The organism is Pseudomonas sp. JR33AA, from assembly GCF_021378985.1.
In the GTDB taxonomy this organism is placed as follows: Bacteria; Pseudomonadota; Gammaproteobacteria; order Pseudomonadales; family Pseudomonadaceae; genus Aquipseudomonas; species Aquipseudomonas alloputida.
Genome location: NZ_JAJSAW010000010.1, coordinates 57672 through 113902 on the forward strand (window position 1 = coordinate 57672; position 56231 = coordinate 113902).

General features: G+C 62.9%; 56 protein-coding genes, 1 tRNA gene, 1 pseudogene and 1 riboswitch (2 of these 59 cut by a window edge). Of the genes and pseudogenes, 29 read left to right on the top strand and 29 right to left on the bottom strand.

Annotated elements, in window-relative coordinates; translation table 11 throughout:
• Together LVS58_RS17100 and LVS58_RS17105 are read left to right on the top strand one after the other, a co-directional pair.
• Positions 1–930, top strand: partial view of a C13 family peptidase gene (locus tag LVS58_RS17100; protein ID WP_233692062.1) — the 3' portion only. Its footprint begins 804 nt before the window's first position; 930 of the gene's 1734 nt are visible here — the last part of the coding sequence; the start codon falls outside the window, past its left edge; the stop codon is at positions 928–930.
• Between the two features lie 27 nt (positions 931–957).
• On the top strand, positions 958–1602 hold the full coding sequence (locus tag LVS58_RS17105; RefSeq protein WP_233692063.1) for an oxidoreductase: 645 nt from the start codon (positions 958–960) through the stop codon (positions 1600–1602).
• A 73-nt stretch (positions 1603–1675) separates the two neighbouring features.
• Here the strand turns inward: LVS58_RS17105 and LVS58_RS17110 are convergent, their stop codons facing one another.
• From LVS58_RS17110 to LVS58_RS17125, 4 genes are all read right to left on the bottom strand, one after another.
• Positions 1676–1963, bottom strand: a complete 288-nt coding sequence (locus tag LVS58_RS17110; protein WP_233692064.1) for a YceK/YidQ family lipoprotein — start codon at positions 1961–1963, stop codon at positions 1676–1678.
• Complete coding sequence (ubiX, locus tag LVS58_RS17115; protein WP_233692065.1) at positions 1960–2589, bottom strand: flavin prenyltransferase UbiX; 630 nt, start codon at positions 2587–2589, stop codon at positions 1960–1962. The genes LVS58_RS17110 and ubiX overlap by 4 nt, the downstream gene beginning before the upstream one ends.
• The gene (gene mpl / locus LVS58_RS17120; protein WP_233692066.1) at positions 2586–3935 is read right to left on the bottom strand and encodes a UDP-N-acetylmuramate:L-alanyl-gamma-D-glutamyl-meso-diaminopimelate ligase; all 1350 of its coding nucleotides are present in this window, start codon (positions 3933–3935) and stop codon (positions 2586–2588) included. The genes ubiX and mpl overlap by 4 nt, the downstream gene beginning before the upstream one ends.
• Positions 3936–4001: 66 nt before the next feature.
• Positions 4002–6011 carry a sigma-54-dependent Fis family transcriptional regulator gene (locus tag LVS58_RS17125; protein WP_233692067.1) on the bottom strand — a complete coding sequence of 670 codons (2010 nt, stop codon included), beginning with the start codon at positions 6009–6011 and terminating at the stop codon, positions 4002–4004.
• Positions 6012–6265: 254 nt separating this feature from the next.
• Here LVS58_RS17125 and exaC point away from each other — a divergent pair, with 254 nt between their 5' ends.
• From exaC to LVS58_RS17170, 9 genes are all read left to right on the top strand, one after another.
• The gene (gene exaC / locus LVS58_RS17130) at positions 6266–7786 is read left to right on the top strand and encodes an acetaldehyde dehydrogenase ExaC (protein WP_003255353.1); all 1521 of its coding nucleotides are present in this window, start codon (positions 6266–6268) and stop codon (positions 7784–7786) included.
• Positions 7787–7991: 205 nt separating this feature from the next.
• Positions 7992–9440: an ethanolamine permease gene (gene eat / locus LVS58_RS17135; protein ID WP_003255355.1), complete on the top strand. Its 1449-nt coding sequence runs from the start codon at positions 7992–7994 to the stop codon at positions 9438–9440.
• A 46-nt stretch (positions 9441–9486) separates the two neighbouring features.
• Positions 9487–10881, top strand: coding sequence for an ethanolamine ammonia-lyase subunit EutB (locus LVS58_RS17140; RefSeq protein WP_233692068.1), 1395 nt, complete (start codon positions 9487–9489; stop codon positions 10879–10881).
• Positions 10882–10889: 8 nt separating this feature from the next.
• Positions 10890–11708 (top strand): ethanolamine ammonia-lyase subunit EutC, encoded by an 819-nt coding sequence (gene eutC, locus LVS58_RS17145; protein ID WP_233692069.1) that lies wholly within the window; start codon positions 10890–10892, stop codon positions 11706–11708.
• 108 nt (positions 11709–11816) lie between these two features.
• Positions 11817–12275 (top strand): GNAT family N-acetyltransferase, encoded by a 459-nt coding sequence (locus LVS58_RS17150; RefSeq protein ID WP_233692070.1) that lies wholly within the window; start codon positions 11817–11819, stop codon positions 12273–12275.
• Between the two features lie 217 nt (positions 12276–12492).
• On the top strand, positions 12493–13140 hold the full coding sequence (locus tag LVS58_RS17155; RefSeq protein WP_233692071.1) for a DedA family protein: 648 nt from the start codon (positions 12493–12495) through the stop codon (positions 13138–13140).
• Between the two features lie 20 nt (positions 13141–13160).
• Positions 13161–13976, top strand: coding sequence for a zinc-dependent peptidase (locus tag LVS58_RS17160; RefSeq protein ID WP_233692072.1), 816 nt, complete (start codon positions 13161–13163; stop codon positions 13974–13976).
• Between the two features lie 92 nt (positions 13977–14068).
• Positions 14069–14596 (top strand): inorganic diphosphatase, encoded by a 528-nt coding sequence (gene ppa, locus LVS58_RS17165; RefSeq protein ID WP_003255365.1) that lies wholly within the window; start codon positions 14069–14071, stop codon positions 14594–14596.
• A gap of 186 nt (positions 14597–14782) precedes the next feature.
• Positions 14783–15484, top strand: a complete 702-nt coding sequence (locus LVS58_RS17170) for a LexA family transcriptional regulator (protein ID WP_233692073.1) — start codon at positions 14783–14785, stop codon at positions 15482–15484.
• 566 nt (positions 15485–16050) lie between these two features.
• Here LVS58_RS17170 and LVS58_RS17175 read toward each other — a convergent pair.
• On the bottom strand, positions 16051–17031 hold the full coding sequence (locus LVS58_RS17175) for a zeta toxin family protein (protein WP_233692074.1): 981 nt from the start codon (positions 17029–17031) through the stop codon (positions 16051–16053).
• A 149-nt stretch (positions 17032–17180) separates the two neighbouring features.
• Positions 17181–17322: riboswitch (FMN riboswitch) on the top strand.
• An 80-nt stretch (positions 17323–17402) separates the two neighbouring features.
• Between LVS58_RS17175 and ribB the strand changes: the two genes are divergently transcribed.
• The 5 genes from ribB (at position 17403) to LVS58_RS17200 (ending at position 23538) form a co-directional block, all read left to right on the top strand.
• On the top strand, positions 17403–18053 hold the full coding sequence (gene ribB, locus LVS58_RS17180) for a 3,4-dihydroxy-2-butanone-4-phosphate synthase (protein ID WP_233692075.1): 651 nt from the start codon (positions 17403–17405) through the stop codon (positions 18051–18053).
• 246 nt (positions 18054–18299) lie between these two features.
• Positions 18300–18542 (top strand): exodeoxyribonuclease VII small subunit, encoded by a 243-nt coding sequence (locus LVS58_RS17185; RefSeq protein ID WP_003255380.1) that lies wholly within the window; start codon positions 18300–18302, stop codon positions 18540–18542.
• The gene (ispA, locus tag LVS58_RS17190; protein ID WP_233692076.1) at positions 18539–19426 is read left to right on the top strand and encodes a (2E,6E)-farnesyl diphosphate synthase; all 888 of its coding nucleotides are present in this window, start codon (positions 18539–18541) and stop codon (positions 19424–19426) included. The genes LVS58_RS17185 and ispA overlap by 4 nt, the downstream gene beginning before the upstream one ends.
• A 128-nt stretch (positions 19427–19554) precedes the next feature.
• Positions 19555–21450, top strand: a complete 1896-nt coding sequence (gene dxs, locus LVS58_RS17195) for a 1-deoxy-D-xylulose-5-phosphate synthase (RefSeq protein ID WP_233692077.1) — start codon at positions 19555–19557, stop codon at positions 21448–21450.
• A 216-nt stretch (positions 21451–21666) separates the two neighbouring features.
• Positions 21667–23538 carry a TonB-dependent receptor domain-containing protein gene (locus LVS58_RS17200; protein ID WP_233692078.1) on the top strand — a complete coding sequence of 624 codons (1872 nt, stop codon included), beginning with the start codon at positions 21667–21669 and terminating at the stop codon, positions 23536–23538.
• On the opposite strand, the gene LVS58_RS17205 is transcribed toward LVS58_RS17200, so the two are convergent.
• The 12 genes from LVS58_RS17205 to nrdR all read right to left on the bottom strand — a co-directional run bounded on the left by LVS58_RS17205 (position 23516) and on the right by nrdR (position 32269).
• On the bottom strand, positions 23516–24328 hold the full coding sequence (locus tag LVS58_RS17205) for a cobalamin-binding protein (RefSeq protein WP_233692079.1): 813 nt from the start codon (positions 24326–24328) through the stop codon (positions 23516–23518). The genes LVS58_RS17200 and LVS58_RS17205 overlap by 23 nt on opposite strands.
• Positions 24328–24747, bottom strand: a complete 420-nt coding sequence (locus tag LVS58_RS17210; RefSeq protein WP_021783934.1) for a hypothetical protein — start codon at positions 24745–24747, stop codon at positions 24328–24330. The genes LVS58_RS17205 and LVS58_RS17210 overlap by 1 nt, the downstream gene beginning before the upstream one ends.
• Positions 24744–25361, bottom strand: a complete 618-nt coding sequence (ribA, locus tag LVS58_RS17215) for a GTP cyclohydrolase II (RefSeq protein ID WP_003255389.1) — start codon at positions 25359–25361, stop codon at positions 24744–24746. The genes LVS58_RS17210 and ribA overlap by 4 nt, the downstream gene beginning before the upstream one ends.
• Positions 25362–25541: 180 nt before the next feature.
• Entirely contained in the window at positions 25542–26285 is a 744-nt protein-coding gene (locus LVS58_RS17220; protein WP_233692080.1) for a substrate-binding periplasmic protein, read from the bottom strand.
• A gap of 16 nt (positions 26286–26301) precedes the next feature.
• On the bottom strand, positions 26302–26805 hold the full coding sequence (locus LVS58_RS17225) for a phosphatidylglycerophosphatase A family protein (RefSeq protein ID WP_003255391.1): 504 nt from the start codon (positions 26803–26805) through the stop codon (positions 26302–26304).
• The gene (gene thiL / locus LVS58_RS17230; protein WP_233692081.1) at positions 26802–27770 is read right to left on the bottom strand and encodes a thiamine-phosphate kinase; all 969 of its coding nucleotides are present in this window, start codon (positions 27768–27770) and stop codon (positions 26802–26804) included. The genes LVS58_RS17225 and thiL overlap by 4 nt, the downstream gene beginning before the upstream one ends.
• 18 nt (positions 27771–27788) lie before the next feature.
• A complete protein-coding gene (nusB, locus tag LVS58_RS17235) occupies positions 27789–28289 on the bottom strand; it encodes a transcription antitermination factor NusB (protein ID WP_233692082.1) in 501 nt (166 codons plus the stop codon).
• The gene (ribH, locus tag LVS58_RS17240) at positions 28286–28762 is read right to left on the bottom strand and encodes a 6,7-dimethyl-8-ribityllumazine synthase (protein WP_003255395.1); all 477 of its coding nucleotides are present in this window, start codon (positions 28760–28762) and stop codon (positions 28286–28288) included. The genes nusB and ribH overlap by 4 nt, the downstream gene beginning before the upstream one ends.
• Before the next feature lie 91 nt (positions 28763–28853).
• Positions 28854–29945, bottom strand: a complete 1092-nt coding sequence (ribBA, locus tag LVS58_RS17245; RefSeq protein WP_209968241.1) for a bifunctional 3,4-dihydroxy-2-butanone-4-phosphate synthase/GTP cyclohydrolase II — start codon at positions 29943–29945, stop codon at positions 28854–28856.
• Between the two features lie 18 nt (positions 29946–29963).
• On the bottom strand, positions 29964–30629 hold the full coding sequence (locus tag LVS58_RS17250; RefSeq protein ID WP_003255399.1) for a riboflavin synthase: 666 nt from the start codon (positions 30627–30629) through the stop codon (positions 29964–29966).
• Between the two features lie 42 nt (positions 30630–30671).
• The gene (gene ribD, locus LVS58_RS17255) at positions 30672–31802 is read right to left on the bottom strand and encodes a bifunctional diaminohydroxyphosphoribosylaminopyrimidine deaminase/5-amino-6-(5-phosphoribosylamino)uracil reductase RibD (protein WP_233692083.1); all 1131 of its coding nucleotides are present in this window, start codon (positions 31800–31802) and stop codon (positions 30672–30674) included.
• Between the two features lie 2 nt (positions 31803–31804).
• Positions 31805–32269 (bottom strand): transcriptional regulator NrdR, encoded by a 465-nt coding sequence (gene nrdR / locus LVS58_RS17260; protein WP_003255402.1) that lies wholly within the window; start codon positions 32267–32269, stop codon positions 31805–31807.
• A 106-nt stretch (positions 32270–32375) separates the two neighbouring features.
• On the opposite strand from nrdR, the gene LVS58_RS17265 reads away from it, so the two are divergent.
• Genes LVS58_RS17265 through trxA form a run of 3 tightly spaced genes read left to right on the top strand, consistent with a single transcriptional unit; the run spans position 32376 to position 34386 of the window.
• Positions 32376–32822, top strand: coding sequence for a YbaY family lipoprotein (locus LVS58_RS17265; RefSeq protein ID WP_233692084.1), 447 nt, complete (start codon positions 32376–32378; stop codon positions 32820–32822).
• A 3-nt stretch (positions 32823–32825) separates the two neighbouring features.
• Entirely contained in the window at positions 32826–33482 is a 657-nt protein-coding gene (locus LVS58_RS17270) for a class I SAM-dependent methyltransferase (protein WP_233692085.1), read from the top strand.
• A gap of 31 nt (positions 33483–33513) precedes the next feature.
• Entirely contained in the window at positions 33514–34386 is an 873-nt protein-coding gene (gene trxA, locus LVS58_RS17275; RefSeq protein WP_233692086.1) for a thioredoxin, read from the top strand.
• A 149-nt stretch (positions 34387–34535) separates the two neighbouring features.
• Here trxA and LVS58_RS17280 read toward each other — a convergent pair whose 3' ends face one another.
• Positions 34536–34880, bottom strand: coding sequence for a hypothetical protein (locus LVS58_RS17280; RefSeq protein ID WP_233692087.1), 345 nt, complete (start codon positions 34878–34880; stop codon positions 34536–34538).
• Positions 34881–35010: 130 nt separating this feature from the next.
• Here LVS58_RS17280 and LVS58_RS17285 point away from each other — a divergent pair, with 130 nt between their 5' ends.
• From LVS58_RS17285 to LVS58_RS17305, 5 genes are all read left to right on the top strand, one after another.
• A complete protein-coding gene (locus LVS58_RS17285) occupies positions 35011–35592 on the top strand; it encodes a DUF2796 domain-containing protein (protein ID WP_233692088.1) in 582 nt (193 codons plus the stop codon).
• The gene (locus LVS58_RS17290; RefSeq protein WP_233692089.1) at positions 35593–36303 is read left to right on the top strand and encodes an ABC transporter ATP-binding protein; all 711 of its coding nucleotides are present in this window, start codon (positions 35593–35595) and stop codon (positions 36301–36303) included.
• On the top strand, positions 36303–37568 hold the full coding sequence (locus tag LVS58_RS17295; RefSeq protein WP_233692090.1) for an ABC transporter permease: 1266 nt from the start codon (positions 36303–36305) through the stop codon (positions 37566–37568). The genes LVS58_RS17290 and LVS58_RS17295 overlap by 1 nt, the downstream gene beginning before the upstream one ends.
• A 108-nt stretch (positions 37569–37676) precedes the next feature.
• Complete coding sequence (locus tag LVS58_RS17300; RefSeq protein ID WP_233692115.1) at positions 37677–38189, top strand: DUF3299 domain-containing protein; 513 nt, start codon at positions 37677–37679, stop codon at positions 38187–38189.
• A 109-nt stretch (positions 38190–38298) separates the two neighbouring features.
• Positions 38299–38982, top strand: a complete 684-nt coding sequence (locus LVS58_RS17305) for an OmpW/AlkL family protein (protein ID WP_233692091.1) — start codon at positions 38299–38301, stop codon at positions 38980–38982.
• Here the strand turns inward: LVS58_RS17305 and LVS58_RS17310 are convergent.
• A complete protein-coding gene (locus LVS58_RS17310) occupies positions 38970–40175 on the bottom strand; it encodes an MFS transporter (protein ID WP_233692092.1) in 1206 nt (401 codons plus the stop codon). The two genes, LVS58_RS17305 and LVS58_RS17310, sit on opposite strands and share 13 nt — an antisense overlap.
• 101 nt (positions 40176–40276) lie before the next feature.
• Between LVS58_RS17310 and LVS58_RS17315 the strand changes: the two genes are divergently transcribed.
• Positions 40277–40720: a winged helix-turn-helix transcriptional regulator gene (locus tag LVS58_RS17315; protein ID WP_233692093.1), complete on the top strand. Its 444-nt coding sequence runs from the start codon at positions 40277–40279 to the stop codon at positions 40718–40720.
• 31 nt (positions 40721–40751) lie between these two features.
• Here LVS58_RS17315 and LVS58_RS17320 read toward each other — a convergent pair whose 3' ends face one another.
• Positions 40752–41684, bottom strand: a complete 933-nt coding sequence (locus LVS58_RS17320) for an NAD-dependent epimerase/dehydratase family protein (RefSeq protein ID WP_233692094.1) — start codon at positions 41682–41684, stop codon at positions 40752–40754.
• Positions 41677–42561, bottom strand: a complete 885-nt coding sequence (locus LVS58_RS17325; protein ID WP_233692095.1) for a sugar nucleotide-binding protein — start codon at positions 42559–42561, stop codon at positions 41677–41679. The genes LVS58_RS17320 and LVS58_RS17325 overlap by 8 nt, the downstream gene beginning before the upstream one ends.
• A gap of 83 nt (positions 42562–42644) precedes the next feature.
• Between LVS58_RS17325 and LVS58_RS17330 the strand changes: the two are divergent.
• Together LVS58_RS17330 and LVS58_RS17335 are read left to right on the top strand one after the other, a co-directional pair.
• Positions 42645–42941: pseudogene (locus LVS58_RS17330) on the top strand (TSUP family transporter); the annotation flags it as partial.
• Positions 42942–42949: 8 nt separating this feature from the next.
• Complete coding sequence (locus tag LVS58_RS17335; protein WP_233692096.1) at positions 42950–43795, top strand: alpha/beta hydrolase; 846 nt, start codon at positions 42950–42952, stop codon at positions 43793–43795.
• Between the two features lie 11 nt (positions 43796–43806).
• On the opposite strand, the gene LVS58_RS17340 is transcribed toward LVS58_RS17335, so the two are convergent.
• Complete coding sequence (locus LVS58_RS17340) at positions 43807–44616, bottom strand: helix-turn-helix domain-containing protein (protein WP_233692097.1); 810 nt, start codon at positions 44614–44616, stop codon at positions 43807–43809.
• A 178-nt stretch (positions 44617–44794) separates the two neighbouring features.
• Here LVS58_RS17340 and LVS58_RS17345 point away from each other — a divergent pair, with 178 nt between their 5' ends.
• On the top strand, positions 44795–46237 hold the full coding sequence (locus tag LVS58_RS17345) for an alanine/glycine:cation symporter family protein (RefSeq protein ID WP_233692098.1): 1443 nt from the start codon (positions 44795–44797) through the stop codon (positions 46235–46237).
• A gap of 63 nt (positions 46238–46300) precedes the next feature.
• Complete coding sequence (locus tag LVS58_RS17350; protein WP_233692099.1) at positions 46301–47299, top strand: asparaginase; 999 nt, start codon at positions 46301–46303, stop codon at positions 47297–47299.
• A gap of 87 nt (positions 47300–47386) precedes the next feature.
• Here the strand turns inward: LVS58_RS17350 and LVS58_RS17355 are convergent.
• From LVS58_RS17355 to fdnG, 7 genes are all read right to left on the bottom strand, one after another.
• Positions 47387–47482, bottom strand: a tRNA-Sec gene (locus LVS58_RS17355).
• Positions 47483–47488: 6 nt separating this feature from the next.
• Entirely contained in the window at positions 47489–49411 is a 1923-nt protein-coding gene (selB, locus tag LVS58_RS17360; protein ID WP_233692100.1) for a selenocysteine-specific translation elongation factor, read from the bottom strand.
• Positions 49408–50835, bottom strand: a complete 1428-nt coding sequence (gene selA, locus LVS58_RS17365; RefSeq protein WP_233692101.1) for an L-seryl-tRNA(Sec) selenium transferase — start codon at positions 50833–50835, stop codon at positions 49408–49410. Before selA ends, selB begins: the two co-directional genes overlap by 4 nt.
• Positions 50836–50974: 139 nt before the next feature.
• Positions 50975–51901 (bottom strand): formate dehydrogenase accessory protein FdhE, encoded by a 927-nt coding sequence (gene fdhE, locus LVS58_RS17370; RefSeq protein WP_233692102.1) that lies wholly within the window; start codon positions 51899–51901, stop codon positions 50975–50977.
• A gap of 4 nt (positions 51902–51905) precedes the next feature.
• Entirely contained in the window at positions 51906–52562 is a 657-nt protein-coding gene (locus tag LVS58_RS17375) for a formate dehydrogenase subunit gamma (RefSeq protein ID WP_233692103.1), read from the bottom strand.
• Positions 52559–53509 carry a formate dehydrogenase subunit beta gene (gene fdxH / locus LVS58_RS17380; protein WP_233692104.1) on the bottom strand — a complete coding sequence of 317 codons (951 nt, stop codon included), beginning with the start codon at positions 53507–53509 and terminating at the stop codon, positions 52559–52561. Before fdxH ends, LVS58_RS17375 begins: the two co-directional genes overlap by 4 nt.
• Positions 53509–56231: the 3' portion of a formate dehydrogenase-N subunit alpha gene (gene fdnG, locus LVS58_RS17385; protein WP_233692105.1), read on the bottom strand. 346 nt of this gene lie beyond the right edge of the window; 2723 of the gene's 3069 nt are visible here — the last part of the coding sequence; its start codon lies beyond the right edge, outside the window; it ends in the stop codon at positions 53509–53511. The genes fdxH and fdnG overlap by 1 nt, the downstream gene beginning before the upstream one ends.

Genomic DNA, 56231 nt, shown 5'->3' on the forward strand with positions numbered 1-56231 from the left:
AACGATGCCTACCATGGCCATGGGCGACTGATTCTGCCCAGTGGCAAGGTCGAAAGCGGCACATGGGCCAACGGCGTGCGCGTGCGCGACCAGAATGGCAAGCTGCTGTCCGACCCCCTGGACCTGGCTTTGCTCAACCAGGGCCGGCTGCTGGACGAGGCGCTGTCTCGGGTACCTCGCTCGGCGCCACCGATCCAGCTGTATAGCCTGGTCGTGGCTGGCGATGGCCAGCAAAGCGTATTCCTGCGCGAAGCCGACTACGTCAGCAACATGCTCAAGGTGCGCTTTGGCGCCCATGGCCAGGTGACCCTGGTCAACCACCGCGACCACATGGCCACACGCCCCATGGCCACCCGCGAAAACCTCTCCCGCGCGGCCGCCACCCTGGCAGAGCGCAGCGGCCCCGAAGACCTGGTGTTCATCTACCTCACCAGCCATGGCAGCCAGGACCACCAACTGGTGCTCGACCAGCCCCGTCTGCAACTGGCCGACCTGGCCGCTGACGAGCTGGCCACTGCCTTGGCGCCGCTGAAGGATCGCGACAAGGTAATTGTCATCTCCGCCTGCTATTCAGGGGGCTATATCGCTCCGCTCAAAGACGAGCACACGCTCATTATGACCGCTGCCCGGGCCGACCGCGTCTCCTTCGGTTGCTCGGAGGAAGCCGACTTCACCTACTTTGGCGATGCCCTGTTCGCTGAAGCGCTGAACCAGACCGACGACCTGAAACAGGCGTTCGAACTGGCGCGTGCCAGCGTTGCCGAAAGAGAACAAAGGGAAGGTTTCGAGGCCTCCGAGCCGCAGCTGTGGGCACCGCCCGCCGTGCTTGAGCACTGGCATCACCTGCGCCAGCAACAAGCCGAAGAAGCGTTGCGTAACGCCGCACAGGCCAACGTGAGGGAACAGGCAAAAATGCCCGGCACTCACTAGACTTGTGTGTAACAAGGGAGAGACATCATGTACTTGACGCCTCAGCATGTCCTGCTTGCCGGAGCCACCGGCCTGACCGGTGAACACCTGCTAGACCGCCTGCTCAACGAGCCCACCATCACCCGTGTCCTGGCGCCTACACGCCGACCATTGGCCGAGCACCCGCACCTGGAAAACCCGGTGGGCGACCCGGCGGTGTTCCTTCCGCAACTGGCCGGGCGAGTCGACATCGCCTACTGCTGCCTGGGCACCACGCTGAAGCAGGCCGGTTCCGAATCGGCTTTCCGCGCAGTGGATCTGGACATGGTGGTCGCCTTCAGCAAGCGTGCCCGGGAAATGGGCGCGCGGCATCTGCTGGTGGTCAGTGCAGTGGGCGCCGACCCCAAGTCGTCAATTTTCTATAACCGGGTCAAGGGCGAGATGGAAGAAGCTCTCAAGGCTCAGGACTGGCCACAGTTGACCATCGTGCGGCCCTCGTTCCTGCTGGGCGAGCGGCTGGAGCCACGGCTCACTGAACAGCTTGTTGCGCCGTTTTCCAGGTTGATACCCGGGAAGTACCGGGGAATCGAGGCGTGTACCCTGGCGCGGGCACTGTGGCGGCTGGCGCTTGAGGAAGAAGACGGCGTGCGGGTTGTGGAGTCGGATGAGTTGCGCAAGCTGGGCAAGATTTAGGCGTTACCTGTAATGACCTCTTCACGGGTACTGTGATCGTCCTGTAGGAGCGGGTTCACCCGCGAAAGGGCCATCACAGGCCACCGGTAGCCTGGAATCCTACCCCGGCCGCAGTCAGTAATGACAACGGCAACAACAGGGTATCGAGCAGCATGCTGCCGGGCAGATCCAGCCCCGGATAAGCCGGCGCATCAGCCCCGTACCGATCCCGCGGGCAACACCCGCCATTGATCACATACAAATCCAGCCGGGTACCGGCATACACCACCGGTGCGCCGGGCTTGTTGGCATCCAGCGTGCGCACTGTGGCGCACCCACCCAGCATCACCAGCGTCAGCAGTCCTGCCAGTGCTCGCTTCAATCATCCACCCCGAAGTGGTGCTCACCCCAACGCGGCAACATGTCCTGGGGAATGTTCAGCAGGTTGAGAATACGCGCCACGACAAAGTCGACCAGGTCGTCGATGGTCTGCGGCTGGTGATAGAACCCCGGTGCCGCCGGCAGGATCACCGCGCCAATCTGCGACAGCTTGAGCATGTTTTCCAGGTGGATGGTGGAGAATGGCGCTTCGCGTGGCACCAGGATCAGCTGGCGACGCTCCTTGAGGGTAACGTCGGCAGCCCGCTCGATCAGGTTGTTGCAGGCGCCAGTGGCAATGGCCGACAAGGTACCCGTGGAACAGGGGACCACCACCATTGCCGCCGGGGCGCCAGAGCCCGAGGCTACCGGCGACATCCAGTCTTCCTTGCCATACACACGGATCTGCCCATCGGCCGCGCCGGTGTATTCAGTCAGGAAGGCCTGCATCGCCTGGGGCTTGGCCGGCAACAACACATCCGTCTCGGTGGCCATCACCAACTGTGCGGCCTTGGAGATCAGGAAGTGCACCTCACGGTCTTCGCGTACCAGGCAATCGAGCAGACGCAGGCCATATTGCGCACCCGAGGCGCCCGTCATGGCCAGGGTGATGCGTTCCGGCCCGTTCACTTCAGCGCCTCGGCCAGCTTGCCGTGCAGGCCGCCGAAACCGCCGTTGCTCATGATCACCACATGGGTGCCTGGGCGAGCCTGGCCCTTGATCCGCTCGATGATCGCTTCAAGGCTGTCAGCCACCACGCTTGGCACCTTGCACTGCGCGGCGGTGGCGGCCAGGTCCCAGCCGAGGTTGGCCGGCGCATACCAGATTACCTGGTCGGCGTCGTTGACGCTTTCTGGCAGACCGTCACGATGGGCACCGAGTTTCATCGAGTTGGAGCGTGGCTCGATCACCGCGATCACAGGCGCCTCTCCCACCCGCTTGCGCAGGCCGTCGAGGGTGGTGGCAATGGCGGTCGGATGGTGGGCGAAGTCATCGTAGATGGTCACACCTTGTACTTCGGCAACCTGCTCCATGCGCCGCTTGACGCTCTTGAAAGCACTCAGGCCGTCGATGCCCATGGCCGGCACCACGCCGACATGACGCGCTGCTGCCAGGGTGGCCAAGGCGTTGGCGACGTTGTGCTGACCGGTCAGCGCCCAGTCCACCACACCCTGCACTTCGCCCTCGAACAGTACTTCAAAGCGCGAGCCATCAGGGCTGAGCAGGCGGGCTTGCCACTGGCCGCCCTCACCGGTGGTTTGCACAGGGGTCCAGCAGCCCATGCCGATCACACGCTCCAGCGCTTGCTCGGTGGTCGGGTGGATGACCAGGCCTTCGCTGGGGATAGTCCGCACCAGGTGGTGGAACTGCCGCTCGATCGAAGCCAGGTCCGGGAAGATGTCCGCGTGGTCGAACTCAAGGTTGTTGAGGATCGCGGTACGCGGGTGATAGTGGACGAACTTCGAGCGCTTGTCGAAGAAGGCGCTGTCGTACTCGTCGGCTTCCACCACAAAGAACGGCGTGTCGCCCAAGCGCGCCGACACCGAGAAGTTCTGCGGCACGCCACCAATCAGGAAACCGGGGCTCATGCCGGCGTGCTCCAGCACCCAGGCCAGCATGCTGCTGGTGGTGGTCTTGCCGTGAGTACCGGCAACGGCCAGCACCCAGCGGCCTTGCAGCACGTGGTCGGCCAGCCACTGCGGGCCGGAGACGTAGGGCAGGCCCTTGTTCAGCACGTATTCAACCGCTGGGTTGCCGCGCGACATGGCGTTGCCGATGACCACCAGGTCTGGCGCCGGATCCAGCTGGGCCGGGTCATAGCCTTGGGTCAGTTCGATACCCTGGGCTTCGAGCTGGGTGCTCATCGGAGGGTAGACATTGGCGTCGGAGCCGGTGACACGGTGGCCAAGTTCCTTGGCCAGCACCGCCAGCGAACCCATGAAAGTGCCGCAAATACCGAGAATGTGAATATGCATGGTCGACCTCGCAAAACATCGAGGCAGGGTAGCCCAGGGCGCGACAAATCGCACCCGCTGTTTCGCTCAGTCGCCCCTGGTAATGCCGTGTTTGCGCAGTTTTCGATACAAGGTATTGCGGCTGATGCCCAAGTGTTCGGCGACGTGGGTGAGATGCCAGTGTTTTGCCTCCAGTACCTCCATGAGCGCTTGCCGCTCCGCGTCGAGCAGAACCTCGGTCCCTACAGATTCACCCTCAATCTCTGCGGCACCGCCGGACCTGTGGGAGCGGGCTTGCCCCCGAACGAGGGCAACGCCCTCTATTTCCTGGTCGGACGTCTTCGCGGGCTCGCCCGCTCCCACGGGACGAGGGCTGGTGCGGATGATTGCGGGAAGGTCCGCAAAGGTAATGCGGGCCTCTTCGCAAAGCGCCACCAGGGTACGCAGCACATTGCGCATCTGCCGCACGTTTCCCGGCCAGGTAAATTCGAGCAGTGCCTGCCGCGCCCTGGGCTCGATGTCTATCCGTTGCCCCTGCGTCTCCTGACGTAGCAGAAAGTCCAGCAACTGCGCTTTGTCACTGCGGTCGCGCACCGCCGGCAGCGCTACCTCCAGGCCATTGAGGCGGTAATACAGGTCCTCGCGGAAACTGCCCTGTTCAACCCGTTCCAGCAGGTCACGGTGCGTAGCGCTGACGATGCGCACGTCCACCGCCTGTGGCTCTCCCCCGATCGGCACCACCTGGCGCTCCTCCAGCACTCGCAGCAGTCGGGTTTGCAGGGCAAGGGGCATATCGCCGATCTCGTCCAGCAGCAAGGTGCCGCCGTCGGCCTGCAACAGCTTGCCGCGCATGCCCTCCTTGCGCGCGCCGGTAAAACTGCCGCCGCGATACCCGAACAGCTCACTCTCGATCAGGCTTTCCGGGATAGAAGCGCAGTTGATGGCGACGAACGGCTTACCGCGCCGCTCACTGGCCTGATGCACAGCCTGGGCGAAGGCCTCCTTGCCACAGCCGGTCTCGCCGCGCAGCAGCAATGGCACATCGCGCTCGAACACCCGCACGCTGCGGCGGAAATCATTTTGCAACGCAGGGTCCAGCAGACAGACCAGCGGCTCCACTTCACCTGTGGGTCGCGGCTGGGCGGCCGGCACCGACCAAACCGGCGCCCGGGCCTGCCCCCGCAGACTGGCGAAGACCTGGCGACCGTCCAGGGTGCGCAGCGGCCAGGCAGTGCTGCCGCCAGGCGTGGCACGGCTGAACATTTCGTCATGGCTGCACGCGAAAAAGTACTCCAACGGTTTGCCCAGCACGCCACCCCGCACCGTGCCCAGCAGGTTCAGTGCGCTTTGGTTGGCAGCACAAATGCGCCCATCGCCGTCGAACGCCAGCAAGCCCTCGCTGAACAGGCCGACCGACTCGGCTTGCAGGTGAAAACGCAATAACCATTGCTGCTCGAAATGGCGCAGGAAATAGCAGCTCTCGATCATCTTCGCCGACAGGTTGACCAACGCCATGGTGTGAAACTGGCTTTGCCGCGAAACGTCGGGGCGCGCAGAGGACACGTCAAGTACCGCCAGCAGGTCGCCATGTGGGTCGAACACCGGGCTGGCCGAACAGGTCAGCCCGGTGTGACGGCCACGGAAGTGCTCGTTTTGATGGATGGTCAGCGCCTGGCGCTCGACCAGGCAGGTGCCGATGCCATTGGTGCCCTCGCGCGCCTCGCTCCAGTCGGCGCCAAGCCACAGCCCGGCACGCTCAAAGCTGCGCCGCTCGGCGGGGGCACTGACGCAGTTGAGGATCACCCCGCGGGCGTCGGTCAGCAGCACCGCGTGGCCTGCGCCGGAAAGCTGCTGGTGCAGGCTGTTCATTTCATGGTCGGCAATTTGCAGCACCTGATGCAGGCGCTCGCGGCTTTCCAGCAGGCGCCCATGCTCAAGCACCAACGGCGCTTCGATCACCGCCGGGTCGAGGTGGTAATCCTCCAGGCAGCGCAGCCAGGAGCGGGCGATGGACGGGTCACTGCCGCCCTCCCCGGCCCCACCATGGACAACGCTATGGACCTGCCGGGCATGGCGAATGAAGTGATTGCTCTGCATTGTTGTAATTCTCCGCAGATAGAGCGTCAGCCCAGCATCCTCCACCCGGGTAGGCTTTGCAATGCACACGCCTGTGATGTGTCGCAAACGGCACAAAATGTCACCCCAGGCGTACCGGCACCGGTACAACGGCCCCAGATCAGCGCCGTAGAAATGACCCAAGTCATTGATTTGCCTAGCGCGGCCAACACTGGCCCAACCCTTGCTCTATGCTTTTCAACTCCCTAAAAAACACAATACCAAGGAGACACACCATGCGTTATGCACATCCCGGTACCGAAGGCGCGAAGGTTTCCTTCAAAAGCCGCTACGGCAACTACATCGGTGGTGAGTTCGTTACTCCGGTAAAGGGGCAGTACTTCGAAAATACCTCCCCGGTGAATGGCAAGCTGATCGCTGAATTCCCCCGCTCTACTGCCGAAGACATCGAGAAAGCCCTGGATGCCGCCCATGCTGCGGCCGACGCCTGGGGCCGCACTTCAGTGCAGGACCGCTCCAACGTGCTGCTGAAGATCGCCGACCGTATCGAGCAGAACCTCGAATTGCTGGCCATTACCGAAACCTGGGACAACGGCAAGCCGATCCGCGAAACCCTCAACGCGGACATTCCGCTGGCGGTCGACCACTTCCGCTATTTCGCTGGCTGCATCCGCGCCCAGGAAGGCGGCGCTGCCGAAATCAATGAAGGCACCGTGGCCTACCACATCCACGAGCCACTGGGCGTGGTCGGGCAGATCATCCCCTGGAACTTCCCGATCCTGATGGCTGCCTGGAAGCTTGCACCGGCGCTGGCCGCTGGTAACTGCGTGGTGCTAAAGCCGGCCGAACAGACGCCGCTGGGCATCACCGTACTGCTCGAGGTCATTGGCGACCTGTTGCCACCTGGCGTGCTCAACGTCGTGCAAGGCTATGGCCGCGAAGCCGGTGAAGCCCTGGCCACCAGCAAACGCATCGCCAAGATCGCCTTCACCGGCTCTACCCCGGTGGGCTCGCACATCATGAAATGCGCCGCCGAGAACATCATCCCGTCCACCGTCGAACTGGGTGGCAAATCGCCGAACGTGTACTTCGAAGACATCATGCAGGCCGAACCAAGCTTCATCGAGAAGGCGGCAGAAGGCATGGTGCTGGCGTTCTTCAACCAGGGCGAGGTGTGCACCTGCCCGTCGCGTGCCCTGGTGCAAGAGTCGATCTACCCGCAGTTCATGGAAGTGGTGATGAAGAAGGTGCTGCAGATCAAGCGCGGCGACCCGCTGGACACCGACACCATGGTCGGCGCCCAGGCCTCGCAGCAGCAGTTCGAAAAGATCCTCTCGTACCTGCAGATCGCCCAGGAGGAAGGCGCCGAGCTGCTCACCGGCGGCAAGGTCGAGAAGCTGGAAGGTTCGCTGGCTACCGGTTACTACATCCAGCCGACCCTGCTCAAGGGCAACAACAAGATGCGCGTGTTCCAGGAAGAAATCTTCGGCCCGGTGGTCAGCGTCACCACCTTCAAGGACGAAGCCGAAGCACTGGCGATTGCCAACGACACCGAGTTCGGCCTGGGCGCCGGCGTGTGGACCCGCGACATCAACCGCGCCTACCGCATGGGCCGCGGCATCAAGGCTGGCCGTGTGTGGACCAACTGCTACCACCTGTACCCGGCGCATGCCGCGTTCGGTGGGTACAAGAAGTCGGGCGTTGGCCGTGAGACGCACAAGATGATGCTGGATCACTATCAACAGACCAAGAACCTGCTGGTGAGTTACGACATCAATCCGTTGGGCTTCTTCTAGACCGCGTCGCCATCTTCGCGGGTAAACCCGCTCCTACAGGTCCTGCGCTGGTCTGGAATCTTGCGCAGGCTGTGTAAGAGCGGGTTCACCCGCGAAGAGGCCAGGGCGGCACCCGTGCACCAGCCGCTCTGGCTCGCTTCCTGCAGCACCCATCACCACCGGCCCGGGACCCTTCCGGCCACCAAGAAAAAAAACAGGTGAATCTATGCCAAGCGAACATTCCGCCGGATCGCCGGCAGGCTCTTCCGTCGACTTCGAAAAGGTCGGCTCTGACTATTTCCAGCAACGTGAACTGAAAAAAGGCGCCGCCGGCTGGGTACTGCTGGTCGGCCTGGGCGTGGCGTACGTCATTTCCGGTGATTACGCCGGCTGGAACTTCGGCCTGGCGCAGGGCGGCTGGGGCGGCATGTTCCTGGCCACCTTGCTGATGGCAACCATGTACCTGTGCATGTGCTTCTCGCTGGCCGAACTGTCGTCGATGATCCCCACCGCTGGCGGCGGCTATGGCTTCGCCCGCAGTGCCTTCGGCCCGTGGGGCGGTTTTTTGACCGGCACGGCAATCCTGATCGAATACGCCATCGCCCCCGCCGCCATCGCGGTGTTCATCGGCGCCTACTGCCAATCGCTGTTCGGTATTGGCGGCTGGATGATCTACCTGGCGTTCTACATCGTGTTCATCAGCATCCACATTTTCGGCGTGGGTGAGGCACTGAAGCTGATGTTCATCATTACCGCCATCGCCGCCATCGCACTGGCCGTATTCCTGATAGGCATGGTGCCCCATTTTGATGCAGCCAACCTGTTCGACATCGCCAAAACGGACGCCGTCGGCGCCAGCAGCTTCCTGCCGTTCGGCTATGTCGGCGTGTGGGCAGCCATCCCCTACGCCATCTGGTTCTTCCTTGCCGTCGAAGGCGTGCCGCTGGCCGCAGAAGAAACCAAGAACCCCAAGCGTGACCTGCCTCGCGGCCTGATCGGCGCCATGCTGGTACTGCTGGCCTTCGCCTTGCTGATCCTGGTCGTCGGCCCGGGCGGCGCAGGCTCCGAAGCGTTGAAGGCCTCCGGTAACCCGCTGGTCGAAGCCCTGTCAAAGGCCTACGGCGGCTCCACCTGGATGGGCGGCTTCGTCAACCTGGTCGGTCTGGCCGGGCTGATCGCCAGCTTCTTCTCGATCATCTATGCCTATTCCCGGCAGATCTTCGCCCTGTCCCGCGCCGGTTACCTGCCGCGCAAACTGTCGGAAACCAACAAGAGCAAAGCCCCGGTACTGGCCTTGGTCATCCCCGGCATCATCGGTTTTGCCCTGTCGCTGACGGGCCAGGGTGACTTGCTGATCCTGGTGGCGGTGTTTGGCGCTACCCTGTCTTACGTGCTGATGATGGCTGCGCACATCACCCTGCGCATCCGCCGGCCAAAGATGGAACGGCCCTACCGCACCCCGGGTGGCATCTTCACATCCGGCCTTGCGCTGGTACTGGCTTGCATCGCCGTGGTCGCCGGATTCCTGGTTGACCCGCGGGTAGTCATTGGCGCTGCAGTGATCTATGCGGTATTAATTGCCTACTTTGCTTTCTACAGCCGCCACCACCTGGTCGCGGGCACACCGGAAGAGGAATTCGCCGCGATCCAGAAGGCCGAAGAGGCCCTGCACTGATCGCCGCCACCCGCCGCGGGGCAACCCGCGGCTCTGGAGATTCTGTATGGCAAGTTTCGTACACACGGTCGGCCATCTGGTCTACCGCTTCGACAGCCTCAAGGAAGTAATGGCAAAGGCCAGCCCGGCACGCTCCGGGGATTGCCTGGCAGGTGTCGCGGCCAGCAACGACGGCGAGCGCGTCGCCGCGCAGATGGCGTTGGCCAATATTCCGCTGACGCACTTTCTCAATGAAGCACTGATCCCTTACGAAGCAGATGAAGTTACCCGCCTGATCATCGATACCCACGATGCCCAGGCCTTCGCCCCGGTCAGCCACCTGACCGTGGGTGGCCTGCGCGACTGGCTGCTGAGCGAGGACGCCAACGAAGACAGCCTGCGTGCCCTGGCGCCCGGGTTGACCCCGGAAATGGCCGCTGCCGTGTCGAAGATCATGCGCGTGCAGGACCTGGTGCTGGTGGCGCAGAAAATCCGTGTAGTCACCCGGTTCCGCGGCACCATGGGCCTGCGCGGGCGCCTGTCGACCCGGCTGCAACCCAACCACCCGACAGACGAACCGGCCGGTATTGCCGCCAGCATTCTCGACGGCTTGCTGTACGGCAACGGTGACGCCATGATCGGCATCAACCCGGCCACCGACAGCATCGCTTCGATCTGCGCCCTGCTGGAAATGCTCGACGCCATCATCCAGCGCTACGACATCCCCACCCAGTCCTGCGTGCTGACCCACGTCACCACCTCGATCGAAGCGATCAACCGCGGCGTGCCACTGGACCTGGTGTTCCAGTCCATCGCCGGCACAGAAGCGGCCAACGCGGGCTTCGGCATCAACCTGAACGTGTTGCAGGAAGGCTACGAAGCAGGTCTGTCGCTGAAACGCGGCACCCTCGGACAGAACCTGATGTATTTCGAAACCGGCCAGGGCAGCGCGCTCTCGGCCAACGCCCACCACGGCGTCGACCAGCAGACCTGCGAAACCCGCGCCTATGCCGTGGCCCGTCACTTCAAGCCGTTCCTGGTCAACACCGTGGTCGGCTTCATTGGCCCGGAATACCTGTACAACGGCAAGCAGATCATCCGCGCCGGCCTCGAAGACCATTTCTGCGGCAAACTGCTGGGCGTGCCGATGGGGTGCGATATCTGCTACACCAACCACGCCGAGGCCGATCAGGATGACATGGACACCCTGCTGACCCTGCTGGGTGTGGCCGGAATCAACTTCATCATGGGCATCCCCGGCTCCGACGACATCATGCTCAACTACCAGACCACCTCGTTCCATGACGCGTTGTACGCGCGCCAGACCCTGGGCCTGAAGCCCGGGCCGGAATTCGAGGCATGGCTGGCCCGCACCGGCATCTTCACCCAGGCCGATGGCCGGGTGCGCTTCGGTGACAACCTGCCGCCGGCCTTCCGCCAGGCCTTGGCACAGCTTGCATAGGGATGACCATGGACCATCGCACGCCTACCCCCGACAACCCTTGGCTGGCCCTGCGCAACCTGACCCCGGCGCGCATCGCCCTGGGCCGCACCGGCACCAGCCTGCCAACCGGAGCGCAGTTGGACTTCCAGTTCGCTCATGCCCAGGCACGAGACGCCGTGCACCTGCCTTTCGACCACGCCGGCCTGGCCAGCCAGCTGAGTGACCGCGGGCGCGAAAGCCTGGTGTTGCACAGCGCGGCCAGCGACCGCCACCAGTACCTGCAGCGCCCGGACCTTGGACGGCGGCTGAACGAAGACTCGATTACAACCCTTCGCCAGCATGCCCAGGCCAACCCCGGCGGCGTCGATCTGGCCATCGTGGTGGCTGACGGCCTCTCGGCACTGGCCGTGCATCGCCACACGCTACCGTTCCTGACCCGCTTCGACGAACAGGCTGCCGCCGACGGCTGGACCAGCGCCCCGGTGGTGCTGGTGCAGCAGGGCCGCGTGGCAGTGGCCGACGAGGTCGGCGAGCTGCTGGGCGCCCGGATGACGGTGATGCTGATTGGCGAACGCCCTGGGCTGAGCTCACCCGACAGCCTCGGCCTGTATTTCACCTACGCACCCAAGGTCGGCCTGACCGATGCCTACCGCAACTGCATTTCCAATATCCGCCTGGAGGGGCTGAGCTATGGCATGGCCGCGCACCGCCTGTTGTACTTGATGCGCGAAGCCTGCCGGCGCCAGCTTTCCGGGGTGAATCTGAAGGACGAAGCCGAGGTCCATAGCCTGGAGAATGAAGACAGCGCCAGCCAGAAAGGTAACTTCCTGCTCGGCAAAGGGTAAAAAACCTGTCACGGAAGGCGGATTGCACTTGTGCCGTGCATTGGGCAGCATGCCTTTGAACGCTGCTGGCATTCCGCTGTTTCCCCAAATGGACTCTGAGGGCCGCACATGCGCATCATCAAAGCAACCCTGGAACACCTCGACCTGCTCACCCCGCTGTTCGTCAAATACCGTGAATTCTATGGGCAACTGCCCTACCCCGACAGCTCGCGCAGCTTCTTGGAAAAGCGCCTGAAGCGGGACGAGTCGGTGATTTACCTGGCACTTCCGGATGATGACGACGGCAAACTGCTGGGCTTTTGCCAGTTGTACCCAAGCTACTCGTCGCTGTCGTTGAAGCGGGTATGGATTCTCAACGATATCTATGTAGCCGAGGACTCCCGGCGCATGCTGGTCGCCGACCACCTGATTCGCGAGGCGAAGAAAATGGCCAAAGAGACCAATGCGGTGCGCATGCGCGTGTCAACCAGCGCAAACAATGAAGTGGCGCACAGAACTTACGAATCCATCGGGTTTCGCGAGGATACCGAGTTCAAGAGCTACATCCTGCCAATCAGCCAGGATTGACCTGCACCGACCGCTTCCACAAGCAAGGCAGTGACACTTGTGGGAGCGGGCGTGCCCGCGAAGCGGTTGGTAAAGAAATACCCCTCTACCGTAACCCCCCGCTACAAACTCCCCGGGCATGTTCCTGACTTAGCCGTATAATGGCTCACCTTTCATGTGTGAAAATTTACCCATTGTCACGTAACCGAGCCTACGCCCCAGAACACAGGTGCTGTACATGGATTTCAACCCGCTGGACCTTATACTGCATCTCGATGCCTACCTCGACCTGCTGGTCACCAATTACGGTCCATGGATCTACGCCATCCTGTTCACCGTGATCTTCTGCGAAACCGGCCTGGTAGTGATGCCATTCCTGCCGGGCGACTCGTTGCTGTTCATCGCTGGCGCCGTTGCAGCGGGTGGCGGCATGGACCCGGTGCTGCTGGCCGGCCTGCTGATGGCCGCTGCAATCCTGGGCGACAGCACCAATTACGTGATAGGCCGAACAGTCGGCGAGCGTTTGTTCAACAACCCCAACTCCAAGATCTTCCGCCGCGACTACCTGCAGCGTACCCACGATTTCTATGAACGCCATGGCGGCAAGACCGTGACCATGGCGCGCTTCCTGCCCATCTTGCGCACCTTTGCACCGTTCGTCGCGGGCATCGCTCACATGCACTACCCACGCTTCCTCGGTTTCAGCATTGCCGGTTCGCTGCTTTGGGTTGGCGGCCTGGTCACCTTGGGCTACTTCTTCGGCAACGTGCCGTTCATCAAGCAGCACCTGTCGCTGATGGTGGTGGGCATCATCATCCTGTCGCTGGTGCCGATGATTCTCGGCTTGCTGCGTGGGCGCCTGGGCCGTACGGCCAAGGCTCACTGAACAGGTAAAGAGCGAACGGCATGTGGTCATTCAGCGCCTGGCGGCGCAAGCGTACGCTGGCGCGGTACCCGATCACGCCACAACAATGGCAGGCCGTACGCGAGCGGCTGCCGATGCTGGACGGCATCAGCGACGCTGAAGACCGCTGGCTGCGCGAAGCCTGCATCCTGTTCCTGCTCGACAAGCACCTCACCTGCCTGCCCGGTGTCGAGCTGGACGACGAGCAGCGCCTGTTGCTGGCTGCCCAGGCACAGCTACCGCTGCTTCACCTGGGTGAGCTGAACTGGTACCAAGGCTTCCACGAAATCATCCTGTACCCCGACGACTTCAAGAGCCCTCAGCGCCACCGCGATGCCAGTGGCGTGGAGCATGTATGGGACGGCGAGCACAGCGGCGAGGCCTGGCAGCAGGGGCCGATCATCCTGGCCTGGAACGGCGTGCTGGCCAGTGGTGGCTGGGAGGCCTACAACCTGGTCATCCATGAGCTGGCGCACAAGCTCGACATGCTCAATGGCGATGCCAACGGCCTGCCACCGCTGCACAGCAGCATGCCAGTTGATGAGTGGGCAACAGCCATGCAGCAGGCTTACGACGACCTCAACCACCAACTGGACGCCAACCCCGACGCCGAAACCGCCATCGACCCCTACGCTGCGGAAAACCCGGCAGAGTTCTTTGCCGTTACCAGCGAGTACTTCTTTAGTGCCCCCGACCTGCTTCATCAGGCTTATCCAATGGTCTACCGCCAGTTGTCGCTGTTCTACCGGCAAGACCCGCTGGCGCGCCTGTGCCGGCTGCAGGCGGAACACCCCGAGTACCGCGAAAGCCACGCCTGACGGGCCCGCACATCAGGCCAAGCGTGGCATGCCCCGGCAGAATGTGCCTATAATCGCCGCCACTTTTTGGTCAAACACGGGGGCACTGCCCAATGAGCTACAGCAAGATTCCGGCGGGCAAAGACCTGCCGAACGACATCTACGTCGCCATCGAGATCCCGGCCAACCACGCGCCGATCAAATACGAAATCGACAAGGACAGCGACACGCTGTTCGTCGACCGTTTCATGGCTACCCCAATGTTCTACCCAGCCAACTATGGCTTCATCCCGAACACCCTGGCTGACGACGGTGACCCGCTGGACGTGCTGGTGGTTACCCCTTACCCAGTGGCCCCAGGCTCGGTTATCCGCGCCCGTCCGGTTGGCGTGCTGAACATGACCGACGACGGTGGCGGCGACGCCAAGGTCATCGCTGTTCCTCACGACAAGCTGTCGCAGCTGTACGTTGACGTCAAGGAATACACCGACCTGCCAGCCCTGCTGATCCAGCAGATCGAGCACTTCTTTGCCAACTACAAAGATCTCGAGAAGGGCAAGTGGGTCAAGATCGAAGGCTGGGAAGGCGCCGACGCTGCCCGTGCCGCGATCACCAAATCGGTTGCTGCCTACAAGGGCTGATTCCGGTTGCAGGAAAAACCCCGCTTTGGCGGGGTTTTTTTATGCCGGAATGGGCAATGCGCACATTACTGGTAATAAACCCTACGCAGTCCTACACCAGAACCTTACAAACAACCACTTTTCCTACAAATCTCGTCAACATCCGGTTCATATCCTGTCCGGTAACCCGCCGCTAAACTCGCCGCCATGAACACTTCCGGCGACCGCCTTAAGGCCCTGCTCCAAGAATGTGGCCTGACCCCTTCCGATTTCGCCGCCCAGCGCAGCGTCACAGCACAGCACGTCAACAACTGGTTCAAGCGCGGTGTGCCTTTGGCCCGGCTGGACGAACTGGCCGATCTGTTCTGTGTGCACCGACGTTGGCTGCGCACCGGTGAAGGCCCGAAACACCCCAACCCACTTCTGCGCAACGGCCTTCCACGGCCCGCGCCCGCCAACCCGCTTACCCCGCTGTCGGACCATCGTGGTCGGTTATTGAAGGTGCCCTACTACGAAGTGCGCGACGGCCTGCTGTCGCCGGTGGGCAGCAAGCACCTGCGCTTGCCGGCTAAAGCCCTGAAGGGCTTGGGTGTGCAAGCCGGCAACGCGATCTGCCTGGCAATGCCGGCCAGCAACATGCTCCCGCTGATCCCGCCGGGAGCCACCCTGGCTATCGACCTGGGCATGACCCAGGTGGTCGAGGGCGAAACCTATGCCCTGCTGCAAAACGGCATGCTCAGGGTGAACAATCTCAGTCTTGGCCAGCACGACATCCTGTACCTGCACAGCCATGACCGGCGCAACTACACCGTCGAACGCTACACCGCTGCTCAGCGTCAGGCGCAGGGCCTGGAAATACTTGGCTGGGTGTTCCACTGGTCACATTTCCGCACGCAGCGGCCCCGTTGAAACACCCTGTGCAATTTTTTGCTGGGCATCCCGCCCCCGCCCTTGTATGCTACGCCGCACATTAAGCCCCGACCGGCGCAAGCCGCGTTCCAGAGGGCTCGGCGATATCCCACACGGGCATCTGCCATCTCTTTCAGGCCCTTGATGGCCACACAGTTAAGGCGATTGCGGCTTACCATAAATTAGTCGGAAGCGTCCCCGAGAAGCCGGCCACAAGCCGGCTTTTTAATTTTACAAGCCTTCAAAAACAGCATTCACTGTCCGCGGGTTTCCAACCCCTACCTCAGTGCATGGAACAAAGTCACTTGCACCTTCCGTTGTTCCCCCCCCCCCGCTGTTAAAAGTCAGCGCCAGCGATCCTGATGTGTCTAGACATCAACTTTATATTTCGAAATCTTCCAATGGGGCGTTCTTTTTAAAGCTGAGCGTCTTGCACCGCGATCAAAGACCTCGACGTGCGCTTTGAGCCCTTCGACGGTCTGGGACATGGGGCCATGCTGGCCGCCTCCTTGCGCAGGGTGATCGAAGGCATGTCTGGCCAGTGATCAGCCCTGCGCCTGTCCAATTCAAGGTTGCGCATACTTGAGCACATACAGGCACAGCTCGCGGTAGACATCCACAGGCAGCTGCGACATCAGCTTCTGAGCCTGGCCGAGGGTTTTGCAATTGAGTTCGGCCATTTTCCGACGGTGTTCCGAACCCAGCAGGCCGGCATGCACCACCTGCGCATACTGAATATAGGAACAGGGGAAATCGGCCTGGGGACTCCGCTGGACCTTGAAGTCGATCTTCAGGTCTGCTCCGCGGAAGAATTCCCTGCCCTGGTAGGCCTGCTGGGGCACGAGGAGCCCTTTTTCAGGACAGGTGCTATGACAGACCGGCAGGCTATTCCTGTCCGTCTCCAGGCCACGTCGATAGATCACGATTTCGGAACCCGGTATCTCGATACAGGCGTTTTCGAAAGCATCGATGATGGACCTGCCATTGATTTGCGCCTCTTCGATCTGCGTCAGGCTGACCACACGTTCGATCTCATGATTGCCTACGCTGTTGACCACACGGTCCAGGGTCGACCAGTGGCTGAACTCTTTCTGACACGCAATCAGATGGACCTCGCTCTGATAGCCCTGCCGGGCGGCTTCAGGTGGGAAATCAGCGAAATGAGGACTGTCGAGCGCGGTCTCCATGATGATGTTGTATTTGTTTTCCATCGCATACGTGCAAATCATGGCCCCCAGCCGCCAGATGAACGACTCGGTATGCTCATAGACATGCAGCACGCCATTGTCTTCCATCGCCCGATAATGAGGGTGCAGTTCACGAAAATGGGTTTCGTAAAGGCGAACATAATTGTCGTACCGCCCGCTCTTCAGCAGCGTGTTTTCCAGCAAGTACGTCTTACCCGAGCCCTGTGCACCGGCAATGACGAGCATTTTGGGCTTGAGAATGCCGTCGACGTAGTTGCGCTTCTTGTCGAACAATGTGTCGACGACCTTTCTGAATGCGAGATGGAGATCGGTATCGGTAAAAGGATAGAGAGAGGACATGACGGTTCGTTTCCTAGGTTTGCCAATGTGACCGTCACGAAAATAAGCGCTGCGGCAAGTGCAAAGGGGTAGATGGTTGCTACTGCAAGTCTCGTCGAAGGTAGTAGAGCCGCGGGTTGCCAGTGGGGTAGCACTGTGCTGTATGCTTGGGCGGTCTTCAGGGCGGGGTGTAAGTCCCCACCGGCGGTAAATCGAAAGATGAGCCCGCGAGCGCCCCGACCATGTCGGGGGTCAGCAGATCTGGTGCAACTCCAGAGCCGACGGTCATAGTCCGGATGAAAGAAGGCGTCATGCAGGGGCCATCCGGGCACCCTTGCGCGCGCATTTTGTTCGCCCCGAGACGTTCATCGATCATTCACGAGGAGCGTTTCATGTTCACCCAGCACCACGCGCAATTCCCCAATGTTTCCGCTGCCATCGCCGCCTTCCAGGCCGGGCGCCCTGTACTGTTGCTCGACGATGACGACCGTGAGGACGAAGCGGACATCATTGCCGCCGCCGAGAACATTTCGCTGCAGACCATGGCCATGATGATTCGCGATTGCAGCGGCATCGTCTGCCTGTGCCTGGACGAAGCCACCGTCGACGAACTGCAGCTGGCGCCCATGGTGCAGAACAACCAGGCCCGTCACGGCACCGGTTTCACCGTCACTATCGAGGCGGCCGAAGGTATCACCACCGGGGTTAGCGCCCAGGACCGCATCACCACCATTGACGCCGCACTGCGCTCCAGCGCCGAACAGCGCCATATCGTCAGCCCAGGGCATGTTTTTCCGTTGCGCGCCCGCAATGGCGGGGTACTGACCCGCCGTGGTCACACCGAAGGTTCGGTAGACCTGGCGCGTCTGGCCGGCCTGCGCCCCGCAGCGGTCTTGTGCGAGCTGATGAACCCCGATGGCAGCATGGCCCGGGGTGAGCAGGTGGCAGTGTATGCGCGGCAGTACAACCTGCCAGTGCTGACCATTGAGGAACTGGCGCGGTACCGTGAAGCCATGGTGGAACGGGAAGCTGCTATGGCTTGATAGTTTCCTGCGCCTGACTTGAGGTAGAGGGTGGCGCTGAAAGCGAGCGCCGCCCGCGCGGCGCATCGCGAGCAAGCTCGCTCCTACATTTTTCTCAGGCCAGTTACACCTGTGCCTGCGCGCGATCGCCTTGTCTGTTTAATACAGTATCGAGGTTCGCTCCAGAGGCCTGCTCCACACAAGTTTGCTCCCCCCGCCCCGCTCTGCTAGTGTCGCGCCGTTCTGAATGCCACCGAGACAGTCGCCATGGCCCGCAAAAAAGCCTCCCTCGATTTCGAGCAATCCCTCGCAGACCTGCAAGCACTGGTCGAGCGCCTGGAGAACGGCGAGTTGTCGCTGGAAGAGTCGCTGGCCGCCTTTGAACAAGGCATCGCCCTGACCCGTGACTGCCAGGGCGCCCTGGCCCAGGCCGAACAGAAGGTGCAAATTCTGCTGGAGCGCGACGGTGAACTGGCTGCCCAGCCCTTCGACGCGGAGCCGGAAGCATGATTGGCACCTACCAGGCCAGTTGCCAGGCGCGCGTCAACGCAGCCCTCGAACCACTGTTCATCGCCCCGAGCAAAGAGCTGGAACGCCTTTACGCCGCCATGCGCTACAGCGTGATGAACGGCGGCAAACGCGTGCGCCCGCTGTTGGCCTATGCGGCCTGCGAAGCCTTGGGCGCCCCGGCCGAACAGGCCAACGGCGCAGCCTGCGCGGTCGAGCTGATCCATGCTTACTCGCTGGTGCATGACGACCTCCCGGCCATGGACGACGACGACCTGCGTCGCGGCCAGCCGACCACTCACAAGGCGTTTGACGAAGCGTGTGCCATCCTCGCGGGCGATGGTTTGCAGAGCCTGGCGTTCAGTGCCTTGCTCGACCCACGCCTGAGCCCTCAGATCGACAGCATTCGCCTGGCCATGGTTCAGGTACTGGCCAACGCTGCCGGCCCGGCCGGCATGGTTGGCGGCCAGGCGATCGATCTCGGTTCGGTGGGCCAGAAGCTGGACCAGCAGGCGCTGGAATTCATGCACCGGCACAAGACCGGCGCGCTGATCGAGGCCAGCGTACGCCTCGGCGCCCTTGCAAGTGCCCGTGCCGAACAGGCGCAGCTGGATGCCCTGCAGACTTATGCTCAGGCCATTGGCCTTGCATTTCAGGTGCAGGACGACATCCTTGATGTAGAAAGCGACACCGCCACCCTGGGCAAACGCCAAGGGGCTGACATTGCGCGTGACAAACCGACCTACCCGGCCCTGCTGGGCCTGGAAGCCGCCAAAGCCTATGCAATCGAACTGCGCGACCAGGCGCTGGCCGTACTGGAAGGGTTTGGCGAAAAGGCCGAACCGCTGCGGGCACTTGCTCGCTACATCGTCGAACGCCGTAACTGATTTGATTGGGGCCGCTGTGCGGCCCTTCGCGGGCACAGCAGCCCCAATGCGACACCCGTCTGAATGGGCAGTATTTCCCACAATGGGGTAAACTGCCGCGTCTTCACACACCTATAACGACTCGCCTGATGCCCACGACGTTTCAAGAGATTCCCCGCGAACGCCCGGTCACGCCGCTGCTCGACCGCGCTGACACGCCTGCCGGCCTGCGCCGGTTGGCCGAAGCCGACCTGGAGACGCTGGCCGACGAACTGCGCCAGGAACTGCTCTATACCGTCGGGCAGACCGGTGGGCACTTTGGTGCCGGTCTGGGCGTAATCGAGCTGACCATCGCCCTGCACTACGTGTTCGACACCCCGGACGACCGACTGGTGTGGGACGTGGGGCACCAGGCCTACCCGCACAAGATCCTCACCGGGCGCCGTAACCGCATGCTCAGCCTGCGCCAGAAAGACGGCATCGCGGCCTTCCCGCGCCGCAGCGAAAGCGAGTACGACACCTTTGGCGTTGGCCACTCCAGCACATCGATCAGCGCCGCGCTGGGCATGGCCATTGCTGCCCGCCTGCAGAACAGCGCACGCAAGTCGATCGCGGTGATCGGTGATGGCGCGCTGACCGCCGGCATGGCGTTCGAGGCGTTGAACCACGCCCAGGAAGTCAATGCCGACATGCTGGTAATCCTCAACGACAACGACATGTCGATTTCGCGCAACGTTGGCGGCCTGTCCAACTACCTGGCGAAGATCCTCTCCAGCCGCACCTACGCAAGCATGCGTGAAGGCAGCAAGAAAGTGCTGTCGCGGCTGCCAGGCGCCTGGGAAATCGCCCGTCGCACCGAGGAATACGCCAAGGGCATGCTGGTGCCAGGCACGCTGTTCGAAGAACTGGGCTGGAACTATATCGGCCCGATCGACGGCCACGACCTGCCCACCATGATCGCTACCCTGCGCAACATGCGTGACCTGAAAGGCCCGCAGTTCCTGCATGTGGTGACCAAGAAGGGCAAAGGCTTCGGCCCTGCCGAGGTTGACCCGATTGGCTACCACGCCATCACCAAGCTGGAGCCAGCCGACAAGCCGGCTGCACCGAAGAAAGCCAGCGGCCCGAAATACTCCGCAGTGTTCGGCCAGTGGCTGTGCGACATGGCCGCCGCCGACAACCGCCTGGTGGGCATTACCCCGGCGATGAAGGAAGGCTCGGACCTGGTCGACTTCAGCGAGCGCTACCCTGAGCGCTACTTCGACGTGGCGATCGCAGAGCAGCATGCCGTGACCCTGGCGGCCGGCATGGCCTGCGAGGGCAGCAAGCCGGTGGTGGCGATCTACTCCACCTTCCTGCAGCGTGCCTACGACCAACTGATCCACGACGTGGCAGTGCAGAACCTCGACGTGCTGTTCGCCATCGACCGCGCCGGCCTGGTCGGCGAGGATGGCCCGACCCACGCCGGCAGCTACGACCTGTCGTACCTGCGCTGCATCCCGGGCATGCTGGTGATGACCCCCAGCGACGAGAACGAACTGCGCAAGATGCTCAGCACCGGCCACCTGTACAACGGCCCGGCAGCCGTACGGTACCCGCGTGGTACCGGCCCGAATGCGCCGATCAGCGGTGACCTGCAACCACTGGAGATCGGCAAGGGCGTGGTCCGCCGCCAGGGCGAGAAAGTGGCCCTGATGGTGTTTGGCGTGCAACTGGCCGAGGCCATGCAAGTGGCCGAACAGATCAACGCCACGGTGGTCGACATGCGCTTCGTCAAGCCGCTGGACGAGACGCTGGTGCTGGAGCTGGCAGACAGCCATGAGCTGCTTGTAACCATCGAAGAAAACGCCATCATGGGTGGCGCGGGGGCTGCGGTGGGTGAGTTCCTTGCCAGCCAGGCAGTGCTCAAGCCACTTCTGCACCTGGGGCTGCCGGACATCTATGTCGAGCATGCCAAGCCTGCGCAAATGCTGGCTGAGTGCGGGCTGGATGCAGCCGGGATCGAGGCTTCGGTGAAGGCCCGCATGGCCAGGCTCGGGCTCTAGGGCGCTTTCGCGGGTAAACCCGCTCCGACAACGGCTTGCGCCGAATCAACGGTGCGTTTTCCACCCCCGTGGTAGGAGCGGGTTTACCCGCGAATACGGTAGCGGCGGCAACGGTGAACGACCAGGGATATTGGCCAGCAGGGCCGGCCCTTTCGCGGGTGAACCCGCTCCTACGGGGGGACAGCACAGTGCTGTGGAAATCCTTTGGAACTGCCCATGAAAAAGTTTGCCTGTGCCGCGATTCTCTGCGCCCCTACATGCCTACTGGCCGCTGAGCGCGACGACGCCCTCAAGCTCCCCGACGTGCTGATCAGCGCCAGCCGCCAGGTAGAATCGCGTACCGCCACCAGTGCTGCCAACACGGTCTTCACCCGCACCGACATCGACCGCCTTCAACCCACCAGCGTTACCGACCTGCTCTCTCGCGTGCCGGGCGTGCAAGTGGCACCTACCGGTGGCCGTGGCAGCCTGCCGGGTATTTTTATCCGTGGCACCAAGGCCGCACAAAGCCTGGTGCTGGTCGATGGCGTGCGCATCGCCAATGCCACCTCGGGCGACAGCGGCCTGCAGTTTCTGGACGTTGACCAGATCGAGCGCATCGAAGTACTGCGCGGCTCGCGCTCGGCGGTGTACGGCAGCGATGCCATTGGTGGGGTGATCCAGATCTTCACCCGACGCAGCAGTGGCCCCGGTCTGCAGCCACGCCTGCGCATGGCCGCCGGCAGCAACAAGACATTCCAACGCAGCCTGGGGCTTTCTGGTGGCACCGACACAACCCGCTTCAACCTTGGCGCCAGCCTGGATGAAACTGCCGGTATCGACTCGACCGGGCCGTCCTTCGACAGCGATGGTGACCACGACGCCTACCGCAACAAGGCCCTCAACCTGAGCCTCAGCCACACCTTCGGTGAGCGCTTCGAGGCCGGCCTGAACCTGCTCGACAGCCGTGGGCGCAGCGAGTACGACAACCCGTTCGGCGGCTTCGACCCCGTTACCTTCGAGAGCGTCGGTCAACAACCCTACACCGACTTCAGCGTCAGCAGCCTGGGCAGTTACGTTGACATTCAGTTCACCGAAACCTGGCATTCACGCCTTGAACTGGCCCATGGTGAGAACCGAGACGACAAACGCGACAAGCTCAGCGCTGAGCGCTTCGTGTTCAACACCTACCGCGATCAGGCTACCTGGCAGAACGACCTGGTCCTTGGCGAGCAGAACACCGTACTGATCGGTGGCGACTGGTACGAAGACCGCGTACACGGCAGTACCGACTTCACTGAGGACAGCCGCTGGAACCGTGCCGTGTTCGCTCAGCACCGCTTCCAGAGCGAGCAGTTTTCCACTGAGCTGGGCGTGCGGCATGACAGCAACCAGCAGTTTGGTGGCCAGACCAGCTGGAGCGGTAGCCTGACCGTACCGCTGGACGCGCACAACGATGTGCTGCTGTCCTACAGCGAAGGCTTCCGCGCGCCAACGTTCAACGACCTGTATTACCCACAGTTCAGCAATCCGAACCTGACCCCAGAGCGCTCCAGAAGCTACGAGCTGCAATGGCGCAGCCAGCTGACTACAGAGAGCCGCCTGGAGACTTCGCTGTACCGCACCGACCTGCGCGACGCAATCATCTTTGGCCAGGACTCGATACCCCGTAACGTCGCCTCGGCACGAATCAATGGTGTGGAAATGGCGCTGGCGCAGCAGTGGGGCGCCTGGCACAGCCAACTTGGCCTGGCGCTGATCGACCCACGCGACCGCGATACTGGCCATACCCTCGCCCGCCGCGCCCGCCGCACCTTGAGCCTGGACCTTGACCGTGAGTTAGGGCGCTTCAGCGTCGGCGCCAGCTGGCAGGCGGTCAGCAGCAGTTTTGACGATGAGGCCAACCGTAACCGCATCGGTGGCTATGGCCTGCTAGGTTTGCGCGGCAGTTGGGCGGCAAGCGACGAACTGAAACTCGAAGCCAAGCTGGATAACCTGCTGGACCGCAGCTACAGCCGCGCCCTTTACAGCTACCAGGGTGCGTATCACCCTTACCGCGAAGAGGGCCGCACTGTGCTCTTCAGCGTCACCTGGACGCCGGCGCTTTAGCGTCCAGCAACGCACACAAGCGAGCGGTGGCTTCGATCATCTGCCCGCTGGGGCGCTCCAGCCCTTTGTCCGGCACCACCAGCAGGCGCCCATCAGCTACCGCTCGAATCTGCGGCCAGGCCTTCCAGCTGGCCAGTTGCGCCTCATCAGTTGCCAGGATGACCTGCGGATTACGCAGCAGCACGGACTCCACACTCACCTGTGGCGCCGGCTGGCCAAGGTCAGCGAACACATTGCGCGCCCCGCAAACGGCCAGGGCGTCGGTCACCACCTGGCGGCCACCGAGCGTGTACAACGGCCGATCCCAGACTTGATAGAACACCTGCAGGGGTTCGTTACGCCAATACTGCTGGCGCAACTGCTGCAGCCGCTCCCGCAGGGCTCGCGCATATGAATGGCCTTGCTCGGCACGCCCGATACGCCCGGCAATGGCCTCGATCTGCTCGATCAGCTGGCTGATGTCGTGGGGTTCGGCGCTGAAGGTGGCGATACCCAGGCGCTTGAGTTGGTCGCGCTGTGCCGGTGGCACACTGCCTGGCCACAGCAGCAACAGGTCGGGGCGCAGGCTGAGCAGGCGCTCCATGTCCAGTTGCCCTTGGCGCCCGACCGAAGGCAAGTGGCGCAGCGCAGCCGGCCGCTCGCCACCGTCGAGCACGCCCACCAGCAGGTCGTCGGCCTGCAGCTCAAGCATGATCTCGCTCATCGAGGGGGCCAGGCTGACGACACGCAGCGGCTCTGCCGCCAGTACGGTGCAGGCGAACAACGCCAGCAGGCCAGGTAGCAGTCGCATCAGCCCAACTGGCGCGGAATGCGATAGAGGTACAGCACTACAACCGTAGACAATGCGAGCAGGATCTGCGGCACTGCTTCCAGGCCGACCAGCACCGACAGTGCGGCGACCCAAGCCGGGAAGCAGGCATACAGCATGGCCATGCGCCGCACACGCGCCAGCTCGATCCAGGCAGTGGGTTCTTCGCCCGTGCCAAGCACCTTTGAGGTGGCAATAAGTGCGCGCTTGTAGGCACCGAAGCGCGGCAGGCTGAGGAACATGGTGGCCGCACCGGCGATGAACAGTGGCATGGCCAACACCGGGATCAGTGCATCACCGCCCCCAAAGGCCCACGCCATGACTGGCAGCGGCACCAGCCCCACCGCCAGGTACTGCCACCAGGCCAGCGCCAGTCGCCGCTTGACCTCGGCCCGGGTCACGCCTGGGGCACCTCGCCCTGGTGTTCGTTACCCAGCATGTGGCCCAACTTGCCGGCCTTGGTCGCCAGGTAGTAGCGGTTGTGCGGGTTATGCCCGGTGTGCAGCGGCACACGCTCGGCAACCACGATGTTCATGTCGGTCAGGGCTTTGACCTTGCGCGGATTGTTGGTCATCAGGCGCAGCGACTTCACGCCCAGGTGCTCGAGCATCGGCAGGCATATGGCGTAGTCACGCTGGTCGGCAGCGAAGCCCAGGCGTTCGTTGGCTTCGACGGTGTCGGCGCCACCATCCTGCAGCTCGTAGGCGCGGATCTTGTTCAGCAGGCCGATGCCACGGCCTTCCTGACGCAGGTACAACAGCACCCCGCGGCCTTCGCGGGCGATGGCCTGCAGCGCGGCTTCCAGCTGCGAGCCGCAGTCGCAGCGCTGGCTGAACAGTGCATCGCCTGTCAGACACTCGGAATGCAGGCGCCCCAGTACCGGCTGGCCGTCCGCGATATCACCCAGGCTGAGCACTACATGCTCACGGCCTGTGGCTTCGTCCAGAAAGCCATGCATGGTGAAGGTCGCGAAGGGCGTCGGGAGTTTAGAGGCGGCAACAAAGACGACGGGCACGTTGTGCTCCTGGAATAAGTAGGAAATTTCTCGTGGACCGATTGTATCAGCAGGCTGGGGGATGTGGGCTGGCTGTATACGGTGGCTTAAGATCGAAAAGTTCGATGCTTATTAAAAGCCATCACCCAATCACACGCACGCTGTCACAGAGCGCCGCGATATACCTGGGTGTATTCGGCCTCAGTGCGGGGGACTACCCGCGCTGAACGGATAGGGCTGTTTCCAGTGCTCGAAAATCGGCTTGAGCTCGCCGCTACGTACCAGCTCCTTCATGCGTTTGTCGAACAAGACGCACAGGGCCTTGGCCTGGTCGTTACGGGCAAAGGCCAGGTACAACGGCAACTCGGCCACATGGGTACGGCGGAAGCGCTCAGGCTGGGCGGCTTGCCCTAGCACGTAGTCTACCTCGGTCAGTGCGTCGATGTAGTAGTCCACCCGGTCATGCTCGAGCATCGGCAAAATGCCCTCGCGACGCTGGATTTCGCGGAATTCGTGCACATTGGGCAAGTAGTTGCCGTAATCGTAACCACGCACCCAAGCCAACCGGTACTTGCCGATGGTCTCCAGGGTAGGTGCAGGTTTGCTGGTCAGCCCCAAGGCATAGATATGGTCCATGTCGAAGTGCCAGCGCGGGTACAGGTTGTCGTCGCTCTCTTCCTTGTACGAGCCAACCCAGGCATCAGCCTCGCCGCGCTTGACCAGGCCAACCGCCCGGCTGTACGGCGCGCTCTGGGTAACCACCTCGACGCCGGCCGGCTCGAACACTTTGCGCAGCACATCCCAGGCCACCCCGGTACCGTCGGCGTTGGTGTAGTCGAGCCACTCTTCGCTAACCAGGTGGATCTGTTTCGGGATGCCCTCGGCAGCCATCACCCACGGGGCAACACTCAGCAGCATAGCCAGCAGCACAGACCTTACGGCCATTCACGCACTCCCTGTTTCAGGCAACCGCCCACACCAGAACCTGCATGCCCAGCCAGGCAAACACGCCGGCCAGGATATCGTCGAGCATGATGCCGACTCCCCCGTGCACATGGCGGTCGATCCAGCGAATCGGCCACGGCTTGAGGATGTCGAAGAAGCGGAACATCAGAAACCCTGCCAACAGCCACTGCCAGCCCTCCGGCACCAGCCAGAGGGTGATCCACATGCCGACAATCTCGTCCCAGACAATGCCTTCATGGTCGTGTACGCGCAAATCATTGGCAACTTTGCCGCACAACCAGAAGCCAAACAGCATGCTCACGCCAAGCAACAGCCAGTAACCCCAGTCGGGCAGCATCTGCCACAGCGGGATGAACGGTATGGCCACCAGTGAGCCCCAGGTACCTGGGGCCTTGGGCAAGGTGCCAGAACCGAAGCCAAAAGCGATGAAGTGCCACGGGTTGCGCCAGACCGAAGGCGGAACGAACTCCGCAGGCACCTGATTGGGGTGATCGGTCACGGTATCTCCCTGAAGTGTTGATAGCCCCGCTGAACGGGGGTGATGTCCTGGCCCTGCGCGTCGCGCAAGGTCACGCCTTGCCCTTCGAGCACACGGCCGACGGTATGCACTTCGATAAAATCGAAGGCTGCGAGGGGCGCCAGCGCCTCGGGTGGCAAGGTGAAGGCCAGAACGTAATCGTCGCCACCGGTAAGCGCCGCCTGCACAGCGGCTTCACGGCCGAGGAAAGCCTCCAAAGCAGGAGACACTGGCACTTGCGCCAGGTTCACCTCTAACGCGACACCGGATGCCTTGGCAATATGCCCACAGTCGGCGAGCAGCCCGTCGGAGATATCCAGCGCCGCCGTGGCCCGGCCACGCAGAAGAGCACCGAGGGTGAGCTGCGGCATCGGTGACCAGTAATGGGCCAGCAGCGGCTCGGCCTGCGCGGCAGGCGCCTCGCGCTCACCCAGCACAAGCGGCAGTGCACCGGCGGCCTTGCCCAGCGAACCGCCGACACACAACAGGTCACCCGGCCTTGCACCGCTGCGGCGCAAGGCCTGGCCAACCGGTACCCGGCCGAACACGGTCACGGTAATACTCAACGGGCCGCGCGTAGTGTCACCACCGATCAGGCTCATGCGGCAACGGTGGGCCATGCGACCAAGGCCGTCGGCAAAGGCCGCCAGCCAGTCAGGGCCAACGTCAGGCAGGGTCAGTGCGAGGGTAAAGCCGATTGCAGTCGCGCCCATGGCCGCCAGGTCACTGGCCGCCACAGCCAACGAACGCTGGCCAAGCAGCAACGGATCGCAAACAGCAGGAAAGTGCACCCCGGCGACCAGGGTGTCGGTCGACACCGCCAGTTGCTCACCGGGGGGGAGGTCCAGCAGGGCGCAGTCGTCGCCGATACCCAGGGCCACGCCCTCGCCGCCCTGCGCACAGGGCGCAGCGGCGAAGTAATGGTTGATCAGCTCGAACTCACCCATGGCCAGGCAGCGCCAGGATCAGCGCTTGTTCGCCTTGACTTCTGCTTCACGCAGCGCCGGGGCGAGCTTGTCGAGCACACCGTTGACGAATTTGTGGCCGTCAGTGGCACCGAAGACCTTGGCCAGCTCCACACCTTCGTTGATCACGACGCGGTACGGCACGTCGACGCGTTTGATCAGCTCCCAGGTGGACAGGCGCAGCACGGCCAGCTCGACCGGGTCGAGCTCTTCCAGTGCGATAGTCATGCAAGGCACCAGCGCTTTGTCGATTTCGCCCTTGATTGCCGGAACCCCATGCAGGATCTCGCGGAAATAGGCACCGTCGACATCGGTGAAATCGTTATCCACCCGGAACTGCGCTTCGATCTCGTTCAGCGAATGCTGGGCTATGTGCCACTGGTAGAGTGCCTGGGTCGCGAGCTTGCGGGCTTCGCGGCGCTTGGCGCTCTTCGAGGGCTTGCCGGCATCCGCAGGTTTTGGATCGCGCGGGTTGAAACGATCGCTTTCGTCGCTAATCACTTGGCCTCCAACTGCGCCAGCAGGCTGACCATTTCCAGTGCGGACAGGGCAGCTTCAGCACCTTTGTTGCCGGCTTTGGTGCCAGAACGCTCGATGGCTTGCTCGATGGAGTCGACGGTCAGTACGCCGAAGGCCACCGGAACACCGAACTCCATGGACACCTGGGCCAGGCCCTTGGTGCACTCGCCCGCCACGTATTCGAAGTGCGGGGTACCGCCACGGATCACGGCGCCCAGGGCGATGATCGCGTCGTAGGCGCCTTGCTGGGCGACCTTCTGTGCCACCAGCGGGATTTCGAATGCACCCGGGGCACGGATGATGGTGATGTCGCTTTCGCTGACACCGTGGCGTACCAGGGCATCAACGGCACCGCTTACCAGGCTTTCGACTACGAAGCTGTTGAAGCGGCCAACCACCAAAGCATAGCGACCTTTGGGGGCGATGAAGGTACCTTCGATGGTCTTCAGGGTCATTCCGATATTCTCATCTTCAAGAGCGAGGCCGCATACAAGCGGCCTCGACAGGGGTCTGGACTCGAGCAGAGGGCGTCAATGCCGCCTCAAGTCACTCGGAGGGCACGTATTCTACAACTTCCAGATCGAATCCGGATATCGCGTTGAACTTCATCGGCGAACTCATCAGGCGCATCTTGCGCACGCCAAGGTCGCGCAGGATCTGCGAACCGGCACCCACAGTGCTGTAGGTGGTCGGTGCCTTGGTCGGCGCATCGCCCGCACTTTCGCGGATGTGCGCCAGCAGCACGTCGCCATCCAGCGGGTGCCCCAGCAGCAACACCACACCGCTGCCGGCCTCGGCTACGGCAGCCATGGCCGCGCGCAGGCTCCAGCGTCCTGGCTGCTTGACCAGCAGCAGGTCACGCAGTGGGTCCATATTGTGTACCCGTACCAAGGTCGGCTCTTCGGCGCAGATCTTGCCCAGGGTCAAGGCCATGTGCACGTCGCCTTCGACCGCGTCACGGTAGGTGACCAGGTTGAACTCACCCAGTTCGCTCTCCACCGATTGCTCGGAGACGCGCTGCACGGTGCGCTCGTGGATCATGCGGTAGTGGATCAGGTCGGCAATGGTGCCGATCTTCAGGCCGTGCTCGGCGGCGAACACTTCCAGTTCGGCGCGGCGCGACATGGTGCCGTCGTCGTTCATCACTTCGCAGATCACGCCGCTTGGCTCGAAACCGGCCATGCGCGCCAGGTCACAGGCGGCTTCGGTGTGGCCGGCACGCGCCAGCGTACCGCCCGGCTGGGCCATCAGCGGGAAGATGTGACCAGGGCTGACGATGTCTTCGGCCTTGGCGTCCTTGGCAGCGGCAGCCTGCACAGTGCGTGCGCGGTCGGCGGCGGAAATACCGGTGGTGACGCCCTCGGCGGCCTCGATCGACACGGTGAACTTGGTGCCGAAGCCCGAGCCGTTGCGCGGCGCCATCAAAGGCAGCTTCAGCGTTTCGCAACGCTCGCGGGTCATCGGCATGCAGATCAGGCCACGGGCGTGCTTGGCCATGAAGTTGATGTGCTCGGGCTGGCAGCATTCGGCCGCCATGATGATGTCGCCTTCGTTCTCGCGGTCTTCGTCATCCATCAGGATGACCATTTTGCCCTGGCGGATGTCTTCGACCAGTTCTTCGATGCTGTTGAGCGCCACGCGGCACCCCCTTCTCAATCAGGATTTCAAGAAGCCATTGGCGGCCAGGAAGCTTTCGGTAATGCCACTGCCCTTGCTCGGTTCGGCGGCCTTGTCACCCAGTAGCAAGCGCTCCAGGTAACGGGCCAGCAGGTCGACCTCAAGGTTTACCCGACGCCCTGCACGGTAATCGGCCATGATGGTTTCGGACAGAGTGTGCGGGACAATGGTCAGCTCGAACTCGGCACCATTGACCTCATTGACCGTCAGGCTGGTGCCGTCGACGGTGATCGAACCCTTGTGGGCGATGTACTTGGCCAGTTCCTTCGGTGCACGCACGCGGAACTGGATGGCGCGGGCGTTATCGCTGCGCGAAATGATTTCGCCAACCCCGTCGACGTGGCCGCTGACCAGGTGCCCGCCCAGGCGGGTGGTGGGGGTCAGGGCTTTTTCCAGGTTGACCTTGCTGCCGCTCTTGAGGTCGATGAAGGCGGTGCGCTTGAGGGTTTCGACGCTGACATCGGCCCAGAAGCCGTCGCCCGGCAGTTCTACGGCCGTGAGGCATACACCGTTGACGGCGATGCTGTCGCCGAGCTTGACGTCCCCCAGGTCGAGCTTGCCGGTTTCTACGTAGACGCGCACGTCACCACCTTTGGGAGTCAGGCTGCGGATGGTGCCGATGGATTCGATGATGCCGGTGAACATGGGGTCTTCCTCAAAAACGGTTTGCGCGGGGCAAGCCCGGCATTATACGCCGGGCGCCGGCAGGGGGACGGCCGTGACCCGCCAGTCATCGCCCACTGCGCGCATTTCGGTAATTTTCAGCCTCGGTGCTTCGCTCATCTTGTCCATCGGCCAGTCCAGCAGCGGCCGGGCCTGAGAGCCGAGGAAGGTGCCAGCGACGAACAGCTGGTACTCGTCCACCAGGCCTTGCCGTGCAAAGGCTCCGACCAGGCCGGCCCCGGCCTCAAGCAGGATTTCGTTGACGCCGCGGGCGGCCAGGGCGTGAAGCAGTGCCGCCAGGTCGACCTGGCCATTGTCGCCCGGCAAGCTGAGCAATTCGTGGCCGGCAGCGGCATAGCGCGGGTCATCTGCGACAGCAGTCACCACCAGCGCTGGGCCCGCCTGGAAGAATGGCGCCGCCAGTGGCAGGCGCAGACGGCCATCGACCAGCACCCGCAAGGGTGTGCGGCTGAGTGCCAGGGCGGTCGTTTCGGCATCCAGGCCCAGCTCGGCACCACGCACGGTCATGCGTGCGTTGTCTGCCAGCACGCTGGCGGCGCTGGTCAGCACCACGCTGGAGCGGGCGCGCAAGCGCTGCACGGCTGAGCGCGCGGCCGGGCCGGTGATCCATTGGCTTTCACCACTGGCCATGGCGGTGCGGCCGTCCAGGCTCATGGCCAGCTTGGCGCGAACGAACGGCAGGCCGTGCTCCATGCGCTTGAGGAAGCCCGGGTTGAGGGCACGGGCCTCGGCTTCGAGCACCCCGCTGGCCACTTCGATTCCGGCTTCGGCCAGGCGCCGCAGGCCCTGCCCCGCCACTTGTGGGTTAGGGTCCTGCATGGCGGCTACGACACGCGCCACGCCGGCCTTGACCAGTGCTTCGGCACACGGCGGCGTACGGCCATGGTGGCTGCATGGTTCCAGGGTGACGTAGGCGCAAGCACCGCGGGCAAGTTCACCGGCCTGACGCAGGGCATGCACTTCGGCATGGGGCTCGCCGGCGCGCACGTGCCAACCTTCACCGACCACTTCGCCATCGCGCACGATCACGCAGCCTACGCGCGGGTTCGGGTGGGTGGTGTACTGGCCTTTACGCGCCAGCTCCAGCGCGCGGGCCATGTAGTGAGCGTCGAGAATGGCAGCTTGGCTGGGCATGTTCACTCTTTAGCTGGCTCACGGGCCAGGCGGTCGATTTCTTCGCGGAACTCGTCGAGGTCCTGGAAGCGCCGGTACACCGAAGCAAAGCGGATATAGGCCACTTCATCGAGCTTGCGCAGCTCGGCCATGACCATTTCACCGACCACCAGCGATTTGACTTCGCGCTCGCCAGTGGCACGCAGCCGGCTCTTGATATGCGCCAGCGCAGCTTCCAGGCGCTCGACGCTGACCGGACGCTTTTCCAGGGCCCGTTGCATACCCGCGCGCAGCTTTTCTTCGTCGAAGGGCTGGCGCGTGCCGTCCTGCTTGATCAGCCGGGGCAGCACCAGCTCGGCGGTTTCGAAGGTGGTGAAGCGCTCGCCGCAGGCTACGCATTCACGGCGGCGGCGCACCTGCTCGCCCTCGGCGACGAGGCGAGAGTCGATGACCTTGGTGTCGTTGGCACCGCAAAAGGGACAGTGCATGGTGGCAGGCAACAAAAAAAGGGAGGGCCATGGTAGCGCATTGCACTGGCAAGACAAGCCAAAGGGGTTAACATCCATGGGAAATATGCCCGTGAAGGACTCCCCCATGCACTACCGAGCGCTCGTCGTGCTGTGCTGCGCCGCTCTGCTTGCCGCCTGCGGCAGCGACAGGCCAAAGACCGACAACCCGGCACCCGCGCCAGCCCCCTCGGCCAAGGCCGAAATACTGGGCCCGTTGCCGGCCTACCAGCGCGAGCTGAGCGGCACCTTGCTGGAAATTCCGGCGGGTGCCGAAGTGGAACTGGCCTTGCTGGTGATCGACGAACGCGACCGCCCGCAGCGCCTGCTGGCCAGCAGCAACCTGACCGGTACCGGCCAGGCACTGCCCTACCACCTGCGTTTCAACCCCGAAGCCTTCCCGCCCGGTGCCCGGGTCGAACTGCGTGGCCGCGCCAGTAACTCCGGCCAGCTGATCATGCACCTGCCCCCGGTGCGCATTACCCAGGCACAAACCCAGGCCACCGGCCCGCTGCGTTTCGAGAAGGCGCCTTAAGTGATGCCGCAGGCCCTGCAACAGGCCCTCAGCGGCCTGATTGGCGAAGCACGCCTGATCGTCAGCGAACTGCCCGACTGCGAGCTGAAACTATGGCTGATCGACGACCAAAACATGGACCGCGCCTTCAGCAGCGAAGAAACCCGACGCATTCTTGAAGAGCCTCCCTATTGGAGCTTCTGCTGGGCCAGTGGGCTGGCAATGGCCCGCTACCTGGCCGAACGCCCTGAGTGGGTGGCGGGCAAACGCGTACTGGACTTTGGCGCCGGTTCTGGTATCGCCGGCATTGCTGCTGCACGCGCCGGAGCACGGGAAGTGGTGGCCTGCGACCTCGACCCGCTGGCCCTTGATGCCTGCCGTGCGAACGCTGCACTGAACGGGGTGACATTAAGCTACAGCAGCGATTTCTTTGCCGAGGAAGACCGCTTCGACCTGATCCTGGTTGCCGATGTGCTGTACGACCGCGCCAACCTGCCGCTGCTGGACGCCTTCCTGAGCCGCGGCCGGCAGGCCTTGGTGGCCGACTCGCGGGTACGTGACTTTCACCACCCGTTGTACCAGCAATTGGGCGTGCTCGAAGCACTGACCCTACCGGACCTGGCCGAGCCACACGAATTCCGCCGGGTCAGCCTGTACCACGCCAGCCGCGACACCTTATAGTGGTGCCATACACGAGTTTGCGAGAGTCGCGATGACCCAAGACACGCCTTACATTTTCGACGCTACCGATGCCACCTTTCAGCAACTGGTGATCGAGAACTCTTTCCACAAGCCGGTGCTGGTGGACTTCTGGGCCGAGTGGTGCGCGCCGTGCAAGGCGCTGATGCCGTTGTTGGCCAAGATCACCGAGGGTTACCAGGGCGAACTGCTGCTGGCCAAGATCAACTGCGACGTGGAGCAACAGGTAGTTGCCCAGTTCGGCATCCGTAGCCTGCCGACCGTGGTGCTGTTCAAGGACGGCCAGCCGGTGGACGGTTTTGCCGGGGCTCAGCCGGAATCGGCGATCCGTGCCATGCTCGAGCCGCATGTACAACTGCCGGCCGCGCCCACCGCCTCGCCACTGGAGCAGGCAAAGGCGCTGTTTGCCGAAAGCCGTTTTGCCGAAACCGAAGCGCTGTTGCAGGCGCTGCTGGGTGAGGACAACAGCAATGCCGAGGCGCTGATCCTGTATGCCCGCTGCCTGGCCGAGCGTGGCGAGCTGGGCGAAGCGCAAGTGGTGCTGGATGCGGTCAAGACTGACGAACACAAAGCTGCACTGGCCGGTGCCAAGGCCCAGCTGACCTTCCTGCGCCAGGCTGCCAGCCTGCCGGAAGTGGCCGACCTTAAAAGCCGTCTGGCGCAGAACCCGCAGGACGACGAGGCGGCTTATCAGCTGAGCATCCAGCAACTGGCGCGCCAGCAGTACGAGGCGGCGCTGGAGGGGCTGTTGAAGCTGTTCCAGCGTAACCGTGGCTACGAGAACGGGCTGCCGCAGAAGGCGCTGTTGCAGGTGTTCGAATTGCTGGGTGGCGATCACCCGCTGGTTGGTGTTTATCGTCGCAAGCTGTCGGCCGCGATGTTCTGAGTGACCTTGAGCCTGCGCTGGGCCTGTGGGAGCGGGCATGCCCGCGAAGAAACCAACACGGTGGATGGCACCGGCTCTGCCGGTGTTCGCGGGTAAACCCGCTCCTACGGGCGACCGCGCAGGCTTTGCTGCAACAGCGAAAACAGCACTCACCCTACCCAGTGATACATCGGCGCATCCACGCCACTTTCCACCTTTACCTCACTGCTGTGCCGCAAGCGCACCAGCAGCCGCTTACCCGCCGCCGTACTCCCCGCCAACCCTTCCAGCCGGTCCAGCAATTCCGGCCCGCTCATCTGTCCTGCCAGGCGCAACACATCACGCGCCGCAGCCCACTGACCGTCATTCTGGCGCGGCGCGGCCACCGCGGCTGTCGCGGCCGCCTGGGCTACCATCGGCAACTCGGTCTGCCGCCCCAGTTGCGCCCACTCTTCAGGCGTCAGCTCGATGGTCAGGTCCACCGGCCAGTCACCAATCTGTCCACGAATTCTCATGATGCATTCCTTGAACCCAAGTCAATGCAGCCATGCTACCGCAACATGAAACATGCGCCACACAGGCTGGCGGCACGCCGATAAGTTGTTATAACATAACCCAATCTTTCAGCCCGCTCCGGAGTCGTCCATGCGTCGCCTGCTGCTCGCCTTGCCCTTCGCTTTGCTGCCACTGGCCGTGGCCCATGCTCACGATGACCATGATCATGACCACGCCCACGGCTCCCTCGGCGCCCACGAGCACGGCGTAGCCAAGCTCAACGCAGTGCTCGATGGCAATACCCTGGAACTGGAGCTGGACAGCCCGGCAATGAACCTGGTCGGCTTCGAGCATGCCGCCAGCAGCGATGCCGACAAGGCCAAAGTCGCCTCCGTGCGCCAGCAACTTGAACAACCCCTGAAGCTGTTCGGCCTTTCCGCTGCCGCAGCCTGCAAGGAAGACCAACAGGCACTGGAAAGCCCTCTGTTCGGTAACGCGTCGAAGGCCGACGACGAGGGTGACGACCACGACCACGACCACGACCGTCAGCACAGCGACATCGGCGCCCATTATCAGCTGACTTGCGCCAACCCCGACAAGCTGACCCAGCTGGACCTGGCGCCGCTGTTCAAGGCCTTCCCCGCCACGCAGAAAATCAACGTGCAACTGATCGGCCCCAATGGCCAGCAAGGCGTGGAAACGACGCCGGCCAAGGCAACGGTCGCCCTCTGAATGAACCAGCCGTTGATCGATCTGCATGACCTGGTGTTCGCCTGGCCAGGTCACCCGCCGCTGCTGGATATTCCGGCATTGCGCCTGGACGCTGGTGAAGCACTGTTTCTCAAGGGCCCCAGCGGCAGTGGCAAGACGACCTTGCTGGGCCTGCTGGGTGGGGTGAACGTGCCGGTCCAGGGCCGCATCCAGTTGCTCGGTCAGGACCTCGGCAGCCTGAGCCAGGGCGCCCGTGACCGCTTTCGGGTCGATCACACAGGGTATATCTTCCAGCAGTTCAACCTGCTGCCCTTCCTCTCGGTACGTGAAAACGTCGAGCTGCCCTGCCGCTTCTCGCGCAGCCGCAAGGCCCGCGCCGAGCAGCGCCATGGCAGTGTTGACCAGGCAGCCAGCACGTTGCTGACCCACCTGGGCCTGGGCGACCCTGCCATGCTCGCGCGCCGCGCCGACAGCCTGTCGATCGGCCAGCAGCAACGGGTCGCCGCCGCCCGCGCACTGATCGGCCAGCCTGAGCTGGTGATTGCCGACGAACCGACCTCGGCACTGGATGCAGACACCCGCGAAGCGTTCATTCGCCTGCTGTTCGATGAGTGCCGTGCCGCCGGTGCCAGCTTGCTGTTCGTCAGCCACGACCAGAGCCTGGCACCGCTGTTTGACCGCCACCTGTCGCTTGTCGAACTGAACCGCGCCGCCAAGCCCCGGGAGGCCTGATGTACCTGCTCCGCCTTGCCTTGGCCAGCCTGGCCAACCGCCGCTTCACTGCCTTTCTGACCGCCTTTGCCATTGCCCTGTCGGTGTGCCTGCTGCTGGCTGTTGAGCGGGTCCGTACCGAAGCCCGTGCCAGCTTTGCCAGCACCATCAGCGGCACCGACCTGATTGTCGGTGCACGCTCCGGCTCAGTGAACCTGCTGCTGTATTCGGTGTTCCGCATAGGCAACGCGACCAATAACATCCGCTGGGACAGCTTCCAGCACTATGCGCAGGACCCACGGGTGAAGTGGGCAATCCCGATCTCGCTGGGCGACTCACACCGCGGTTACAGAGTGATGGGCACCACCACGGCTTACTTCAGCCATTACCAGTACGGCCGCCGCCAGCATCTGGAACTGAGCCAGGGGCGCGCATTCGCCAGCGACCCGTTCGAAGTGGTGCTCGGCGCCGAAGTGGCCGAGGCATTGCACTACAAGCTGGGTGACAAGCTGGTGCTGGCCCACGGTGTGGCCGCAATCAGCCTGGTCAAGCACGACGACAAGCCGTTTACCGTGGTCGGCGTACTCAAGCGCACCGGCACCCCCGTCGACCGCACCCTGCATATCAGCCTGGGCGGCATGGAGGCGATCCATATCGACTGGCACAACGGCGTACCGGCACGTGGTGCCGGGCGCATCAGCGCCGAGCAGGCGCGGACGATGGACCTGCAACCCGCCGCCATCACCGCGTTCATGCTGGGCCTGAACAACAAGATCGCCACCTTCAGCCTGCAACGGGAAATCAACGAATATCGCAGCGAGCCATTGCTGGCGATCCTGCCTGGTGTGGCCTTGCAGGAGTTGTGGAGCCTGATGGGCACTGCGGAGCAGGCGTTGTTCGTGGTCTCGCTGTTCGTGGTGCTGACCGGCTTGATCGGCATGCTCACGGCGATTCTCACCAGTCTCAACGAGCGCCGCCGAGAGATGGCGATACTGCGTTCGGTCGGCGCGCGGCCGTGGCATATCGCCGGGCTGCTGGTACTGGAGGCACTGTCGCTGGCGGCAGTCGGCATTTTTGCCGGGCTGGGTTTGCTGTATGCAGGGATCGCCCTGGCGCAGGGGTATGTGCAGGCCAACTATGGTTTGTATCTGCCACTGGCGCTGCCGAGTACTCATGAATGGACCTTGCTGGCTATCATCCTTGGCGCAGCGTTGCTGATGGGCAGCGTGCCGGCGTGGCGGGCCTATCGGCAGTCGCTGGCCGATGGTTTGTCCATACACCTCTGAGAGCGCGGAATGATCCATTACCTCATGCGCTTCTTCGCGGGTAAACCCGCTCCTACACCGGGTCGTGCTGCCCTTGTAGGAGCGGGCTCACCCGCGAAGAGGCCAGCACTGCAGATACTGCTGAGCCTGCTGATTACCGTAGCGATGCCCTTGTGGGCTTCGGAACCCCGCGAGCTCGACTGGCCCGCCCTGATCCCCGAAGGCGCCCCGGTCATCCCGCCACAACTCACCCCGCTGCACGACATGTCACAGCTCAGCAACGCCCTGTCTGCCGAATCCGCACCACCTGCGCGCCAACAGGCGCCCGATGCACCGGTGGTAAAAAGCCTCGACGGCCAACAGGTCAAACTTCCCGGCTACATCGTGCCACTGGAGGTCAGCGAAGAAGGCCGCACCACCGAATTCCTGCTGGTCCCTTACTACGGCGCGTGCATCCATGTGCCGCCGCCACCGCCGAACCAGATCGTGCATATTTTCAGCGAGATGGGCGTGCGCATCGAAGACCTCTACCAGCCCTACTGGATCGAGGGAAAGATGCAGGTTAGAGCTTCCAGCAGCGAGCTGGCGGACGCCGGCTACCAGATGGAAGCCGAGAAAATCTACGCTTATGAGCTGAGATGAGAACTGTTTCGAATGCGTGAAGACGCTTCGTTGAGCTGGGTCAAACTTTCCGTTTAACCAGCTCCGTACCATTGGACTACTCGATTAATAACGTCCTTTGGGAGCTTCCATGAACAAGTCCTTGCTGGGTGCCTCGCTTGTGGCCCTTGCACTCGCCGCCCCTGCCGCCCACGCCTATCAGGCGGGGGACATGATCCTGCGCGCAGGCGCCATCACCACCGCCCCGAACGAGAGCAGCGGCGACCTCAAGTTCGACGGTAACAAGGTGTCGGGCACCAAGGCGACCCTGGACAGCGATACCCAGCTGGGCCTGACCTTTGCCTACATGCTCACCGACCACATCGGCCTGGAACTGCTGGCCGCTACCCCGTTCAAGCACACCGTCGCCGTAAAAGGCCTGGGCGGCGGGCTGGACGGCAAGCTGGCGGACATCAAGCAACTGCCGCCGACGCTGTCGCTGCAGTACTACCCAATGGCACCGAATTCGCGCTTCCAGCCGTACGCTGGCGTCGGTATCAACTACACCCTGTTCTTTGACGAAGACCTGAGCAGCGCACGCAAGGAGCAAGGCTTCAGCAACCTCAAGCTACAGGATTCGGTAGGTATCGCCGGCCAACTGGGCATGGACTACATGCTGACCGACAACCTGCTGGTAAACGCCTCGGTCTGGTACGTCGACATCGACACCAAGGCCAGCGTCAACGGCCCGACCGCCCTTGGCTACAGCAAGACCAAGGTCGACGTCGACGTCGACCCGTGGGTATACATGGTCGGCCTTGGCTACAAGTTCTGACCTGAACATTGCAGGGCGGCCTCGGCCGCCCTCGCGCGCTGCAGCCATAGCCAGTAGCACAGTGCGCCAGCACTGATGCCCATGCCAAGCCCGCACACCGCAACCCAGCCCCAGTGTGCAAACACCCAGCTCGCCAATACCGCCCCCAAACCGCTGCCCAGCGAATAGCAACACATGTAGGCCCCGATCAAACGGCTAGCCATCGCACCACGTCCGGCCAGCAACACGCTCTGGTTGGTGACATGCACTGCCTGCACGGCAAAATCCAGCATCAGCACACCCAGCACAAAGGCCAGCAATGAATGCTCGACGAACGCTGTTGGCAGCCACGACAGCGTCAGCAGGGCCAACGACACCCCGGTCGTCCGCTCACCCCGTCCAAGGTCGGCCAGACGACCGGCATGCGAAGCCGCCAGCGTACCCGCGACACCTGCCAGGCCAAACAGGCCGATCTCGGTATGGCTCAGCGCCAGCGGCGCAGCACTGAGTGGCATGACCATGGCACTCCACAGCACGCTGAATGCGGCGAAGATCAACACACCGAACACGCCGCGCTGGCGCAGCAACCGGTCGTGCCGATACAAACTGAACTGGGCCATGATCAGCGCCCGGTAACCCGGCCGGCTCCTCATCGGCTGCCCGCCGGGCAGACTGCGCCACAGCACCAGCGCCAGCAACATCAACAGCCCTGCGGCGACCAGGTACACACTCCGCCAACCGGCCAGGTCGGCCAGCCCGCCCGAAGCCAGCCGTGCCAGCAGAATACCCAGCACCACACCACTGGTGACGGTGCCTACCGCCTGCCCTTGCTGGCCAGGTGAGGCCAGGCTCGCGGCATGCGCCACCATCACCTGCACCATGACTGCCATCAACCCGGTGATAGCCAGAGCCAGCAGCAATATTGCCCAGTTCTGTGCCATGCCAACGCCCACCAGCGCAAGCGCCGAGAACAGCAACTGGCCAAGCAACAGACGTTTACGGTCGACCAAGTCCCCCAGCGGCACAACCAGTAGCAGCCCCAGGGCGTAGCCCGCCTGGGTCGCGCCGACTACCCAGCCAATCTGCTGCTGCGCCACCCCCAGCTCGGCAGCCATCGACTCAAGCAGCGGTTGAGCGAAGTACACCGTGGCCACAGCCATCGCACTGGTGGTGGCAAGCAACAGGGTTATCCAGCGTGTCAGTGAAGGGGTCATCGGCGAGCCTCTGCAATCTGGTTTCAATTTGAAACCACATGCTGGCTATTTAGCAAATGTGGTTTTAATCTGCAACCAGATAATCAAGACAGGTTTGCCCCATGCTCGATGAAAACAATGCGCAGTGCCCCGTGGCCCGGGCGCTGGAGGTGCTGGGTGACCGCTGGGCGCTGATGATCCTGCGCGATGCCTTTGACGGCCTACGGCGTTTCAGCGAATTTCAGAAGAACCTGGGGCTGGCGAAGAACATCCTGACCTCGCGGCTAAAGCTGTTGGTGGAAAGTGGGTTGCTGATGACACAGCCGGCGTCGGATGGCAGTGCCTACAAAGAGTATGTGCTGACCGACAAAGGGCAGTCGGTGTTTCCCGTGGTGGTGGGTTTGCGGCAGTGGGGAGAGCGGTTTCTGTTCAAGGCGGGTGAAACGCGTTCGGAGCTGGTGGACGGCGTGACGGGGCAGGCGCTTGAGATATTGCAGGTCCGTGGCCAGGATGGGCGGGTTCTACATCCCGAAGATTGCCAGCGCAGAAGGGTGCGGCATGGGTGATTTCAGGGCTGCTGCGCAGCCCCGAGGGGGTTCAGCCCTTACCGAGAAGCTTTGCCAGGCCTTCAACTATCGGCGTCACCTGCGCAAATTCGAACCGCGCCAACAACCGCTGGTTATCCGCTCGCGAATGGCGGATATCACCCGATCGCGCCGCCGTATAGCTGATCGCTGGCATGCTCCCTACAACCTTCTCCAGCGCCGCGAGCAACTGGTTCAGTGAGGTCGCCTGGTTCAGTCCGATGTTCACCGCCCCCTCCTCGACCTGCGGCTGCTCCAGTGCCTGCACCATCACCTGCACCAGGTCGCCCACGTAAAGGAAGTCCCGGGTCTGCTCGCCGTCGCCGAACACTGTAATCGGCAAGCCCTGCACAGCACGCTCGCAGAAGATGCTGATCACCCCGGAATACGGTGAGGAAGGGTCCTGCCGTGGCCCGAAGATATTGAAGAAGCGAAATACCACCGGTTCCAGGCCATGCTGGCGGCGGTAGAAGTCCAGGTACTGCTCACTGGCCAGCTTGTCCACGGCATAAGGGGTCAACGGCGCCTTGGGCGTGTCTTCGGAAATCGACTCCCCTTCACCATTGTTGCCGTACACCGCTGCGCTTGAGGCAAACAGCACCCGGCGCAGGCCATGCACGCGCATGGCTTCGCAAACGTTGAGGGTACCGATGAAGTTGCTTTGGTGGGTACGCACCGGGTCTTCGACCGAGGCCTGAACCGACGCTACCGCTGCCAGATGCACGACGGCACCGCAGCCAGCCGCAGCCTGAGTGACCAGCCCTGCATCGGCAACGTCACCTTCGATCAGTTCCAGCCGTGGGTGGTCGACCTGCAGATTGCTTCGCCGGCCGGTGGAAAAGTCGTCGAGAATGCGTACGGCGTAGCCTTTGTCCAACAACGCATCGCACAGGTGCGAGCCAATGAAGCCGGCACCGCCGGTGATCAGGATGGGGGCGTCAGCCATGGCGGTAGAACCGGTCCAGTAGAGGTGGCAAGCCAGCGCGCCAGGCACGCGGCTTGATACCGAAGGTATGAAGGATTTTCTTGCAGGCCAGTACCGCGTGCTGTGGCTCTTCGCTGGCATCCGGGCGCGCGGCATGGGCCTGCGGCGTGGGGGCCTGAGCGGCCAGCTGGCGGTATTGACCGGCCTCGGAGAGAATCGCCTGGCCCAGCGCCAGCGGCGTGGTCGCCTCATTGCCGGCGTAATGGTAGGTGCCCCACAGCGGCGCATTGCAATCCAGTTGCTTGAGCACCGACAGGATCACTCGGGCAGCATCATCGACCGGCGTCGGGTTGCCACGTCGATCATCGGCCAGCAGCAGCTCCTGTGGTTGCTCGGCACGGGTCAGGAAGCGGCCCAACACGCCATCGATGCTCTCGTCCAGCAACCAACCAAAGCGCAGCAACACATGCTGCGGGCAGGCCGCGCGCACGCTCTGCTCGATGCGCCATAGGGCCTGACCACGCAAGCCCAGCGGCACTGGCTCGTCCTTTTCGCTATAGGCCGTGGCCCGCGAACCGTCGAACACACGGTAGCTGGATGGCTGCACCAAGGTGATCTGATGGTGCTGGCACAGTTCTGCCAACCGCTCCACCGCTCGCTCCTGTTGAGCCAGGCGCTGCTCGCTGACCGACTCGGCCTGGAACCAGTCGAAGTAATAGGCCAGGTTGACCAGGGCGTCGGGGCGATGGTCATCGAGCAGCTGAGTGAGGCTTGAGGGCGCCCAGCCGTTCTCGGGCGGGCGCGGCGCCAGGAATGCGATGTCCTCCTCGGCCCCAAGACGAATCAGCGCTTGCCCGAGGGCATTGCCACCACCCAACAGCATTAGGCGCATACGCATAGAGTCAGCAGATCCGGAGAGGTTGATGAGAAAAAAGAGTCATTTTGCGGTTTCCTGCCCGGGAAGTCCAACACCGGCCCCGCTTGATTCTCTTGGGTCAGCACCTCATTCAAGCCGTATGCACCAGCAAGCTTTTGAACGCAGCCTGTAACCTGGGCGCATTGTCGGTCTTTTCTCTCAGAGGGGCGATCATCTGGCCGCTGGCGCTGGCAATGGCGCTCGCCGCCTTTCTGGGCGCACAATTGGGGGCACGCTGCGCAGTTCGCTTCGGCTCTCGCCTCATAAAACCGCTGCTGGTCAGCGTCTGCTGCATCATGGCACTCAAACTGCTGCTCGATACCGGCAACCCGCTCGGCGAATGGCTCAACCAGTTCCTCTAGAGAACACCATGCACATTCAAAAGGCTTCCCCGCAGCGCGCGAAGTGGCAGTTTGACGAGCCCGCCCCTGGCAAAGAGCTGTTCATCAATGAAGTCTTTGGAAACTATCAGCAACAGGCGCGATTGCTGGTACCTGATATAGAGCGCGCAGCTCCCGCATTCGTTCTGGGGGGCGCGCGTTCCGACTTTACCCGGCTCAACCCGCTGCTTTATCGCCTGCAAACCGCAGGCATTGGTTCACTCACTGGCAATCTGTCTGGTCATAGCCTTGCCAGCGAGCCAGGCGCAATGTCGCCGTCACTGGCTACAAACCTTGATGAAGCTCAGCGCTTCCACGCGCATATCGCGCCTCGATGCCGAACGCTCATAGGCCACAGCCTTGGCGCAGCAATTACGCTTAAGCTTGCAGCACAGTTGCCACACGTGGACAGCATCGTATTAATCTGCCCTGCAGTTTATCCAGACGATGCGCATCAGGCGCCGTTCGGCCCGGCATTCACTGCCGCCATCAATAAGCCTTTTGGTTTTCTGAAAAGCGATAGCTACACCTTCCTCAACCAGTTTCGTGGAAGAGTATTGATGGTGATCGGCGAGTACGACGGGCTCAACTCCCAGAGATTCGGCAAAGGCCCCGGTACCAGCGCTGGCAGCCTGTGGCTTGCCGGCACTGAACGCTATAGCCCGATTCCTGAAGAAGTTAACCTCGCCTTGATGCGAGCAGTTTCAGCGACGCGTTTGCAATGCCTGTTTCTTACCGACTGCGACCATGGCATCGCGGCACATTTGCGCCGTACTCCAGCCATAGCGGACCAGGTTGCGGACACGGTCGCAACGTTCATCCTCGACAATGCTTGAGGCGTTAGGCATTACTCGATCTCGAACAGACCATTGCGCAAGGGCGCCACGCTCAATCGCTCACGCACATCGTCATCTATGCGCGGATCATCCGGCCGGTACAGTTTCACCTGTCGATACGCATTGATGCGATTGATCTCCTCGCCCAGGTACTCCCACACCACGCGGGTACAGGCCGGGTTGCGCCGGTCGCCGCTGGATACGCCAGCCTTCAGGCCATTGAGCCGGGTGATGCGGCTTTTGAAGCTGGGGATGAGGATGGTCTGGCTCATTTCGTTGAACGTCAGCGACTCGTAGTCGATGAGGAACATCCGGTCCTGCAACTGGAACGCCGCACCCAGGTAGCGGCAGCGTACCTCGGCATGCTGATCGGTGGCGCTGGAGCGCTCCTGCCGTTCCTGGCGCTCGAACAGAAAACGGCCGCGTTCTTCCCACAGGTGCACCAGTGACACGAGGATCGTGCCCGGTACCGACATGCAGTTCGAATACTCGAAGTAGTAACCGCAATAGCGCGACAGGTTGCCGCCATGTTCGTGCAGCGGGCGGAACAGCTCGCTGATCGGGTCACTGGGCTGCTCGGCCAGGGGCGATACCCGCGCACCGATCAGACGGGCGAACTGCTCGGCGGGCAGGTTCAGTTCGTAATCCTCGACACCGAAGAAGTCGCCGATCCGCTTCAGGTTGAAAGCCGTCGGACGGCTTTGCCCGCTCAGGTACTTGTTGAACTGCGCGCGGTTGATCGACAGCTGGCGGCAAACTTCGGAAATAGAGCGGTAGTGGCTGCAGGCAAGTTTGAGGTTTGTAGCGAAGTGATCGCTCATAGGCGGAATCCAGGTGACGCGAATGACGCCATTGTAGCATCAAGTCGCATCAAGTAAGAGCAATCCGCGAAATTGTAACCACTCTTGTCATAGCCAACCATGCGCCCCAACGAATAGCGGTGCGCCTGCCGTCCGCTGGTCTTTCCACACGAAGAATAAGAATCGAGGTCATTTTCCAATGCTCGAAGTAATCAACGATTTCCTTTCGGGGAAACTCCTCATCGTGCTGATCGTAGGGCTGGGTAGCTACTTCACCATCCGCTCCCGGTTCGTCCAGTTCCGCCACTTCACCCATATGTTCAGCGTGTTCAAGGAATCGCTGCGTGGCCAGGCAGGCCAGTTGAGCTCCTTTCAGGCCCTGATGCTGAGCCTGGCCGGCCGCGTGGGCGCCGGCAACATCGCCGGTGTCGGTATCGCCGTGACCCTGGGTGGCCCAGGTGCCGTGTTCTGGATGTGGGTCACCGCACTGGTGGGCATGTCCAGCAGCTTCTTCGAATGCACCCTGGCCCAGGTGTACAAGCGCGCTGATGGCGACGGCCTGTACCGCGGCGGCCCGGCCTACTACATCCAGCACGGGCTCAAGCGCAAGAGCATGGCCATCGTGTTCTCGATCCTGCTGCTGGTCACCTACGGCTTCGCCTTCATCGGCCTGCAGTCGTACACCGTAACCCACTCGCTGCAGAATGCCTTTGCCTTCGACCCAAGCCACACCGGTATTGTCCTGGCCGTACTGTTGGCCATCACCTTCATCGGCGGCATCAAGCGCATCGCGGCGGTGTCGGACCTGCTGGTACCGGTCAAGACCCTGGCCTACATCGGCGTGACCCTGTACGTAATCGGCACCCAGATCGAACACGTGCCAGCCATGCTGGAAACCATCTTCAAGAGCGCCTTCGGCCTTGACCCGGCGTTTGCCGGCCTGCTCGGCAGCGCCATCGTCATGGGTGTGAAACGTGGCGTGTTCGCCAACGAAGCAGGCCTGGGCAGTGCGCCAAACGTCGCCGCCGTGGCCGCCGTGAAACACCCGGGCGCGCAGGGCGTGGTACAGGCCTTCAGCGTATTCCTCGACACCTTCGTGATCTGCACCTGCACCGCACTGCTGATCCTGCTGTCGGGCTTCTACACCCCGGGCTTCGAAGGTGATGGCATCGTCCTGACCCAGAACTCGCTGGCCGCCGTGGTCGGTGACTGGGGTCGCGTGTTCGTCAGCGTGGCGCTGTCGCTGTTTGTCTTTACCTGCATCCTCTACAACTACTACCTCGGCGAGAACAGCCTGCAGTTCCTCAGCCGTAACCGCGTAGTGTTGATGGTGTTCCGTGGCCTGGTGCTGGCACTGGTCGTATGGGGTTCGATGCAAGACCTGTCGACCGTGTTCGCCTTCGCCGACATCACCATGACCTGCCTGGCCTTCGTCAACCTGGTGGCCCTGGCCCTGCTGTTCAAGGTCGGCCTGCGGGTCATGCGCGACTACGACGACCAGCGCAAGGCCGGTGTAAAGCAGCCTGTGTTCGACTCGTCCAAGTTTGCCGACCTGGACCTGGACCGCAATGCCTGGCCTGCCAATCCGCAGGTGGAAACAGCCACTGACAAAGCAGTCGGCCAAGTACAGCCACAGCGCTGATATCCTCCCCCGCCTAGCCGCCCCTTCCGCGGGCGGCTTTTCTTTCTCCGCTCACCGCTACGGATGCTTTCCATGCGCGCAGTAAAGAATCTTCTCGTTCTCTATACCGGTGGCACCATCGGCATGCTCGAAACCCCGGAAGGCCTGGCACCGGCCGGTGGTTTTGAAGCGCGGATGCGTGAACACTTTGCCCAGATGGCCAATGCACCCCAGGTGCAATGGGCGCTGCAAGAGCTGAACCCGCTGCTCGACAGCGCCAACATGCAACAGCACAACTGGCTGGCGATGCGCGATGCCATCGTCGCGGCGGTGGATGTCGCCGGCCACGATGGCGTGCTGGTGCTGCACGGTACCGACAGCATGGCCTACAGCGCTGCTGCATTGTCGTTCCTGTTGCTGGGCCTGCCAGCACCGGTAGTGCTGACCGGCTCGATGCTGCCGGCAGGTGCCCCGGACAGCGATGCCTGGGACAACCTGTGCGGCGCATTGCGCCAGTTCGAACACGGCCTGGAGGATGGCGTGCAGCTGTACTTCCACGGTCAGCTGCTGCATGGCTGTCGGGCGTCGAAGCTGCGCAGCGAAGCGTTCGATGCCTTTGCTGCGCTGCCGCGCCACCGTGACGCTGAGCGGGCCGATACGATCCCTGCCGAGCTGGGCTACAAACAGCCGCGCAAGCCGGTCAACCTGGCGGTTGTGCCGGTGTTCCCGGGGCTTCAGGCCGGGCATTTGCAGGCCTTGATCGACAGTGGTGTGCAGGGTTTGCTGGTGGAGTGCTACGGCAGCGGGACCGGGCCGTCGGATGACCAGGCGCTGCTGAATGTACTGAGCGCAGCGCGCCAGCGCGGCGTGATGCTGGCGGCTATCAGCCAGTGCCCGGAAGGCTCGGTGGTGTTCGACACCTATGCAGCGGGCAACCGCTTGCGCGGGGCCGGGCTGATAAGTGGCGGTGGCATGACCCGTGAAGCAGCGCTGGGCAAGATGGTGGCGCTGCTGGGCGCAGGGTTGGATGCTGACGCAGCAGACCGCTGGTTTGTCCTGGATCTGTGTGGCGAGCGGGCTTGATCAGCGCCCTTGGGGGCTTCGCGGTTAAACAGCGTTACCTGTGTAGGAGCGGGTTCACCCGCGAAGAGGCCCTAAAGGGTGAATAAATGGCGGAAGGCAGCGGGAGTCGAACCTGCCCGGGAACGGCTGCCGTCCCCAACCGGGTTTGAAGCCCGGCCGCGCCACCGGGCGCGATTGCCTTCCTTGAACTCAGTGCCTGGCCTGCTGTTGGGCCAGGGCGCTGTCGGCGCGGATGTGACGCTGGTCGGCCACCCTCCGGGTCAGGCCGATACGGTCGAAGTATTCCAGAATCTGCACACTGCGCTTGCGACCGATGCCCAACATATCGCGAAACGCGGCAACCTGCACTATCGTCGTTTCGCTGGCCTGCCCCAGCAGCAACGCTGCCATGCGCTGTAGCGTCGCCTCTGGATAGAACAGGTCGCGCACCACCTGATGCACCAGGCCCAGCCGGGCCAACTTGCGCAGCAACAGGCGCACATCGGCTTCGGCACGGTTCTCCTCACTCGCCAGCGTCCTGACCCAGGGTGGGTCATATTGCCCTGCGATCAACTTCGGATGCAGACGTGCCCACAACGCACTGTCGGCTTCGCTCAACTGTACCTTGTGATCGGGCAGATGCAGCCATGGCCCGCTGCTGGCGATGGCGCTGTCGTCGAGCAATTCATCCAGCAGGCTGACGAAAGCCGGCCGTTCCAAAGGTAAGGCTACAAAGCGCCGCAGGCGATCACGGTCCGGGCCGAGCTGGTCGGGTTCTTGCTCGTGAAAGCGTGCCAGCTGTTCCAGAACCTGCTGCTTGAGCGCCTGCCATTGGGCTTTGGCGAACAGCAGTTGGCCCTGCCGGGTGGTCACCACGCGTACATCATCCGGTAACTGCCAGGTCTCCCGCAGGCGGTTGAACTGCCGCTCGAGTCGCTGTGGGCTAATGCCGCCCGGAGCACTGGCCAGCAGTGCTGGCAGTGCCTGCTCCAGATTCGCTGCATCGCGCAACACCTGCAACTGCTGCAGACGGGAATCGCTGCGGCGTTGGCGGCTTGGTGCGAACGGGTCGAGCACCTTGCCGCCGCCCAATGTGCGTTGGGCGCGCTGATCGCGCAGCACCAGGCGGTCGCCGTGCACGGCCTGCAACGGCGCGTTGAGCAACAACTGGGCAAACATGCGTTGGCCGGCAGCCAGGCTTTCGCCTTCGAGCAAGGCGACCCGGGCCGTTACATCCTGGGTGCCGAGGTGCACATGCACGGCGCTGAAATGTTCGAAAGTATGCTGCGGGTCCGGTAACAGGTTCAGCTCGATATCCACCCGAACACTGGGCGCATGCAACCATTCAGGCACCAGCCAGTCGCCCCGGTGCACCTGCTCAACGGCCAGGCGCTCGGCAGCGATGTTCAGTGCTACCCGTTGACCGGCTTCTGCCACCAACGCGGCCTGGTTCTGTGCATGCAGGCCACGCACGCGCACCACCTTGCCGGCCTTGCCCAGCAGCAACGTATCACCCGCACTGACCCGCCCGGCCAGTGCTGTGCCGGTGACCACCACTCCGGCGCCGGTAACCGCAAAGGCACGGTCGACGGCCAGGCGAAAACCACCGCACACACTACGCTGCCGTGTACCTGCTTCGGCCTCCAGCAGGGCCTGGCGCAACGCGTCCACGCCCTCCCCGCTGATGCTCGACAGCGGAAACTGCCGCGCACCGGCATACGGCCCAGGCGCCAGCAATTCACTGACTTGCATCTGCACCTCGGCCAGACGTGACGGCTCGACGCGGTCGCATTTGCTGATCGCCACCAACGCCTGGGGAATGCCCAGCAGCTCGATGATCGCCAGGTGTTCACGGGTCTGTGGCATGACACCGTCGTCGGCAGCCACCACCAACAACACCAGGTCGATGCCATGGGCGCCGGCAAGCATGTTGTGGATAAAACGCTCGTGGCCCGGCACGTCGATGAAACCGGTCAGCGGCGCGCCTTCGCTCAGCGCCGCATAACGGTAACCAAGGTCGATGGTCATGCCGCGGGCGCGCTCCTCTTGCCGCTGGTCGCCGGCCTGGCCGGTCAGCGCCAGCAGCAGTGCGGTCTTGCCGTGGTCGATGTGGCCAGCGGTACCAACGATCACTGCACCGGCCCCAGCTGCAGGGCTGGCAACTGGGCCAGCCACTGGGCTTCGTCATCCAGCTGGCGCAGGTCCAGCCACAGGGCATCGTCGTCAATGCGGCCCAGCACCGGCACCGGCAGGTCGCGCAGGGCTCGCTCGAGCACATGCAGGCTGCGACCGCGCAACTTCTTCGACACCTGCGGGCGCAGGCACAGCGCGGCGCTGGGCAAGCGTGCAACCGGCTGGCTGCCACTGCCGATCATGCCCAACGCTGGCTCTACACCGACGGCCCACTGCTCGCCGAGGCGCGTCTTGAGCTCAGGCGCCAGGCGCTCGGCCTGGGCCTGGATCTCGGCCTGGCTGCGAGTCAGCAAGCGCAGGCTGGGCAGGCGCTCGGCCAGGCGATCGGGGTTACGGTACAGCGCCAGCACCGCTTCGAGTGCAGCGAGGGTGATCTTGTCGACGCGCAGCGCACGCTTGAGCGGGTTTTTCTTGATCCTGGTGATCAGGTCCTTGTGGCCGACGATGATCCCGGCTTGCGGCCCCCCCAGCAGTTTGTCGCCACTGAAGGTGACGATATCGGCACCGTCGGCCAGGGCCTGGCGTACCGTGGGTTCGGCGGGCAGGCCCCAGCGGGTGAGGTCGAGCAGGCTACCGCTGCCCAGGTCTTCAAGCAGTGGCAGTTGATGTTGGTGGGCGATACGCGCCAGCTCGGCAGTAGGCACGTGGGTGGTGAAGCCCTGGATGCTGTAGTTGCTGCAATGCACCCGCATCAGCAGGCCAGTGCGCGGGCCGATGGCAGCCTCGTAGTCGCGGGCGTGAGTACGGTTGGTGGTGCCAACCTCGTGCAGCTTCACGCCGGCGCGGGCCATGATGTCGGGAATACGGAAAGCACCACCGATCTCGATCAGCTCGCCACGGGAGATGATGCCTTCCTTGCGCGCGCCCAGGCTGTTGAGCGCCAGCAGCACGGCGGCGGCATTGTTGTTGACCACTGTGACGGCTTCGGCGCCGGTCAGCTCTCGGATCAGGCCTTCGATCAGGTCATCACGGTCGCCACGTTTGCCGGTGGCCAGGTCGAATTCCAGGTTGAGCGGGTAACGCGCCGCGGTCTGCATGGCCTCGATGGCTTCTTCCGGTAGCAAGGCACGGCCCAGGTTGGTGTGCAGCACGGTGCCGGTGAGATTGAACACGCGGCGAACCTGGCTGCGTTGCTGGAGTGCGAGGCGCTCGCCGCTGCGGCCAAGGAGGATTTCCGGAACCAGTTCGGCGCTGCCAAGTTCGCCATTACGGACGGGCTCACGCAGGTCGTCGAGCAACTGGCGCAGGGTATGCAGCACGGCGTCGCGGCCGTGGCGATCGATCAGTGGGAGGCAAGCCGGGTGACGAAGGAGGGTATCGATGGACGGCAGGCGTGGGGTGTCGCTGGCAAGGCTGTTGGACATGCGGTACTACCTTGGACTGATCCGTTGTCTGTGCTGGCCCATTCGCGGGTGAAACCGCGCCTACAAGTACAGCGTGATCCGAAAGGTTGGCGCAATTACCTGTAGGTACGAAGGCAAGTCGGTGTTTCAGTGTAGAACCTCAGCCACTACCCGGGGCGAGCATCAGGTTGGGCGCCAGGCGATGGAAGCCCTCCCCGTCCAGGCGTATATCCAGGGCCAGGCTGGCCAGGTCATCGGCCAGCGGCTCGGCCGCCGCATCGTTCTCCAAGTAGTTCTGCTTCAGGTAGCTGTCGCACCCGGGGCAGCATTCGGCGCGTAGCGGCGCTTTGCCTGGCGCATGGCGATCATCCTCAAGGCTGGTGTAACGCAAATCCTTGCTCGACTCGCAGTACACGCACTTGACCCGCACCACATGCCATTCACAGGCACACAACGAACAGGCCAGGTAACGCAAGCCATTGTGCTTCCCACGGTTGCGCACCACCCCGGCCATTGCCGGCGAACCACAAGCCGGGCATTGGGCCAGGCTGCCGGCAGGCTTGAGCTGGTGTGCGGGCAGCGCCAGCAACCAGCTGGACCAGGCCGCCTGCAACGCGGCCCCGAGAAACGGCACCAGTGCTGCAGGCACACCATCGTACTGGCCTGCCAGCAAAGCAATGCCCCAGCCCTTGCGCTGACTGTCATCACTGCCTCGTAGCACCTGCAGCGCCTCACCCAGCGGGCCACGGGTTTCGCCGCCAAGGTGCTCCAGCATTGCCTGCAACCAGACCAGCCACGGCCCTTCACGCACCAGGCTGTCAGCCGACAGCGGCGGCAAACCATGATCCATGCACAGGCGCTGACGCTCTTCGGCCACCGGCATGCCACCGGGTGGGTTATCCACAAGCTGCTGCTGGAGGCGGCATAACCGCGCAATCAACCTCAGGTAGTCGCCAAGCGCGTTGCCCTCAGCCAGTTGCTCCAGGCGCGCGGCGCGCAGTTCAAACAGGTTGGCGGCAGGCAGGTGCAGAAAGGGCGGCGTGACCGCCGACGCTTCGATCTGCCCGGGTTCGAGTAGGGTGCTCAAGCGCTTATCCTTCTTTTCGTCCGTGATCACCCGGCGTCTTGTCGCCGGTCACTTCGCGGTACCACAACTCATGATGCTTGCGGGCCCAGGCGCGGCTGACCCCGCCATGCAGCATGGCGCCGATCGAGCCCTTGATCCAGATGCCGGCGTAGATGTGCACGATGATGCTGAGGATCAGCACGAAGGCCGCCAGCGCATGCAGCAACGCAGACAGGCGAATGACATCGATGCCAAACCAATGGCTGAAGTAGGCGCGCCAGATCACCACGCCACTGACCAACAGCACCAGCATGCACACCAGCAGTGTCCAGAACAGCAGCTTCTGCCCGGCATTGTACTTGCCGATCGGTGGTACGCCCTCCTCTTCATTGCGCATTACCCGATCCACTCGGCGTAGCCACAGGCGGTCATTGGCGGTAATGAAGTTGGCCCGCCAGAAGCGCAATACCAGGCCGAGGAAAAACACAAACATCGCGACCCCGATGAAGGGATGCAGTATGCGCGTCCACGGCCCGCCGCCGAACAGGTTGCTGAGCCAGAATAGCGCCGGGTGGAACAGCGCAAGCCCCGACAGCCCCGCCAGGATGAACAGAATCGCCACCACCCAGTGGTTGCTACGCTCGTTGGCGTTGTAGCGCAGGATGGGTTTGTTGTCGTTCATGGCCGCTGCTCCCCTTGCCCACCGGGCTGCTTCGGATCATAGACATGGACCGACGGGTCCACCTGATGCACGCTTTCGTCCGGCGGTGTCGGGTGTTCATCCTCCTCGACACGCTGAGGGCCGATCCGCACATAGTGGAAGAACCCCGCCAGCACCGCCGCGCCCATGGCCAACAGCGCCAGCGGCTTGGTGAAGCCCTTCCACAACCCCACCAACGGGCTGATCACTGGCTGGTCCGGCAGGCCGGCATACAGCTTCGGCGTGTCGGCATGGTGCAACACGTACATCACGTGAGTGCCACCGACGCCGTCCGGGTCGTACAACCCGGCGTTGTCATAGCCCCGCGATTTCAGATCGACGATGCGCTCGGCCGCATGCACTTTCATCTCGTCCTTGCTGCCGAACACGATCGCCCCGGTCGGGCAGGTTTTCACGCACGCCGGCTCCAGCCCCACGCTCACGCGATCGGAACACAGGGTGCACTTGTACGCCTTGTGGTCTTTCTGCGAGATGCGCGGGATGTTGAACGGGCAGCCGGTGATGCAGTAGCCGCAGCCGATGCAGTGGTCCTGGTTGAAATCGACGATACCGTTGGCGTGCTTGATGATCGCACCCGGGCTCGGGCAGGCTTTCAGGCAACCTGGGTCGGCACAGTGCATGCAACCGTCCTTGCGGATCAGCCACTCCAGGTTGCCGTCGTCGCGCTCGTGCTCGGTAAAGCGCATCAGTGTCCAGGTCTCGGCAGTGAGGTCCTGGGGGTTGTCGTAGGTGCCGTGGTTGTGGCCAACCTCGTCACGCAGTTCATTCCACTCCGAGCACGCCACCTGGCAGGCCTTGCAGCCGATGCACTTGGTAGTGTCGATCAGCTTGGCGACCTCTTCCTGCTGACGCACCGAGGGCGGCACGGTAGTGGTGGCCGAGCGGGCGATGATGTCTTGGCTGGCCATCAGAGTTTCTCCACTTTCACGAGGAACGACTTGGACTCTGGCGTCTGCGTGTTGCCGTCACCGAGGAACGGCACCAAGGTATTGGTCAGGTAGCCATGCCGGGTAGCGCCGGTGAAACCCCAGTGCAGTGGAATGCCGATCTGGTGCACGGTCTGATTGTTGACCTGCAACGGGCGAATCCGCTTGGTCACCACCGCCACCGCATCGATATGCCCACGCTTGCTCGACACCCGTACCCGGTCACCGGCCTTGATGCCTTTCTCGTTGGCCAGCACCTCGCCTATCTCGACGAACTGCTCGGGCTGGGCAATGGCGTTGAGCCGGCAATGCTTGCTCCAGAAGTGGAAATGCTCGGTCAGCCGGTAGGTGGTCGCGGCATAAGGGAACTCGTCGTGCGTGCCGAGGGTGTCCCACACAGAATCGAAGATGCGCCCGGCCGGGTTGCTGGTAGCCTTCTTGTTCTGCGGGTGCAGCGGGTTGATGCCGATCGGCGTTTCGAAGGGCTCATAGTGCTCGGGGAACGGGCCTTCGGCCATCTTGTCGATGGCGAAGAAACGCGCCACGCCTTCGGGGTTCATGATGAAGGGGTTCATCCCCGCCTCAGGTGGCGAGTCGACCTTGAAGTCCGGCACGTCGGTGCCGGTCCAGGCCTTGCCGTTCCACCATACCAGGCGCTTCTTCTCCGCGTCCCACGGTTTGCCTTGCGGGTCGCTGGAGGCACGGTTGTAAAGGATGCGGCGGTTGGCCGGCCAGGCCCAGGCCCAGTTCTGCACCTGGTGCATGCCGTAGGGGTCGCTGTTGTCGCGGCGAGCCATCTGGTTGCCCTGTTCGGTCCAGCTACCGGCGAAGATCCAGCAGCCAGACGCGGTGCTACCGTCGTCCTTGAGCTGACCGAAGCCCGCCAGTTGCTGGCCCGCCTTGATCACAGCGCCAGTCGGGTCGGTGACATCGGTCACCGCCCAGCCGTTCATCTCCTTGGCCAGTTCCTCCGGGGAGGGCTCTTCAGGGATCTTGTACGGCCAGCTGATATTCAGCATCGCGTCAGGGTAGGCGCCACCTTCGGCCTGGTAACGATGGCGCAGGCGCAGGAACAGCTCGCTCATGATCTGCACGTCGGTACGCGTCTCGCCCGGGCCGTCTGCGCCCTTCCAGTGCCATTGCAGCCAGCGGCTGCTGTTGACCAGCGAACCGTCTTCCTCGGCGAAGCAAGTGGTGGGCAGGCGGATCACTTCGGTCTGGATGTTGGCCGTGTCGACATCGTTGAACGGCCCGGCGTTGCGCCAGAATTCCGAAGTCTCGGTGGCCAGCGGGTCCATGACCACCAGCCACTTGAGCTTGGCCAGTGCCGCAGTGACGCGGTTTTTGTCCGGTAGCGCGGCGATCGGGTTGAAGCCCTGGCACATATAACCATTGACTTTGCCTTGGCCCATCATCTCGAACATACGCAGCACGTCGTAGGCCGGTACATCCAGTTTGGGCAGCCAATCATAACCCCAGTTGTTTTCCGCCGTGGCGTTGGCGCCGTACCAGGCCTTCATCAGGCTGACATGGAACTTGCCGTAGTTCTGCCAGTATGACAATTGCCCAGGCCGCAACGGCTTGGAAGCGCGCTTGTCGATGTAGGTGGCGTAGTCCTGCTCGGCGTCACCGGCCAGGGTCAGGTAGCCCGGCAGCGAGTTGGACAGCAGGCCGAGGTCGGTCAGGCCCTGGATGTTGGAGTGCCCGCGCAGGGCGTTGACCCCGCCACCGGGCATGCCGACGTTGCCCAGCAGCAGCTGGACCATGGCCGCACTGCGGATAATCTGCGCGCCGATCGAATGCTGCGTCCAACCTAGCGCATAAAGGATCGTCATGGTCTTGCCCGGAACCGAGCAGGAGGCGATCTCTTCCCAGACCTTCATCATGGCGTCCTGTGGCATGCCACAGGTCATGCTCGCCAGTTCCGGGGTATAGCGGCTGTAATGCTGCTTCATCAGCTGGAACACGCAGCGAGGGTGTTGCAGAGTCGGGTCTACCTTGGCGTAGCCGTCCTCGCCCAGCTCGTAACCCCAGCCAGACTTGTCGGCGTACACACGCTTGGCCTCGTCGTAGCCGCTGAACAGCCCATCCTCGAAGCCATAGTTCTCTTTGACGATGAACGACACGTCAGTGTAGTTGCGCACGTACTCGTGCTGGATCTTGTCGTTGCTGAGCAGGTAGTTGATCAGCCCGCCCATGAAGGCGATATCGGTGCCGGTACGGATCGGCGCGTAGTAGTCCGCTACCGAAGCGGTACGGGTAAACCGCGGGTCGACCACAATCAGCCGCGCCTTGTTGTGCGCTTTGGCCTCGGTCACCCACTTAAAGCCGCACGGATGCGCTTCTGCTGCGTTGCCACCCATCACCAGGACCAGATTCGCGTTGGCGATATCGGACCAGTGGTTGGTCATGGCGCCACGGCCGTACGTCGGGGCAAGACTTGCCACCGTCGGGCCATGTCAGACACGTGCCTGGTTATCGAACCCCAGCATGCCTGTTGCGCGGATGACCTTGTGGGTCAGGTAGCCAGCCTCGCTGGAAGCAGCGGAAGCGGCAAGAAAACCGGTGGTGAGCCAGCGGTTGACCGTTTGGCCCTGGGCGTTCTTCTCGATGAAGTTGGCATCTCGGTCCTGCTTCATCAGGTCGGCGACGCGGTCCAGCGCCTCGTCCCAGCTGACCCGCACCCACTCCTTGCTGCCCGGCT

Coding starts and splice junctions, on each gene's coding strand:
- LVS58_RS17155 (WP_233692071.1), top strand. CDS start 12,493: ATGGATTTCAACCCGCTGGACCTTATACTGCATCTCGATGCCTACCTC.
- LVS58_RS17175 (WP_233692074.1), bottom strand. CDS start 17,031: ATGTCCTCTCTCTATCCTTTTACCGATACCGATCTCCATCTCGCATTC.
- eat (WP_003255355.1), top strand. CDS start 7,992: ATGCCAAGCGAACATTCCGCCGGATCGCCGGCAGGCTCTTCCGTCGAC.
- LVS58_RS17350 (WP_233692099.1), top strand. CDS start 46,301: ATGCTTTCCATGCGCGCAGTAAAGAATCTTCTCGTTCTCTATACCGGT.
- LVS58_RS17315 (WP_233692093.1), top strand. CDS start 40,277: ATGCTCGATGAAAACAATGCGCAGTGCCCCGTGGCCCGGGCGCTGGAG.
- LVS58_RS17335 (WP_233692096.1), top strand. CDS start 42,950: ATGCACATTCAAAAGGCTTCCCCGCAGCGCGCGAAGTGGCAGTTTGAC.
- LVS58_RS17160 (WP_233692072.1), top strand. CDS start 13,161: ATGTGGTCATTCAGCGCCTGGCGGCGCAAGCGTACGCTGGCGCGGTAC.
- eutC (WP_233692069.1), top strand. CDS start 10,890: ATGGACCATCGCACGCCTACCCCCGACAACCCTTGGCTGGCCCTGCGC.
- nrdR (WP_003255402.1), bottom strand. CDS start 32,269: ATGCACTGTCCCTTTTGCGGTGCCAACGACACCAAGGTCATCGACTCT.
- LVS58_RS17375 (WP_233692103.1), bottom strand. CDS start 52,562: ATGAACGACAACAAACCCATCCTGCGCTACAACGCCAACGAGCGTAGC.
- LVS58_RS17310 (WP_233692092.1), bottom strand. CDS start 40,175: ATGACCCCTTCACTGACACGCTGGATAACCCTGTTGCTTGCCACCACC.
- ribH (WP_003255395.1), bottom strand. CDS start 28,762: ATGACCCTGAAGACCATCGAAGGTACCTTCATCGCCCCCAAAGGTCGC.
- selA (WP_233692101.1), bottom strand. CDS start 50,835: ATGTCCAACAGCCTTGCCAGCGACACCCCACGCCTGCCGTCCATCGAT.
- ribD (WP_233692083.1), bottom strand. CDS start 31,802: ATGCCCAGCCAAGCTGCCATTCTCGACGCTCACTACATGGCCCGCGCG.
- dxs (WP_233692077.1), top strand. CDS start 19,555: ATGCCCACGACGTTTCAAGAGATTCCCCGCGAACGCCCGGTCACGCCG.
- LVS58_RS17320 (WP_233692094.1), bottom strand. CDS start 41,684: ATGGCTGACGCCCCCATCCTGATCACCGGCGGTGCCGGCTTCATTGGC.
- LVS58_RS17170 (WP_233692073.1), top strand. CDS start 14,783: ATGAACACTTCCGGCGACCGCCTTAAGGCCCTGCTCCAAGAATGTGGC.
- LVS58_RS17270 (WP_233692085.1), top strand. CDS start 32,826: ATGCCGCAGGCCCTGCAACAGGCCCTCAGCGGCCTGATTGGCGAAGCA.
- exaC (WP_003255353.1), top strand. CDS start 6,266: ATGCGTTATGCACATCCCGGTACCGAAGGCGCGAAGGTTTCCTTCAAA.
- LVS58_RS17140 (WP_233692068.1), top strand. CDS start 9,487: ATGGCAAGTTTCGTACACACGGTCGGCCATCTGGTCTACCGCTTCGAC.
- LVS58_RS17280 (WP_233692087.1), bottom strand. CDS start 34,880: ATGAGAATTCGTGGACAGATTGGTGACTGGCCGGTGGACCTGACCATC.
- LVS58_RS17340 (WP_233692097.1), bottom strand. CDS start 44,616: ATGAGCGATCACTTCGCTACAAACCTCAAACTTGCCTGCAGCCACTAC.
- LVS58_RS17250 (WP_003255399.1), bottom strand. CDS start 30,629: ATGTTCACCGGCATCATCGAATCCATCGGCACCATCCGCAGCCTGACT.
- thiL (WP_233692081.1), bottom strand. CDS start 27,770: ATGGGTGAGTTCGAGCTGATCAACCATTACTTCGCCGCTGCGCCCTGT.
- LVS58_RS17345 (WP_233692098.1), top strand. CDS start 44,795: ATGCTCGAAGTAATCAACGATTTCCTTTCGGGGAAACTCCTCATCGTG.
- LVS58_RS17285 (WP_233692088.1), top strand. CDS start 35,011: ATGCGTCGCCTGCTGCTCGCCTTGCCCTTCGCTTTGCTGCCACTGGCC.
- mpl (WP_233692066.1), bottom strand. CDS start 3,935: ATGCATATTCACATTCTCGGTATTTGCGGCACTTTCATGGGTTCGCTG.
- LVS58_RS17220 (WP_233692080.1), bottom strand. CDS start 26,285: ATGGCCGTAAGGTCTGTGCTGCTGGCTATGCTGCTGAGTGTTGCCCCG.
- LVS58_RS17295 (WP_233692090.1), top strand. CDS start 36,303: ATGTACCTGCTCCGCCTTGCCTTGGCCAGCCTGGCCAACCGCCGCTTC.
- LVS58_RS17125 (WP_233692067.1), bottom strand. CDS start 6,011: ATGCAGAGCAATCACTTCATTCGCCATGCCCGGCAGGTCCATAGCGTT.
- ispA (WP_233692076.1), top strand. CDS start 18,539: ATGATTGGCACCTACCAGGCCAGTTGCCAGGCGCGCGTCAACGCAGCC.
- LVS58_RS17265 (WP_233692084.1), top strand. CDS start 32,376: ATGCACTACCGAGCGCTCGTCGTGCTGTGCTGCGCCGCTCTGCTTGCC.
- LVS58_RS17290 (WP_233692089.1), top strand. CDS start 35,593: ATGAACCAGCCGTTGATCGATCTGCATGACCTGGTGTTCGCCTGGCCA.
- LVS58_RS17205 (WP_233692079.1), bottom strand. CDS start 24,328: ATGCGACTGCTACCTGGCCTGCTGGCGTTGTTCGCCTGCACCGTACTG.
- ribB (WP_233692075.1), top strand. CDS start 17,403: ATGTTCACCCAGCACCACGCGCAATTCCCCAATGTTTCCGCTGCCATC.
- LVS58_RS17200 (WP_233692078.1), top strand. CDS start 21,667: ATGAAAAAGTTTGCCTGTGCCGCGATTCTCTGCGCCCCTACATGCCTA.
- LVS58_RS17105 (WP_233692063.1), top strand. CDS start 958: ATGTACTTGACGCCTCAGCATGTCCTGCTTGCCGGAGCCACCGGCCTG.
- ppa (WP_003255365.1), top strand. CDS start 14,069: ATGAGCTACAGCAAGATTCCGGCGGGCAAAGACCTGCCGAACGACATC.
- LVS58_RS17325 (WP_233692095.1), bottom strand. CDS start 42,561: ATGCGTATGCGCCTAATGCTGTTGGGTGGTGGCAATGCCCTCGGGCAA.
- trxA (WP_233692086.1), top strand. CDS start 33,514: ATGACCCAAGACACGCCTTACATTTTCGACGCTACCGATGCCACCTTT.
- LVS58_RS17305 (WP_233692091.1), top strand. CDS start 38,299: ATGAACAAGTCCTTGCTGGGTGCCTCGCTTGTGGCCCTTGCACTCGCC.
- fdxH (WP_233692104.1), bottom strand. CDS start 53,509: ATGGCCAGCCAAGACATCATCGCCCGCTCGGCCACCACTACCGTGCCG.
- LVS58_RS17185 (WP_003255380.1), top strand. CDS start 18,300: ATGGCCCGCAAAAAAGCCTCCCTCGATTTCGAGCAATCCCTCGCAGAC.
- LVS58_RS17150 (WP_233692070.1), top strand. CDS start 11,817: ATGCGCATCATCAAAGCAACCCTGGAACACCTCGACCTGCTCACCCCG.